Genomic DNA, 55378 nt, shown 5'->3' on the forward strand with positions numbered 1-55378 from the left:
ACTCTTCTTGGTCTTTTTATCAGTTGAGAAAGTTTATTGAGTATAAAGCGGCGATCGCTGGCGTGCCGGTGGTATTGGTTCATCCAAAAAATACTTCCCGCACCTGTCCGGTTTGCGGACATGTGGCCAAAGAAAACAGACCGTCAAGGGATCAGTTTTGTTGTCGAGCTTGTGGGTACGCTGCCCCTGCCGACAACGTGGCTGCGGAAAACATCCGCAGGGCTGCTGTCAACCAGCCGAACGCGGCAGCCAATTAGGCTAGCTGCAAGCCCACGGCTTTAGCCGTTGGGTAGTTGACTTTAATTTGCACTTTTGCCATCATCCATTCCTCCTTTTTATTTTTGACACAACTAGCCAATGTAGGTACAATAGGAGTGGAAACATGAAGAAAAGGAGCATTATGCGGCGTGAATATTACATTTACGGATAAAGCGATCGAACAGCTTACCCCTATTTTAACGCAAACGGGGGGAATGTTAAAGCTAAAATATGACACAGATGGATGTGGATGCCTTGTCAACGGCGTGATTGCGTTAGCGTTAGTCGACGAAGCGGATGATGATGACATTGCGGTCGAAACGAATTTCGTTCCTGTTTTGCTTGAAAAGTCCCGCCTTGTCTTTTATGACGACACGATGACGATTGACGTTGTTGAAGGAATCGGCTGTTTTCAATTGAAAAGCCCCGGGCAAATTTTAAGTCCGCGCATGCCGCTTGTAAAAGCGAGTGAGCAATGTGAACGATAAGCTTAAGCAAATCGCAAACGTAGCGAAGCAAAAAACATGGGTGTCGTTTTTGCATGAAAACGATCCGTACAGTTTGCTGCATTGGTCGATTGCCGGCGTCTATCAAGAGCCAAAGGACGTCTGGCTTTTGCAGAATGAAATGACGTTTGAAACAAAAGAATTTGCCACACTCGACGAAGCGGTAGCGTGGATGGATAAGCACATGCCTAATATTACGGAAGTGTTATAAAACCGTAACCATTCGGGTTACGGTTTTATCTTTAATTTTATCATGCAAGAATCACAATATTTTCATGGAGGGATTTGTGTGGATAAACGGCAAAAAAATCAAGTAAAACGAACGGACGAATCCTTTACGTTGAAGGAGCGTTTAAATGAGGAATTGTTCGCTAAACTGAAGGAGAAGAAACGGGAATGGGAGCGGCAGGAACAGCGCCGGAAAGAGGAAGAAGAAGCACGGAAGCGCGAGGAGCGGCGCAAACGCGAAGAACAAAAAACGTTTGCAGAACTGCTGAATGAAAGCGATTTAGATTGGCGGAATTTTAAGTAAATTTCATTTTATGTTTTGCGTTGCAGGTTTTTAGGAGGTTTGCTTTTGGCAGGAGCCATTAAAGCGAAGATAGACAAAGGAACACAGCCATCATTCCATTGCTTTCGATGGTGTGGACGTCTATAAGTCTAGTGGTGAATTGGAAAGAAAGGGGATTGTTATGGAAGCGCGTTCTACTACCAAAGCGGCGTTGATAATGTCAATTATCAGCGTTATTTTTCTCGCCGCGAACCTTCGCGCGCCGATTACGTCGGTCGGACCGCTTGTGCCATTCATCCGCGAAGATCTCGGACTTTCCAACACGGCCGCCGGCATATTGACGACGGTTCCGTTGCTTGCGTTTGCCGTCTTGTCGCCGTTTGCGTCACGCCTCGCTAGAACGTTTGGAATGGAAATCGTTTTATTCGTTTCGCTTCTTTTTTTGTTGGCAGGGCATCTTTTTCGCCCTCTCGGCAGCGTTTCCCTTCTTTTTATCGGTACGATATTGATTGGTGCTGCGATTGCCGTCGATAATGTATTAATGCCAGCGCTCGTGAAGGAAAAATTTGCTAATTACGTTGGCTGGATGACCGGAGTGTATACGGTCGCGATGAACTTGTCGGGAGCGCTCGCGTCCGGATTGAGCGTTCCGCTCGCATCAGCAACTGGCTTTGGCTGGAGAGGATCGCTTAGTTGTTGGGCGGTGCTAACGGTCGTCGCATTGACGTTATGGGCGCTGCAACTCCGCAGCCGGAAAAAAGCTTCATCGCGGCCAGACGGCAGCAAGCGAAGATCGTTATGGAAATCGCGCCTTGCTTGGCAAGTGACGTTGTTTATGGGATTGCAGTCTTTATTGTTTTACTCGCTTATTACATGGCTTCCAGCGATGTTGCAAGATAAAGGCATGAATCCAGAGATGTCGGGATGGGCGTTGTTTTTATTCCAATTCGCGCAACTGCCGTTTATGTTTATCGTTCCGGTCATTGCCGAGAAAATGAAAACACAAACGCCGCTTGTATGGGCGACGTTTATGTTAAAAGCGGCGGGAATTGGCGGCTTTTTGTTCGGAAGTCCATCGCTCGTTTGGCTATGGGCGGTAATGCTAGGAATAGGAGCCGGCTTTGCTTTTTCTTTGGCGATGATGCTATTTGCGCTTCGTTCGCGAAACGCCATGCAAGCGGCGGATTTGTCGGCGATGGCGCAATCATTCGGTTATTTGCTTGCCGCTTTCGGACCGCCGCTGTTTGGCTCGCTTTACGATATAACAAAAGGATGGACGTTGCCGCTCTTTTTACTGTTGGTCGTTTCCGTTTTTCTATTATTGGTTGGCATTGGTGCGGCGAAAGACCGCTATGTGACGGAAGCGTAATGGCGGCGCGGAAAGGCCGTCACCGATGCATGTTGTATACCGAAGCTTTCGTATGCTGACGGAGCCATTCATATTCTTCCTTCGTTAAGCGTGGAGCGGAAGCGGCGTTTATGTTTTCAATGAGCTGTTCGATGCTGCTTGCCCCTGGAATGGCGGCGGCGACGACCGGATCATATAAGCAAAACTGCAGCGCCGTTGCCGTGAATGAACGGTGCCCGGCCGTTTTCGCTTTTAACTTTGGAATCAATGTTTGCAATTCTTCGTATGTATAATCAAGATAACCGCTTTCTTTGACAGAAGCGCTTGCCGCCTCTAACGGCCGTTCTGTGAGCAATCCTTTCGCGACAGGTCCGCGGGCGATAACGCTGATGTTGTGTTCACGCAGCAGCGGGAACCATTCTTCCGGACGGCGGTCGAGCAGGCTGTATTGCATCATGACGCTAACGATGTTTGACCGTTTTACGTATTCGCGAATGACGTTTGGACGAATCGAAGAAATGCCGTAATAGCGGATCACTCCTTCTTGTTTTAACTCTTCGAACGCTTCAATCGTTTCATCGATCGGGTCATCAATCGTGCCGCCGTGGAGCTGATACAAGTCGATGTAGTCGGTTTGCAGGCGGCGCAAACTTTCTTTTACTTCCGATTTAATGTATTTTTTCGATGGATCCCAAAACCATCCGTCTTTTCCGGCTTCCCAACGGTTGCCGACTTTTGTCGCAAGGATGACTTGATCGCGTTTTCCTTTGATCGCCTTTCCGACAAATTCTTCATTTAATCCGCGGTCGTAAAGGTCGGCCGTGTCTAAATAGTTAATGCCGCGTTCTAGCGCTTCATGAATAATGCGGATCGCTTTTTTTTCATCCGTGCCAAGCGACATGCAGCCGAGCCCGATTTCGCTGACATATAAATCTGACGAACCAATGCGCCGTTTTTGCATCGTTTTTCCTCCTTTTTGAAAATCGTTTTTTACATTGTACAACGGAAAGTGAAACTTGCTCAAATGATATAGTACAATAAAAAAAGCGATATCAATCATTAGATGGGAGAGAAGAAGATGGACCATTTAATCGAAAAAACGATTCGCAAAGAAAAAATCTTTAGCGGTAAAGTTGTCCAATTATATGTCGAAGATGTGCAGCTGCCAAACGGAAAGACGAGCAAGCGGGAAGTGATCAAGCATCCAGGCGCAGTGGCGATTATTCCGATTACAAATGAAGGAAAGCTGGTGCTCGTACGGCAATATCGCAAAGCGCTTGAGCGCGTGTTAGTAGAAATTCCAGCGGGGAAGTTGGAAAAAGGGGAGGAGCCGCTCGCAACTGCGCACCGGGAATTGGAAGAAGAAACAGGCTACCGTGCTCGTTCGCTGCACCACATCGCGTCATTTTACACATCCCCAGGATTTGCCGATGAATTAATTCACTTATATGTAGCGGAAGGGTTAACGAAAATCGAAAACGCCGCGTCGCTCGATGAAGATGAATTTGTCGACATATTAGAAGTGACATTGGAAGAGGCGCTTGAGATGCTGGAAAAATGCGAGATTTATGACGCAAAAACCGCATATGCGCTGCAATATTTGCAATTGCGCCGCGCTATGGGAGAAGAAAATGCGTAACTATTACGTCGATTTGCATATTCATCTCGGCCGCACCGCATCTTTTCGACCGGTAAAAATCACAGGCGCAAAAACGTTAACGCTCACAAATATTTTACACGAGGCAGCGCATGTAAAAGGATTACATATGGTCGGCATCATCGACTGCCATGTTCCGGAAGTGCTTGATGAATTGGAACGGGGAGTGAAAGAAAAAGGATGGAAAGAGCACGATGGCGGCGGCGTCGCGATCGGTTCGGTGACATTATTGTTAGGAAGCGAAATCGAAGTATATGATGAACATTGCCAAGGGCCTATTCATGTGCTTGTGTTTTTGCCGACGATCGAGGCGATGCGCGCCTTTTCTCTATGGCTACAAGGGCGCGTGAAAAATATTTCCCTTAGTTCGCAGCGCATGTACGGAACCGGACGCGAATTACAGGCGGTTGTAAAACAATTAGGCGGTTTATTTGTTCCAGCGCATGCGTTTACGCCATTTAAAAGCTTGTATGGCAAAGGGGTGAAAAAAAGTTTAACGGAAGTGTTTGATCCTGATTTGATTGACGCGATCGAACTAGGGTTAAGCGCAGATACGAAAATGGCTGACCAAATTGCCGAGTTGCATCGCTATCCGTATCTTTCCAATTCGGACGCTCATTCGCTGCGAAAACTGGCGCGCGAATACCAAGTGATCCGCATGAACGCCCCGACGTTTGCCGAATTGAAAAAAGCGTTGCAAAAACGGGAAGGAAGAATGATAGTCGCCAACTACGGCTTAAATCCGAAACTGGGAAAGTACCATCAAACGACGTGTGAACGATGTTTCCAACCGATGGATCCCCGGGAAAAACGATGTCCATCATGCGGCCACCACCGGCAAATTAAAGGTGTGTTTGATCGCCTTCAAGAGCTAAAAACAGGTGGAACCCCGCCAAAGCGACCGCCGTATATTTATCAAGTGCCGCTTGAGTTTATTCCAGGGCTTGGCGCGAAAACATATGAAAAATTGCTCGCTCGCTTTGGCACGGAAATGCACGTACTCCATCAGGCAACGGAAGAAGAATTGAAAGAGAGCGTAGGAGAAAAACTTGCAAAACTCATCATGCTCGCCCGCAACGGAGAGCTTTCGATTCAAGCAGGGGGCGGCGGAAAATACGGAAAAATCGCTTCGGAATAGAAGCGATTTTTTTGTTATTCTTTCTTTTCTTGCAAATAAGTCATACATCGAAAAATGTCTCATACAATCTACTAAGAGGGTGATAGGGGGAAGAAGATGATGAGAAGACATCCAGTAAAATCAGTGATCGCCTTACATATGCGCGAGCATGCGTCTGTGTATTTATTTGTGATTGTGCTATTTTTAATGGGAGTGATTTTTGGCGCGATCGTTGTCAACAGCTTGAACTTCGGACAAAAGCAAGATTTGTACTATTATTTAACGCAATTTTTTGGACAAGTATCGAAAGGAAATATTGCCGGCGCCCACGATATGTTCCAGCAAAGCTACTTCCATAATTTGAAATATGTCGCTTTCATGTGGGTGTTGGGCATTTCGGTGATAGGGCTGCCGATTATTTTCGTTTTATTATTTTTAAAAGGAATCGTCGTCGGGTTTACTGTCGGATTTTTAGTGAACCAAATGGGATGGCAAGGGTTTTTATTATCTTTTGTGTCCGTAATGCCGCAAAATTTCATTATCATTCCAGCTTTTTTGGTGATGGGAGCCATTTCAATTTCCTTTTCCCTGCAAATGGTGCGCAATCAATTTATGAAGCGAAGGCATGAGCCAGTTTTTCCGATGATTATGCGCTATACGATAGTAATGATGTTGATTAGCGTAAGCTTGCTCGTTTCCTCGTCTCTTGAGGCGTACGTATCCCCGTTATTGATGAAACAGGTCATTGAAATGGTCGGAGGTAAATAATTATTATATAATAATCATTTTCGTTCTTTTATAATAATAATTTTATTTTGATACTTCCCTCTTTCTTTTGTTATAATGGTAGTTGAATGACGTGGGAGGGAATGAAAGATGGAAGATCGAATCGACCGAATTAAGAAGCAATTGCATACCGCTGGCTATAAATTGACACCGCAGCGGGAAGCGACAGTACGTGTCTTGTTAGAACATGAAGAAGATCATTTAAGCGCAGAAGACGTCTACCTCCTCGTTAAAGAAAAATCTCCAGAAATCGGATTGGCTACTGTATACCGGACGCTCGAGTTGTTAACAGAACTAAAAATTGTCGATAAAATCAACTTTGGGGATGGTGTATCTCGCTACGATCTGCGCAAAGAAGGGGCGGCTCACTTTCACCATCATTTAGTTTGTATTGAATGTGGGTCAGTAGCGGAAATTCAAGAAGATTTATTGGAGGAAGTAGAAGAAATTGTCGAACGGGACTGGAAGTTTAAAATTAAAGACCACCGTTTAACGTTTCATGGAATTTGTTATCGTTGCCAGCAAAAGCACGCGGAAGAACAAAATCAAAAAGAATAAAAGAGCGAAAAAACCTTTTCCGATGGGAAAGGTTTTTTTATGGTATAAAAGAAAAAAAACATGGCATATCCTCATAGTAACGACGAAATGAGGAGGAATAGCCATGAAAGCAGTATGGCAGATGATAAAAGTATTTCTTTTATTTACGGGGTGCACGCTTTTATTTTATTATAGTCTTGTATGGTTCAATCGAGAATACGAGAATTACCACCGCTATGATGAGCCGCATGGATCAGCGGTGAAAGTGTCGACAACGGAAAACCAGTCATTCGAATGGATCGATCGGTTACTATTTTTTTATCGCAATGGGGAGTAGTGGGATGTTGGAACATGAATTGAAAGATTTTCTTCATTATTTGACGGTAGAACGAAATTTGGCGAAAAATACGGTCGTTTCTTATGAAAGAGATTTGAAAAAATACGCGCACTATTTGCGCCATGTCGAGCAAATTCAGTCGTGGAACGACGTGTCGCGTCTTCATATTATGCAATTTTTAAAGTTTTTAAAAGAAAAAGGAAACTCTCCGAAGACGATCGCGCGCCATATCGCGTCGATCCGCTCGTTTCACCAATTTCTTCTTCGTGAAAAAGTAGTGGAACAAGATCCGTCCGTGCATATCGAATCGCCGCAAATGGAGCGGACGTTGCCGAAGGTGTTGTCGCTCGAAGAAGTGGAGGCGCTTTTAGATGCGCCGAAAACGAATACGCCAATCGGCATCCGCGATAAGGCGATGATTGAATTGCTGTATGCGACGGGAATGCGCGTTAGCGAACTTGTAAATTTGAATCTTTCCGACGTGCATTTGACGATGGGTTTTGTCCGCTGCTACGGAAAGGGAAATAAAGAAAGAATCGTTCCGGTCGGCAGCATGGCGTTGGATGCGTTAAAAGCATATTTGGAAACAGCGCGGCCAAAGTTAATAAACCCGAAAAAGCGGACAACCGATGCGTTGTTTTTAAATCATTATGGGGATCGCTTAACGCGGCAAGGGTTTTGGAAAATTTTAAAAAAACTCGCCAAAGAAGCAAACATCGAAAAAGAATTGACGCCGCACACGCTACGGCATTCGTTTGCCACACATCTGCTTGAAAACGGTGCTGATTTGCGCGCCGTACAAGAACTGCTAGGCCATGCCGATATTTCGACGACGCAAATTTATACTCATGTAACGAAAACGCGCTTAAAAGATGTATATAAGCAATTTCACCCGCGCGCATAGTTTCGATGGTAACACTACCCGCTTATTGCTAAGCGGGTTTTTTAAGTTAATTTTTGGGATTTTTTTATTGATGTTGTAATGAAAACGTTTTATAATATAGTTGTCAGACTTCTGACGAGTACGATGTTTACGCGTTTTCATCAATGTTTCGGGAATGATAAAAAGAAAGATCACGTTATGAAGACAGGAGGCATTATGATAATGAGCCATACATACAAACGGGTATTTTTGATTGTGATGGACTCCGTCGGCATTGGCGCGGCGCCAGATGCCGAAAAATATAATGATCAAGGCGCGGATACGCTTGGTCATATCGCCGAGCATCGCGGCGGGCTATGCATGCCGAATATGGCAAAGCTCGGCTTAAGCAACATTCGCGAAATCAAAGGCATTCCAAAAGTGGAAAAGCCGCTTGCTTATTATACGAAAATGCAAGAAGCGTCTGCTGGAAAAGATACGATGACAGGGCACTGGGAAATTATGGGGCTTTGTATTGATAAACCGTTTCGCGTGTTTCCAAACGGATTTCCAAAAGAGCTGATCGACGAATTAGAAAAACGAACGGGCCGAAAAGTCATTGGCAACAAGCCGGCAAGCGGTACGGCGATTATTGAGGAACTTGGCAAAGAACATATGGAAACAGGGGCGATCATTGTTTATACTTCGGCCGATTCCGTGTTGCAAATTGCCGCTCATGAAGAAATTGTGCCTCTTGAGGAGCTGTACCGTATTTGCCAAATCGCCCGCGAATTGACGCTTGATGAAAAATATATGGTTGGCCGCGTCATCGCGCGCCCGTTCATTGGCACGCCGGGCAATTTCCAACGTACGGCGAACCGGCATGACTATGCGTTAAAACCGTTTGGTCGCACGGTAATGAACGAATTGAAAGACGCTGGATATGAAGTGATCGCGATCGGAAAAATTTCCGATATTTACGATAACGAAGGAGTTACAAAATCGCTGCGGACAAAATCGAATATGGACGGAATGGATAAGTTGGTAGACACGCTGAAAATGGACTTTACGGGGCTAAGCTTTGTCAATCTCGTTGACTTTGACGCGATGTACGGGCATCGCCGCGACCCAAAAGGATATGGGGACGCGCTTGAGGAGTTTGACGCCCGTCTTTCCGACGTATTTCCGCTTTTGAAAAATGACGATTTGCTTATCATTACGGCGGACCATGGAAACGACCCGGTTCATCACGGTACGGACCATACGCGCGAATACGTGCCGCTGCTTGTCTATAGTCCAAGCATGAGCGGCGGGAAAGAACTGCCGCTTCGCGAAACATTTGCCGATGTCGGCGCGACGATCGCCGATAATTTCCATGTGAAGATGCCACCGCACGGAACAAGCTTTTTAGCCGATTTGAAATAGGGGGATCAAATCATGAATAAACAGGCGATAGAAAAAGCAGCTCGTTATTTGCAGGAAAAATTTCCGACACCTCCTCGCATCGGTTTAATCCTTGGTTCGGGCCTTGGCGTTCTTGCCGATGAAATGGAACAGGCGGTGAAAATTCCGTACGAGCAAATTCCAGGGTTTCCCGTGTCCACGGTGGAAGGGCATGCAGGCAGGCTCGTTTACGGCCAGCTTGAAGGAGCGACCGTTGTCGCCATGCAAGGCCGTTTTCATTATTACGAAGGGTACCGCTTGGATCAGGTGACATTCCCGGTCCGCGTCATGAAAGCGATTGGCGTTAAAGAGCTGATCGTAACAAACGCGGCAGGAGGTGTGAATAAACGTTTTCAACCGGGAGATTTAATGATTATTACGGACCATATCAATAATATGGGAGTCAACCCGTTAATCGGTCCGAATGATCCCGAACTTGGCGTCCGCTTCCCGGATATGACGGAAGCGTATAGCAGACGTTTGCGCGAGCTAGCGAAACAGGTGGCGAAACAGCTCGATATTCCGGTTCAAGAAGGAGTGTATGTCGCCAATAGCGGACCTTCATACGAAACACCGGCGGAAATCCGCATGATTCGCGCGATTGGCGGCGATGCGGTCGGCATGTCGACAGTGCCGGAAGTGATTGTCGCACGCCATGCCCAAATGGAAGTATTAGGTATTTCTTGCATTTCCAATATGGCGGCGGGGATTTCCAATCAGCCGCTTACGCATGATGAAGTGATCGAAACGACGGAAAAAGCAAAAGCAAACTTTTTGCGGCTAGTCAAAGCGATTGTCGCCGAAATGGCGAAAAATGAAAAAAGGTGATGCGCATGAGAATGGTCGATTTAATTGCAAAAAAGCGGGACGGCCGCGCGCTTACGAACGAGGAAATTGAATTTATTGTTCGCGGCTACACGAATGGGGACATTCCCGATTATCAAATGAGCGCGTTCGCGATGGCGGTGTTTTTCCGCGGCATGACGGAAGAAGAAACGGCGGCGTTGACGATGGCGATGGCCCGCTCCGGAGATGTTATCGATTTATCGAAAATCGAAGGAATTAAAGTTGACAAGCATTCAACGGGCGGCGTCGGCGATACGACGACGCTTGTGTTAGGTCCGCTCGTCGCTTCCGTCGGCGTGCCTGTCGCGAAAATGTCAGGGAGGGGGCTCGGCCATACCGGCGGGACGATTGATAAACTAGAATCGGTTCCAGGGTTTCATGTGGAAATCGATAACGATCAATTCATTGAGCTTGTCAATAAAAACAAAATCGCGATTATCGGACAGACCGGCAATTTAACGCCTGCTGATAAAAAGCTGTACGCGCTCCGTGACGTCACGGCGACGGTAGACAGCATTCCGCTCATCGCTTCGTCGATTATGAGCAAAAAAATTGCCGCTGGCGCCGACGCGATTGTGTTAGATGTGAAAACAGGCTCCGGCGCGTTTATGAAAGATTTCGAAGGAGCGAAGCGGCTCGCAACAGCGATGGTCGAAATCGGCAAGCGCGTCGGCCGGAAAACGATGGCGGTGATTTCCGACATGAGCCAGCCGCTCGGATATGCGGTCGGCAACGCGCTCGAAGTGAAAGAAGCGATCGATACGCTCAAAGGAAGAGGTCCAGAAGATTTGCAAGAACTATGTTTGACGCTTGGAAGCTACATGGTATATTTGGCGGAAAAAGCGCCTTCATTAGACGAAGCGCGCGCATTGCTGGAAACGTCGATTCAAGAAGGAAAAGCGCTAGAAACGTTTAAAGTGTTTCTCAACGCGCAAGGCGGCGACGCATCGGTTGTCGATGATCCAACGAAACTGCCGCAAGCGAAATACCAATGGGAGCTTGAGGCGCCGGAAGATGGGTATGTCGCGGAAATTGTCGCCGACGAAGTCGGAACGGCGGCGATGCTGCTTGGAGCGGGACGGGCGACAAAAGAAGCGACGATCGATCTTTCTGTCGGCCTCGTTTTGCATAAAAAGGTCGGCGATCTGGTGAAAAAAGGGGAATCGCTTGTTACGATTTACAGCAATACGGAAAATGTTGAAGAAGTCAAACAAAAGCTCGCCAGAAGCATCCGCATCTCCCAAGTTCCTGTTGCCAAACCGACGCTTATATACGAAACGATTTCATAAAAAGAGACTGATTCAAACGGTTATTTGACGACAAACGGAATAGCGATCTTCGTATATATGGTAACAGAGAAGGGTGTCCTATTATTTTGGGACACCCTCATTTTTTATGGGCAAAATCTATGGAAATTCGTTGTTGATACTGTATAAAAATATCTCATTTGGAAAAAATGGCATGTATAAAGAATGGAGGTTTGGGAGATGAAGAAGTTATTGATTCGTTTACTCCTTTTTTCATCTGTTTGTCTGTTGTCAATTTCTATAAACGTTCATGCGGAAGAAAAAAAGCCAAAAACGCGCGGGATGGAACTTGCCGATGAGGCAAAGTCCGCCATTTTAATTGAGCGTGATACCGGGGCTGTCCTGTATGAAAAAAACGCTCATGAAAAGCTGCCGCCGGCCAGCATGACGAAAATCATGACAATGCTTCTCATTATGGAGGCGATCGATAAAGGAGAACTTTCTTATAAGGAAAAAGTACGGGCGAGCGAGTACGCTGCATCGATGGGCGGATCGCAAATCTTTTTGGAGCCTGGTGAAGAAATGACGGTCGATGAACTATTGCGCGGCATCGCGATCGGTTCGGGCAATGACGCGTCAGTTGCTATGGCGGAGCGGATCGCCGGATCGGAAGAAGCTTTTGTCGAGATGATGAATAAAAAAGCGAAGGAACTTGGTTTGAAAAACACTTCGTTTCAAAACGCGACAGGACTTCCTGCCGAAGGGCATTATAGCAGCGCGCATGATATGGCGATGATGGCGCGTGAACTGCTAAAATACGAGGATATTACAAAATATACGGGTAAATACGAGGATTATTTGCGAGAAAACACCGATAAAAAATTTTGGCTTGTGAATACGAATCGACTCGTTAAATTTTATCCCGGGGTGGACGGATTAAAAACCGGATTTACAAGCGAAGCGAAATATTGCTTAACAGCGACGGCGAAAAAGAACGGAATGCGCGTCATTGCCGTCGTATTCGGAGCGCCGACGCCAAAGGAACGAAACGCGCAAATTACAAGGATGCTCGATTATGCGTTCAGTCAATATAAAACACATCCAGTCTATAAACGGAACGAAGTTGTCGCTCATGTCAATGTAAGCAAAGGAAAGAAAAAAGCGATTGCGCTTGTTACCTCTGAGCCAATCTCCGTATTGACGAAAAAAGGGCAATCGATTGACCAAATCGAAAAAGTGATGAAAGTGAAAGAAAACGTCAAAGCGCCAATTAAAAAAGGAGAAGAACTTGGCGTCTTGGTTTTGAAGCAAGATGGAAAAGAATTGCTGCGGAGTCCAATCGTCGCGAAAGAAAATGTGGCAGAAGCAAGCTGGTGGGACTTGTTTAAGCGGACGTTGCAAAATTTTACGAAATCTGCATAAACATGTCAGCTTTTGCAATGTGCTTTTCTACTTTTAGCGAATCGCCACTAGTTTTGTCATCAGGCAGGATTTCCGGCGCATTGTAGCGAAACTTCTCCCTAATCCGAAATGAACAAGGGGGAAAAACGCAGTGAGTCTGATGATGGACTTTGAAGTAAAACAGGATGTATTGATCATCCGGCTTTCCGGAGAACTTGATCATCATACCGCCGAAGAGCTCCGAGAAAAAGTGACGGATGTGCTGGAAAAAGAAGCGATTCGCCACATTGTGCTCAATTTAGAACATTTGACGTTTATGGATAGTTCCGGGCTTGGCGTCATTTTAGGTCGCTACAAACAAATTAAAAACCTCGGCGGGGAAATGATCGTATGTTCGATTTCGCCGACGGTGAAACGGTTGTTTGACATGTCGGGGTTATTTAAAATCATCCGTTTAGAAAACGATGAACAATTCGCGCTGAAGACATTGGGGGTGGCATGATGCGAAACGAAATGCACCTCCAATTTTCCGCGCTTAGCCAAAATGAATCGTTTGCTCGTGTAGCGGTTGCTGCATTCGTGGCGCAGCTTGATCCGACAATGGATGAATTAACGGAAATTAAAACCGTTGTCTCTGAAGCGGTAACGAACGCGATTATTCACGGATATAATAACGACCCAAGCGGAATCGTATACATTTCTGTCGTGATTGAAGACGGAGTCGTCCATTTAACGATTAAAGACGAGGGAGTCGGTATTGCCAATATTGAAGAGGCACGCCAACCATTGTTTACAACGAAACCAGAGTTGGAGCGATCTGGAATGGGTTTCACCATCATGGAAAATTTTATGGATGAAGTCGTTGTCCAGTCGGAAGTGAACAAAGGGACAACCGTTTATTTAAAGAAATATATAACGAAAAGCAAAGCGTTATGTAACTAAGGGAGACATGCCTATGGATGTCGATGTCAAGCGAGATCAGACGCCGATAAAAGATCATGAGATGAAGGATCTTATTCGCCGCAGCCAAGAAGGAGACCAACAGGCGCGCGATGAAATTATCAAAAAAAATATGCGCCTCGTTTGGTCGGTCGTCCAGCGCTTTTTAAACCGCGGCTACGAGCCGGACGATTTATTTCAGATTGGTTGCATCGGCTTGCTCAAGTCTGTGGATAAGTTTGATTTATCGTATGATGTGAAGTTTTCCACGTATGCGGTGCCGATGATTATCGGCGAAATTCAGCGGTTTATTCGCGATGACGGCACGGTGAAAGTGAGCCGTTCCTTAAAAGAAATGGGCAATAAAATCCGGAAAGCGAGAGACGAGCTTTCGAAAAAACATGGACGGGCGCCAACGGTGACGGAAATCGCTGATTATTTAGAGATTTCTCCAGAAGAGGTCGTGCTTGCTCAGGAAGCCGTTCGTTCCCCGGCTTCCATTCACGAGACGGTGTACGAAAACGACGGCGACCCGATCACGCTTCTCGATCAAATTGCTGATGCCGACGAAGCATCATGGTTTGATAAAATCGCGTTAAAAAAAGCGATTGAGGAGCTGGATGACCGGGAACGGCTCATCGTATATTTGCGTTATTACAAAGACCAAACCCAATCGGAAGTGGCATCTAGATTAGGCATCTCTCAAGTTCAAGTATCCCGTCTTGAAAAAAAAATTTTACAGCAAATAAAGGAAAGAATGGATGGGTAGGCATCCATTCTTTTTTATTTTTATGAAATTGATGGTAAATATCGTATGATTGCATGATCCTTTTTTTTCCCAACATACTAAATAAAGAAAAGCGAAGAGCGAGTGAAAATACATAAAAAACTATAAGTTAAGGTGTGAGGCAGATGGAAAAAACCGTCTTTGTTAAGCTACGGCATCGCGTTCAAGTAAAGCCGGAAGCAGTTGTTACGATTGGCGATGTGGCACAAATCATCGCAAATGATCTTAACATAGCGGAGCAGTTAAAAGCAGTCCCGCTATATAAAATTCAACCGAGCGATAAAAATATCGTCATTATTGATGTAATGAAAGTCGTTCGCGCCATGACGGAAAGAGATGACGCGTTAGACGTGCAGGTGATTGGGCCAGCGCAAACGATTGTTGAAGTCGTTGAGCAAAAGCGGCGTTTTTCCACTGCTTATTTTCTGCTTATATGGCTATTGCTTTTCGTCGGATCGGCAATGGCCATTATGAATTTTCATGAAGATGTCAGCATGCAAGAAGTACATCAACATCTTTATGAGATGATTACCGGGAAAAAAATCGCGAAGCCGTTGCTGCTGCAAATCCCTTATTCACTCGGATTAGGCATCGGCATGATTTTATTTTTTAATCATGTGTTCCGCAAGCGAATTAACGAAGAGCCAAGCCCTTTGGAAGTCGAAATGTTTAATTATCAACAATCGCTAGATCAATACGTCATTTTATATGAAAACAAAGAAAGTATGAGAAAAATTGACGACGATTGAAATGTTGACCGTTATATTCATCGGCTTCGCGGGAGGGCTGGCTGTCGGAACAGGGTTTGTGGCGTTTTTAGTCGTTCTTGGCATCATTCCCCGCTTGACGCAATTAACGAAAACAACGGAGCGGATCCATGCATATGAATGGAGCGCGGTAGCCGGCGCGGTGGCGGGGGGATGGATGAGCCTGCGCCATACTGTTTTCTATATATCAAAATATTGGCTAATTCCGCTCGGATTGCTGCATGGAGTATTTATCGGAATGCTTGCCGCCGCGCTGACGGAAGTGCTTAACGTATGGCCGATTTTAGCAAAACGCATCGGCGTTGCCGACAAAATCGTCATTTTATTAATGGCGATCGCATTTGGAAAAATAGTCGGCTCGCTATTTCACTGGATCTATTTTGCCGATTACTTACGATAAGGGGGAAGAACCGATGAGTTTAAAAGCAAATTATCTTCAGGCGGTGAAAGCGTTTCAGCCTAAGCCGCCATATGTTTTTAACAGCTTGAAAGCATTTGTCGTCGGCGGCGCGCTTTGCGCGGTTGCGGAGTTATTCGCCAATTCGTACATCCGTTTCTTTTCTATGCCGTTGCTTTCTGCGCAGCAGCTAGCGGTGATGACAATGATGTTTTTGGCGGTTGTTCTCACGGGAGTAGGAAAGTATGACGATTTTAGCCAATTTGCCGGCGCGGGCGCAACGATGACGCTGACCGGCTTTGCGAATGCGTTGGCAAGCGCCGCGCTCGAGCATCGAAGTGAAGGATGGACAGCAGGGGTCGCCAGCCAAATGTTTAAAGCGGGCGGTGTGGCGATCGTTTATGGCGTTGTCGCTGCTTATTTGCTTGGCATTTTATATTACATTACGTCTTAAGCGGAGAAAGAGGGATGGTGGATGAAGCTCGCCGGAAAGCAAACGTGGGTGTTTGAACATGATATTTACATTCAGGAAACAGGGACGGCAGTCGGACCGTTGGAAGCGGAAGGACCGTTGCGCGAGAGCTTTGATATCGCGCACGATGACTTATATTGTGGGGAAAGGACGTGGGAGTTGGCAGAGCGGCGTTTAATGCAAGAGGCGATTGACGTTTGCCTGCAAAAAGGAAGCATTTCTTTCGACGATATCGACCTTTTTCTCGCCGGAGATTTACTGAATCAAAACGTCACTGCTAACTATGTTGCCCGAACGATCCCTGCCCCGTTTTTATGCATGTTTGGAGCGTGCTCTACTTCGATGCAAACGGCGGCGGTTGGCGCCGCGTTGATTGACGGAGGATTCGCAAGAACGGTGCTCGCGGCAACAAGCAGTCATAATGCCACAGCCGAGCGACAATTTCGCTATCCGACCGAATTGGGGGTGCAAAAACCGAAAACGGCGACGTTTACCGTCACAGGTGCGGGAGCAGTGGTCATTGGCCGAAAACGAGGGCGATGGCGCATTGCTGCCGCCACGATCGGCAAAGTGATCGATGCGGGAACGGCGAATCCTTTCGATATGGGATCGGCGATGGCGCCGGCCGCGGCAAGCACGATAGAACAACATTTTATTGATTTAGGAGTTTCTCCCGCAGATTATGACTTAATTGTGACAGGGGATTTATCGAGAGTGGGAAGCGTCATCGTCAGACAGATGTTAGCGGAATCAGGTTATGATGTGACGGACAATTATAACGATTGCGGCTTAATGATTTATCGGCCGGATCAAAACGTGTTTGCCGGAGGGAGCGGCTGCGCTTGCTGCGCGGTAGTAACGTACGGGCATTTATTGAAGGAGATGGAACGCGGCGCGCTGCAAAAAATTTTCGTTGTCGCGACAGGAGCGCTATTAAGCCCGACAATGATGCAGCAAAAACAGTCGATTCCAGCCATTGCGCATGGCGTTGTGATTGAAGCAGTAAAGGAGGGGCAATGATGGATTATGTTGTGGCATTTATTGTCGGAGGGGCGCTTTGTGCCATTGCCCAACTCGTCATGGATATTGGCAAGTTTTCGCAAATGCATGTAATGGGCTTGTTTGTAGCTACGGGAGTCTTTCTAGGAATCAGCGGAATTTATGACCGGCTGATTGCGGTCGCTGGAGCGGGAGCTGTTCTTCCCATTAGCGGCTTCGGTTATTTTCTCGCGAAAGGTGTGCTGGCGCAAAACGAGGTAAACGGATGGCTGGCTATTGGTTCAGGAATGTTTCAATTTGCCGGAGCCATTTTGTCATTTGCGGTTGTGCTCTCCTTTTTTACCGCTCTTCTATGCAAGCCGAAAGGATAGTTCGATATGAAAAAAGACGTGTCATATTAGTGACGGATGGCGATGAGTTTGCGTTCCGAACGATTCAATATATCGCTGAACAAATCGGAGGACGCTGCATTCGATTACAAGGAAGGCGGTCGACTTGATCCTTGAAAGGAGTAAGTGTTATGGAAGTGAAAGAAAATAAAGTTCCGATTTCGGAAAAGCTCACTGACAATGAAAATTTTCTAAAAGAAAAAATTGGAGTTGGAACTAGCTTTGATTTAGGGGTTCGAAAAATTCATGTATTAAAGAGGGAAGTACATATTTACTATTGCAACGGTTTATGCGATACGCAATATTTAATTGAATTGTTGAAACAAATCGTCCGCATTAACGATAACGAACGGCAGACGGCGCAGGCAAAGCAAATTATCGAAAACCGTCTCGTTCATCAGCAAGTAAGCCCTGTCCATCACTTGGATGAGGCAGTGGATCGGTTGTTATCAGGGCTAATCGTCATTTTCATTGAAGGAGAATCGACAGGATTTGTCGTCGATGTGCGAAGCTACCCGGGTCGGCAGCCAGAAGAACCAGATACGGAAAAGGTGGTGCGCGGCGCGCGTGATGGTTATGTGGAAAACATTATCGTCAATACGGCGCTAACTAGGCGGCGCATTCGCGATGAGCGGCTTCGTTTTGAAATTTTGCAAGTAGGGGAACGTTCAAAAACAGATATTTGCATTGCTTACATTAAAGACGTTGCTGATCCGGGGCTTGTTGAGCTTGTCAAACGAGAGCTTCAGCAAATTAATATTGATGGGTTAACAATGGGGGATAAAACGATCGAAGAATTTTTAGTGAAGCAAGGATATAATCCGTATCCCCTCGTGCGCTATACGGAGCGTCCGGACGTTGCCGCTACGCATTTGCTTGAAGGCCATGTTTTAGTGATGGTAGATACGTCGCCAAGCGTCATTATTACCCCGACGACGTTTTTTCATCATGTGCAGCACGCTGAAGAATACCGGCAATCTCCAGCGGTTGGCACATTCGTGCGCTGGGTGCGGTTTTTAGGCATTTTGACATCCTTATTTTTACTGCCGCTTTGGGTGTTGTTCGTGCTTGAACCATCTTTGTTGCCTGATAAATGGGCGTTTATCGGTCCGAACAAACAGACGAATATCCCAATTATCATCCAAATTTTGCTGGCCGACTTCGGCATTGAGTTTCTTCGTATGGCAGCGATTCATACGCCGACACCTCTTTCGACAGCGATGGGTTTAATCGCCGCGGTATTAATCGGACAAATCGCGATCGATGTTGGATTATTTGTGCCTGAAGTGATTTTGTACGTATCGGTTGCGGCGATCGGTTCGTTTGCAACGCCGAGCTATGAGTTGAGCATTGCCAATAAAATATCGCGATTGCTTCTCATCATTGTGGTGGCGCTGTTTAAAGTGCCGGGGCTGATGATTGGCACTACCGTTTATTTGCTTTGGCTCATTCACATCCGGTCATTAAACACGCCGTATTTATGGCCGTTTATTCCGTTTGATCCAGCGGCGTTTATGCAAATTATCGTCCGCCGCTCTGCAGCAGGGGCAAAAGTAAGGCCGAGCATCGTCCATCCGCAAAACCGCCGCCGGCAGCCGTCATAAATTGACAAAAAGAAGTTGCAACTTTTTTATAATTGTGATACGTTATACGTAATCTTTTTTCTGCAAAAAAGGCAGTTATCTTTTATGTTAACTGTCTTTTTTGCTTTCGGTTATGCATAAAAATTTTCGATATTGAATAATTTCATTTCGCAGGAATGAGGGGTTTGCATGTTTTTTCATGGGACAAGCCGTGTAAATGATAAAGGGCATTTAGAAATCGGCGGCGTCGATACGGTTGATTTGGCAAAAGAATACGGAACGCCATTGTATATTTATGACGTGGCACTGATCCGTGCGCGCGCGCGTGCGTTTAAAGAAGCGTTTCAAAAACATGGTGTCAAAGCGCAAGTCGCCTACGCAAGCAAAGCATTTTCTTCGATTGCGATGGTTCAGTTGGCGGAAGAAGAAGGGTTGTCGTTGGATGTCGTATCGGGTGGAGAGTTGTATACCGCGCTACAAGCGGGATTTCCGCCGGAACGCATCCATTTTCACGGCAATAATAAAAGCCGGGAAGAATTGATGATGGCGCTTGAGAGCGGAATCGGTTGCGTCGTTGTCGATAACTTTTATGAACTGGAGTTGTTGGAACAATTAAGCAAGCAGCGCGGAAAAACGACAGCGATTTTAATAAGAGTCACCCCTGGTGTCGAGGCACATACGCACGATTATATTTTAACTGGTCAGGAAGATTCTAAATTTGGGTTTGATTTGAACAACGGCCAAGCGGACGAGGCGCTGCGCAAAGCGCTATCCTCTTCGTTCTTTTCTGTTCTTGGAATTCATTGCCATATCGGTTCGCAAATTTTCGAAACGACAGGGTTTGTGTTAGCGGCGCAAAAAATTTTCCAAAAAATTGCTGATTGGAAGGAAACGTACGGATTTGTTCCAGCGGTCGTCAATCTTGGCGGTGGATTCGGCATTCGCTATACGAGCGAGGACGATCCGATTCCTGTTTCGGAATATGTCGAAAAAATCATAGAGGAAGTAAAAAAACAAGTAAGTGAACAAAATATTCCAATGCCGGAAATTTGGATTGAGCCGGGGCGTTCGCTTGTCGGCGATGCCGGAACGACGATTTACTCAATTGGTTCACAAAAAGTGGTGCCGAATGTCCGCCATTACGTTGCCGTGGACGGCGGGATGAGCGACAACATCCGTCCAGCGCTGTATGAGGCGAAGTATGAGGCGGTGCTGGCAAACCGCGTGTTGGACGAAAAAAATGAAATTGTTTCGATTGCCGGAAAATGTTGCGAGTCGGGAGATATGCTGATTTGGGATTTGCCGCTGCCGAAGGCGAACCCTGGCGATTATTTAGCCGTCTTTTGCACTGGGGCGTACGGCTATTCGATGGCAAACAACTATAACCGCATTCCGCGCCCGGCTGTCGTGTTCGTGGAAAACGGGGAGGCGCAGCTAGTGGTGAAGCGGGAAACATATGAAGATTTAGTGCGGCTTGATTTGCCGCTTAAAACAAAAGTGAAATAAAAAGTGCCCAGCTGTTTTGCTTGGGCACTTTTTCGTTATTGGTTGTTTTGCGGCTCGGAAGAAGTGAACGCCGATTTAATAGCGTTCCAAATTTCTTTTAAAATGTCAACAATGTTTTGAATAAACGTTTTTCCTTCTTCCGATTGCAGGAACGCCGACAATTTATCCTTCGCTTTGCTTAATTGATCATTGACCTGGTTCCAATCGATATTCGCGTTTTTCATTTTATTGAATAGCGAAATTAAGCTGTTGATCTCATCTTCCGTTAACGTAATTCCGAGGTCTTTTGCGACTTTTTCGATAAGCGCACGTAAATCTTCATCCGTTTGTGGCGGATTGTTTGCGATTTCTTCTTTCATTTTCGCAAGAAGGGCAACCGCTTTATCCGGCCCGATCGATTCCCCGAGCTTTGCCGTTTGCACCATTTCTTCTGTGGCGACTTTTTTGACATCGTCAGGAATCGCTTGATCGGAAGAAATTTCGTATGCTTTCATTAATCCGGTCAAGGCAGCTGTGCCAGATACGGCAAACGGAGCAGTGACATAAATTTTTGCGTCTTTCACTCCCGCCGTAATCAAGGCGTTTGTGTACATTTCGTCTGTGACCCATGTAATATTATGGGTTTCAACATCTAACCCGGATCCTTTCGCGCCAATCGTAATCATCGATGAAGAGATCGCTCTCGTCCCGATTTGCGCTTTTGGAATAAGGCCGTCAAGATATTTATGTTCTTCTGCGTTGGAAACAGTAATGATTTGCGCGTTGTCCGGAGCGTTCATTTCATTTAGTATTTGCTGTTTTTGCTGTTCGGTTAAATTTTCACCTAATGTAACAATTACATCGCCTTCTGCCGCATCTGCTGCCGCCATGGCTGGAAAGGTAAACAGCAGCGATGCGAGCAGGCAGCCTGTCAACATGCGTTTCACAATGTCATCCTCCTTCATAAAGGTGATATCCCTTTTTCGGCATATCCCGTATACATTATATTACTTTTTTTCGGTGAACAACAATGATATGATAATGATGCGTTATCAATGAAAAAGGAGTTGTCGTGCATGGCGAAAAAAGGATATATTTTGATGGAAAACGGAGCAAAAATCGAGTTTGAACTGTTCCCGAATGAAGCGCCAATTACGGTGGCTAATTTTGAAAAATTGGCAAATTCGGGGTTTTATAACGGTTTGACGTTCCATCGCGTCATCCCTGGTTTTGTCAGCCAAGGAGGATGCCCGTACGGCAATGGAATGGGGGATGCTGGCTATACGATCCCGTGCGAAACAGATAACAACCCGCATAAACATGTGACAGGGGCGATTTCGATGGCACACCGCGGCCGCGATACAGGAAGCTGCCAATTTTTTATCGTTCATGAGCCGCAGCCGCACTTAGATGGAGTGCATACCGTATTCGGTCAAGTAACAGCTGGAATGGACGTTGTCAAGGCGATGAAAAATGGCGACGTGATGAAAGAAGTAAAAGTGTTTGACGAGGAATAAAAGCTTAACAGAAGCGCTGTTAAGTCTTTTTATCAAGCGATGAACGTACCGCCATGGCAAGAGGTGAAAGAATGAAGGGGAAAAATTGGGGATTGTTTTTTCTTTTGTTAGGGGCAAGTCTTGTATGGGGGATCATTTACTGGATGTTTATCGCGAAATAATACGGCGGTTATTCGATCGACCGTTTTTGCCTGTGGAAAATAGCGAAGAAAGCTAGCGCAGGCAGATGGCGAGCGAGGAACAATGGACAAACCGTTTTTGTGTGATATAATAATAAAAAATTCTATACTGTTTGCATCCTTCGGGGCAGGGTGAAATTCCCGACCGGCGGTGATGAAGTGACATCACTTCTCAGCCCGCGAGCCGTATAGGCACGATCCGGTGAAATTCCGGAGCCGACAGTATAGTCTGGATGGGAGAAGGATCACAAGCGCGCGTTGTCGTTCCGTACTAGAGGATGGCCTCGTTTGTTACAGAGCGGCAATGTTTGCTGGGAGCGGCGAAGCGATGATTTCGCGCCTTTTTGCTTTGCCGATAAATCCGTTTATTCGATATGCATTCGTTTGCGTTTGGCGGAAAAAGCAAATGACCGAAAAACTTCGCTTTGCTTTTCCCTGATTTGCGCATAAGTGCATAAATGCAATCGTTGTGATTCTACATAATCCTGTCCTAGGACTTTAAACCTAGGGCTTTCTTTATGCGACAAAAGGAGGCGAACGCGGTGCGAAACGATGAACAATATATGCGCTTAGCGATCGAAATGGCCAAAGCGGGGATCGGACAGACGTCTCCTAATCCGATTGTCGGCGCTGTCGTTGTAAAAAATGGAGAAATTGTCGGGCTTGGCGCCCATTTGAAAGCGGGGGAGCCGCACGCGGAAGTACATGCCATCCGAATGGCGGGAGAAAAAGCGAAAGGGGCGACCGTTTATGTAACGCTGGAGCCGTGCAGCCATTATGGGAAAACGCCCCCTTGCGCCGATTTATTAATTGAAGCGGGCGTTCGCCGCGTCGTCGTTGCGACGACAGATCCGAACCCGCTCGTAGCGGGCAAAGGCATTGAAAAGCTAAGAAACGCGGGGATCGATGTAAAGCTTGGAGTGCTGAAAGAAGAAGCGGATGAGTTAAATCGTGTGTTTTTCCATTACATTGCGACGAAAACGCCATTTGTGACGCTCAAATACGCGAGCAGCCTCGATGGAAAAATCGCCACGGCAACCGGGGAAAGCAAATGGATCACATCAGAAGCGGCTCGGGAAGATGTGCATCGCTACAGGGCGGTGCATGATGCGATTCTCGTCGGGGTAAACACCGTTATTGTCGATAATCCAAGCTTAACGGTAAGGCTTCCGGAAGGCGGAAAGAATCCGATACGCATCGTTTTAGATACGCATTTGCGCACACCGCTTGATGCAACTATCCTCCGTGATGGACAAGCGGAAACGTGGATGATCGTCGGCAGCGAGGTCAGCGACGAAAAAAAGAAGCGATATGAGAACGAAAACGTGCAAGTAATTTCCATGAGCACGCCGCATATTGACATCGATGAATTGTTGCATGTGCTTGGCGAGAGACGGATTACTTCCCTTTTTGTCGAAGGCGGGTCACACGTGCACGACAGTTTTGTGCGCGCCAAGGCGGTTAATGAAATCGTTGCCTATTTTACTCCGAAGCTCATTGGCGGGAAACAAGCGCCGACGCCGATCGGAGGAATCGGTTTTGCCAGCATGGCTGACGTGATGCAGCTAGAAATTCGGAGAGTAGAGACGATCGGACCAGATATTAAAATCGTCGCGATACCAAAATAAAAGGGTGAGTGCACGAATGTTTACAGGCATTATTGAGGAAATCGGCACGATCGAGCAAATAAGACAGTCCGGCGAAGCGATTGTAATGACGATCGGAGCGAAAAAAATTTTAGAAGATGTCCATCTTGGAGACAGCATTGCGGTCAACGGGGTTTGTTTGACCGTAACGTCGTTTACGAACCGTTCGTTTATCGTTGATGTGATGCCGGAGACGGTAAAAGCGACGTCGCTGCGCATGCTAACGAGAGGTTCGAAAGTGAATTTGGAACGGGCGATGGCAGCCAACGGCCGTTTTGGCGGCCACTTCGTCTCCGGACACGTCGACGGTGTCGGCGAAATTATTCGCAAATGGCCAGTGGCGAATGCGGTATATTACGAAATTCAAATCCCGAAAGAATTGCGCAAATATATGATTTTAAAAGGGTCTGTCGCCGTTGATGGAACGAGTTTGACAATCTTTGGGCTTACCGATGACACGTTTACGATTTCGCTCATTCCGCATACGCGCGCGGCAACGATTTTAGGCGATAAACAGCCGGGAGATATTGTCAATATCGAATGCGATGTCATCGGAAAATACGTCGCCCAGTTCATGGAAGGAAAAAAAGAAGAAGCGAAACCGGCGATTACGCTCGAGTTTTTGGAACGGCACGGCTATAAGTAAGCGAAAAGGGGGAACATGAAATGTTTGACACGGTCGAAGAAGCGATTTATGAATTGATGCAAGGGAAAGTGATTATTGTGTGCGATGACGAGGATCGCGAAAACGAAGGCGATTTTGTCGCGCTGGCAGAAAAAGCGACCCCGGAAGTCATTAATTTTATGATTAAATATGGCCGCGGCCTTGTTTGTGTTCCGATTACGGAAGAATTAGCAGATAAGCTTGGTTTGGAGCCAATGGTGAATCATAATACCGATTCTCACGGCACTGCTTTTACCGTTAGCGTTGATTATAAAGCAACGACAACCGGTATTAGCGCTTATGAACGGTCGATGACGATTCAAGCGCTGTTGGATCCGAACGCGAAAGCGAGCGATTTTAAGCGGCCTGGTCATGTGTTTCCGCTTGTCGCGAAAAAAGGCGGCGTATTGCGGCGCGCCGGCCATACGGAAGCGGCCGTCGATTTAGCGCGGCTTTGCGGGGCAAAACCAGCAGGTGTGATTTGCGAAATCATTAAAGAGGATGGCACGATGGCGCGCGTACCCGATTTGCGGAAAATCGCTGATGAGTTTGATTTGAAAATGATCACGATTAAGGACTTAATCCAATATCGAAGTCGAAAAGAAAAATTGGTGAAGCGAGAAGTGGAAGTAACGCTTCCAACAGAGTTTGGCAAGTTTAAAGCGATTGGCTATACTAATGTTGTTGATGGAAAAGAACATGTGGCGTTAGTCAAAGGCGAAATCATCCCGGACGAACCGATTCTTGTCCGCGTTCATTCCGAGTGCCTAACAGGGGATGTGTTTGGCTCTTATCGCTGTGATTGCGGGCCGCAGCTTCACGCGGCACTCCGCCAAATCGAAAAAGAAGGGCGCGGCGTTTTATTATATATGCGCCAAGAAGGGCGCGGCATCGGGCTAATCAACAAATTGCGCGCGTATAAACTGCAAGAGCAAGGCTATGATACGGTGGAAGCAAATGAAAAACTTGGCTTTCCTGCCGATTTGCGCGACTATGGAATCGGCGCGCAAATTTTAAAAGACCTTGGCGTGACGAAAATGCGACTGTTAACGAATAATCCGCGAAAAATCGCCGGATTAAAAGGGCACGGCCTCGAAGTAGTGGAGCGCGTTCCGCTGGAGATGCCAGTGAAAAAAGAAAATGAAAAATACTTGCGAACAAAATACGAAAAGCTAGGGCACATGTTGCATTTTTAAAATAAAGATGATATTTTCGCCTTCTTGTATTATGATGAATATGATGGGCGGAAAAGATGGGAGGATTTGCAATGAAAGTAATCGAAGGAAATTTAGTCGGCACAGGATTAAAAATCGCCATTGTCGTTTCCCGTTTTAATGAATTTATTACAAGCAAGCTATTATCTGGCGCTCTCGACGGCCTCAAGCGTCATGGGGTCAATGAAAGCGATGTGGCGGTAGCGTGGGTGCCGGGAGCGTTTGAAATTCCGTTGTTAGCGAAAAAATTTGCCGAATCAAAGCAGTATGACGCCGTCATTGCGCTTGGCGCGGTTATTCGCGGAGCGACAAGCCATTACGATTACGTATGCAATGAAGTAGCAAAAGGAGTTTCCCACGCCTCGTTGTCAACAGGAACGCCGGTGATCTTTGGCGTATTAACGACAGATACGATCGAACAGGCGATTGAACGCGCTGGCACAAAAGCGGGAAATAAAGGTTGGGAAGCAGCGGTAAGCGCGATTGAGATGGCGAATCTTCTGCGTTCGTTCGCTTAATTAGTGTAAAAACGCGCGGAAGAGTTCACAATATGAGGAAGAATGTTTATAATACGTAATGAGAAAATGACGAAAGCACTTTTCTATTTTAGAAAAGTCTTTGTCAGTAATGAGGGATTTTTTATGCTGATTCGTTATCGAAAAAATTACGAAAAAATTGCGATGGGTCTTCTGTCTTTTATGCCGACAGAAAAAGACTTGAAGAAGTTGCAGCAAACGATTAAACAGTACGAAACAAACGATGATTGGCAGCTGTTTTTATGGAAGGATGGCGATGACATTATCGGCATTATCGGAGTGCTGTTGCGCGATGAGGACACCGTTGAAATTCAACATATTAGCGTAAATCCTTCGCACCGCCATCAAGGTGTTGGAAAGCAAATGGTAAAAGCGCTGAAGGAGATGTATCCTAACCATCAGCTGCAGGCAAATGAATTTACCGCGGCATTTTTGGATAAATGTGAGTTGTAAAAGAGCTGCCGTCTATTGGTTCGGCAGCTCTTTACTTTTTTTCTTCCGCTCACGCGCTGCGATCACATCAGAACGGTCGCGCAATTTATGTTTATGAATTAAAAAGACATCGTTCATGTCGCTTGCTTTTCCCCAAGTAAGCCCGCGTTTATCGCATATCGCTTGACATATTTTCCGCAATGTTTCATCGCGAATAGGTAGATCGATGCTCTCATATGCCCCGTTTTGCTCCATTCGTTCAATATAGCGTTCAAGCTGCTCGGAAAGCTGCTGTTCATCTAGTCCCAACTCGTGAACTGCTTTTTGTTCTTTTGCTAAAAGGGCTAGCGCTTTTCGCATCATGCGCAACGCTCCTTTTTGGTTGCCGCGACGATGATGGTATAGCGCCACAGCAATTTGAATGAGTACGACCCATACTTTTTTGTAGCCGTTATTTTTCCAATGTTCTTCCAATATTTCGTGGCATTCAAAATAATCGCGGTCTGTATGGAAATGAATTAAATAGTGGATATATGCGTCAGGATACATCGTTTCACGCCTTTCTATTGTTGTATCCGTACTGCGTCAATTGTATCATATTAGACGTAAAAAATGGCTTGGACAACGTTGGCTAATCGTCTATACTTAACGATAGTGTGAAGAAAATGGTGGGATGAACGTGCAATATAATGTGAAAATTGATGCGTTTGAAGGTCCGCTCGACCTTTTGTTGCATTTAATCAATCGTTATGAAATCGACATTTACGATATTCCTGTTGCGCAAATTACTGAGCAATATATGGCATATATTCATGCGATGCAGGAATTGCAGCTTGATATCGCAAGCGAATACTTAGTGATGGCGGCGACGCTTTTGGCGATCAAAAGCAAAATGTTGCTGCCGAAACATGAAGAAGAAATATTGGATGAAAATGTGGAACTGCCGGAAAGCGATCCGCGCGAAGAATTAATGCAGCGGTTGTTGGAATACAAAAAATATAAAGAAGCGGCGCAAACGCTGAAAAAAAAGGAAGAAGAACGGGCGCTTTTATTTACAAAGCCCCCGAGCGATTTAAGCATGTATGTAGATGAAAAAGAAATGATGAAGCAGCCGCTTGATGTCAATGTGTACGATATGCTTGGCGCGCTTTCGAAATTGCTGCGCCGCAAAAAATTGCAAAAACCGCTTCATACGAAAATTACCCGTCAAGATATTTCGATTGAAAAGAGGATGGAGGAAATTTTGGAGGAACTAAGCCGTACGAAAACGAGAAAAAATTTTTATGATTTATTTCCGTATTACGACCGCGGATATATTGTCGTGACATTTTTGGCGATTTTAGAACTGCTGAAAAAAAACGAGATTATTATCGAACAAGAACGGAATTTTGCCGATATTTTCATCTCTCGCAACGAAAGGATGGAGCAGCATGGAGATGAGTGAATATAAAGCGATCGTCGAAGGACTGTTGTTCGCTGCCGGCGATGAGGGGCTATCGCTTCAGCAAATCGCCGCAGTGTTGGAAGTGGAAGAAGAACAGGCGCGGGCGATTATTCATATGCTAAAGGACGAGTATGATCAGCAAAAGCGCGGCATTCAGTTGATTGAATTGGCGGGAGTCTTTCAGTTGGCGACAAGAAAAGAACATGCCCCGTATTTAAAAAAGCTTGTTGAATCGCCTAGTTCGACTTCGTTGTCGCAAGCGGCGCTCGAAACGCTGGCGATCATCGCTTATCGCCAGCCGATTACAAGGGCGGAGATTGAAGAAATTCGCGGGGTGAAAAGCGATAAACCGATCCAGACGTTAATTGCTAAAGCGCTGATAAAAGAAGTCGGACGCGCGGAAGGAACGGGGCGGCCGATTTTGTATGGCACGACGAAGGAGTTTTTGGACTACTTCGGTTTAAAAACGTTAGAGGAATTGCCGCCGCTTCCGGAATTGCAAGAGGACGACGAGCTAGAAAAGGAAGCTGATTTATTTTTTGAAAAATTTGAAGAAAATTTTAACGAATCAACATGATTATGGTAAGATAGGAGTAACTTTATATTGCGTTTTTGGCACGGATAAGGGGGCGATTGTATGCGGATTTGCCGCTTGCAAGGATATGAACTGGAAAAATCGCAGCCAAATACGTTTGAAGATTATTTCAACCGTTCAGAAGTAACGTTTTGCGAAGACGGGGACGAAAAAACGCTCTACGTTCTATATTTGCGCCATTTTGAGGAGTCGCTTTCATCGTTTACGCCGTATGAGCAAAATCCGCTTTTCACCGTTTCGGGGCGCGACGTCTATTTCCGCGATATCGTCGCTTTCGTATGCTTATTGCAAAATCCAAGTTTTCGCCACCGCAAGCGCGTGTACATTAACGAGGAGGAGGAATTTCGTCGCTATTTTGCGCATATGGAGTTTACGAAGCTTCCAGACGTCTTTGCGGAACTGGAAGCGAAAGGGGAATACCGTTTAACATCACCGCTTCTTTTTATTCGCCAGCCATCTTAACCGGTATGGGGGTTTTGGAATAATGGGAAATTCAATGGTTTGGAATCAAACGAAACAAGTAGAAACGTTTTTGCAAAAAGCCTTCCGGACGATTTCCGATTATTTAAACGAAGCAACGTTGACGAAACTGCTCGAAGAACGGGAAGGAGTGGACAAATCGTATTGCGAATTATTGCTTGCGAATTTACGGCGCCTCGTTGTATATTGTGAAGAAGGGCTTGAGGCGTGCCGCATCGTTTTGAATGAGGAGCCGTTTCGCAAAACAGCAGCGGAAAAGGTGCTGTATCGCGTTTACCATTTATGCATTGCCGAATATTTTACCCCGAAAAATGACGTATGGTACGAAGATAGCCGTTCCGCTTATACGGGACGCAATTCGCTTAAATTTCGGCAAACTCCCCCGCCTTCGTTGCAAGCTTTGCTGTTGTCCCTTGAAAGTGAGTTTCAGACGATTCGCGAAGAGCTGGAGTTTTATGAAACCGACTATCGCACAAAAATGATTCAATCAAAATAAACGAAAGCTGCCCCGAGTACGGGCAGCTTTTTTGCTGTCCATTATTCAGTCCGAGTCTTCGTCGGGTCGCAGGCTGGCGGATTGATTTCATTTGTCGTTTCCGCCAATTTGTGCAAGTAATAGCATTCCTCCCGAGCCATATGATCGGCCATAAGCGGTGTTAATACACCAAGCACCTCTTTGTTTAACCCCATTTCTTCTAACTCGTGCAGAAAGCTTTGGAAAATCACCATTTCTAATTGAATGTCGCGGTGAAAGCGGCGTAAAGCGGGGAAATCGTGTACGTTTGTCCGTAAATATCCCGCCATTTCCACCGCTTTTAAGTAAAAATCTTCCCACTCTTTTGTAAACGTGTGGCTTTGTTCTTTTAAGTTTTTTTCACTATTGTCGAGTCGGTCATGGATGGAGCCGGCGTGTCCGGCAGCATCCAGCAGCCATAATAAATCATGATGAAGCGGGTGAACGCCGGGTGGCCGCTTTCCTCGCGCGTAATAGCCGGCAAGGCGCAGCCATTCGTCCAATTCGTTTACCATATGGTTGACGAAAGTAGGAGGAAGAGAAAAGCTAATTTTTTCGGTCAAAAGCCGCTTTAACAAATGAAGTTTAAATGCCCGCAGCTGTTCCCCCGCCTCTTTTCCCCGTTGAACGAGAGCCGTCCATGGCCATGATCCCGGTCGACGGGCGCTTTCCAACAATTCATCAAATACGTGAATGAATTGTTGCGCCTGTTCGATTTCCGCCTTTTCTTTTTCTGCCAAAGATTCGAGAATGAATCGGCAATGATCGCCAAAAATTTGCATCCAAAAGCGCATTTCCCACAGCGCTTCTTGTTCTAATGTTTTTTTCATTTGCTTCTCACCCCGATTTTATATGTATGAACACAAAGGAAATTGGGTGAATGCGGACAAGAACGATTTTTGGGCAGCTGGCATACGATATATGGGTACAAAGAAAGGGGAGGTTTTTCAAAATGGGCGAACGAGAATTATTTCAGCAATATGTGAAGGAAGTCAGCGAATGGGGAACGCAAGTCGAACAAATTTTGCGGCAACGGGATGATGGAATGGCCCATCGCGATATTGCAACATTGCTTTCCTATATCGACAAACACGAAGGGGAATGGACGGAAGCTGACATTTATGATCTTCAGCGCATGGTTGATGAAGCGTATGAAAAAGCGACAGCGATTCTAGCAAACGAGCCATTGGCTGACGAAGGTGAAGAAATCGGTGAGGAAGGAGAGCGGAGCCAAACCTATATAGCAGCGGGCAGGCACGTTCTTCCGCCGCTTCCCTACAGTTACGACGCGCTCGAGCCGCATATTTCCAAAGAAATAATGCAGCTGCACCACACAAAACACCATCAAAGTTATGTGGATGGATTGAATAAAGCGGAAAAAATGATGAAAAAAGCGCGCGAAACAAACAACTATGAATGGCTGAAACATTGGGAGCGGGAAGCGGCGTTTCACGGTTCCGGGCATTATTTGCACACGATTTTTTGGAATAATATGCATCCAAAAGGCGGCGGAGAACCGAGCGGCGAGCTGCTGGAACAAATAAAGCGCGATTTTGGAAGTTTTGAACGGTTTAAGCGCCATTTTACCGAGGCGGCAAAAAGCGTCGAAGGAGTCGGCTGGTCGTTGCTCGTTTGGGCGCCGCGGTCGCACCGCTTAGAAATTTTGCAGACGGAAAAACATCAACTCATGACACAGTGGGATACGATTCCGCTTCTTGTGTTGGACGTTTGGGAGCATGCCTATTATTTGCAATATAAAAGCGACCGCGCCGCATATATTAACAGCTGGTGGAATGTTGTCCACTGGCGCGACGTGGAAGAGCGGTTTGCGCAAGCGAAAAAGCTACGCTGGAAACCGTTTTGATGAAAGGCGAAGGAAATGTTCCTTCGTCTATTATGTTTTCGGTTGTTTTCGTTTTTGCAACAATCCGCCACTTTGAAGATCGGATTATGCAGCCGTGACTGCGGCAACTTGTACATTTTACGATCATATCTGTTTGTTTGGTGCATACACTTGTACAAAAGAGCAAAAGGGATGGAGATTACATGAAGCTATGGAAACTAATTGCACTGTTTCTTGCAGCGATGACGGTGTTTTTTTCATGTATTCCGGATCAGGTGAAGGCAGTGGGTGGAGTGAGTGCACAAAGCGCGATTTTAATGGAACAGCATTCGGGGCGCGTATTGTTTGAAAAAGACGCGCATACGAAGCGGCGCATTGCCAGCATTACCAAAATTATGACGGCGATTTTAGCGATCGAATCAGGAAAAATGGATGATACGGTGACAGTAAGCGCCCGCGCTGTCCGTGCAGAAGGTTCGTCGATTTATTTAAAGGAAGGGGAAAAAATAAAGCTTCGTGATCTCGTCTACGGGCTGATGCTTCGTTCAGGAAACGACGCGGCGGTGGCGATTGCCGAACATGTTGGCGGCAGTGTCGAAGGGTTTGTGTTTTTAATGAATCAAAAAGCGGCGGAAATCGGCATGCGCAATACCGAGTTTGCCAATCCGCACGGATTAGATGATGCGGAAAACCATTATTCTACGGCTTACGACATGGCGCTGCTTATGCAATATGCGATGAAAAATAAAGAATTTCGAAAAATTTCCGGAACGAAAGTGTATCGTGCACCTAATCCCGGAGAAAAATGGGATCGGGTCTGGCGGAATAAAAATAAGCTGCTGACGAATTTATATGAATATTGCACAGGAGGAAAAACCGGCTATACAAAACGGGCGAAACGAACGCTTGTGACGACCGCTTCCAAAGGCGGTCTCGATTTAATCGCGGTGACATTGGACGCACCCGATGATTGGAACGATCATATTGCCATGTACGAATACGGTTTTCAACATTATATCATTGCCAAAGTGGACCGAAAACGCATGGTAAAAAAAATTCGCGATCCCTTTTACCGCGAAAACATTCAAGCAAGCCGCGCTTTGCGGTATCCTGTGACTGAAGAAGAAATGAAAGATTTGCGTGTAAAAATTCATCTTCTCCGTCCGGACAAGGAGTGGAAGAAAGACGAAAGCCGCATTCCGTCGATCGTTGGAAAAGCGATGCTTTACTTGGGGGAAAAAGCGGTCGATGAAGTTCCGCTTTTGTATAAAAAGAGTACAAGCAAGGGGGAACGTCCGATTTGGAACGCATTTCATTTTTTAGGTGTGGGAAACGATGGTTAATCTTATTTGGGTAGCGATGGCCGTTGTTGGCATCGCTTTTGCGATGATGAGCGGCACGATGAATAAAGTGAATGAAGCGATTTTTCAAAGCGCGAAAGAAGCGGTCACCATCAGCATCGGCATGATCAGCATTTTGGTGTTTTGGCTTGGATTGATGAAAATCGCCGAAGAAGCCGGTCTTCTCAAGAGGCTTGCCGCTTTGTTCAAACCGCTTGTCCGCCGCCTCTTTCCAGAAGTGCCGCCAAACCATCCCGCGCTTGGCTATATCGTTTCCAACATGGTTGCCAATATGTTTGGGCTTGGAAGCGCTGCAACCCCAATGGGGATTAAGGCGATGGAAGAATTAAAAAAGCTTAATAGCCATCAAGAGGAAGCAAGCCGTTCGATGATCACGTTTTTAGCGATCAATACATCAAGCATCACCCTTATTCCGGCGACGGTTATTTCGATTCGCATGACATACGGGTCGGCAGCGCCCGGAGAAATTATCGGCACGACGCTTGTCGCTTCGACGATTTCAACGATTGGCGCGGTCTGTATTGATCGTTATTATTATTGGAAGAGAACGCGGAAAGGCGGGAAGCGGTAATGGCGTTCATTCAGCTCCTTTCTACTTGGCTTATTCCAATCACCATCGCGTTTATTCTTTTATATGGAACCGTAAAAAAGGTGCCAACTTATGAAGCGTTTGTCGAAGGTGGGAAAGAAGGCATTCAAATCGCCTTTTCCGTTATTCCGTACTTAGTCGGCATGCTTGTTTCGATTTCGATTTTTCGCGCGTCAGGTGCGTTAGATTACATAATGAATGGAATCAAGCCGATTGCTGATGCGATTGGCCTTCCGGCGGAGGTGGTGCCACTGGCGGTGGTGCGCACGATTTCCGGCACCGCCGCGCTTGGCATGACGACCGATTTGATCGCTACATATGGGCCGGATTCGTTCATTGGCAGGCTCGCGTCCACGATACAAGGCAGTACGGAAACGACATTGTATGTGTTAACCGTTTATTTCGGCGCGGTTGGCATCAAAAAGATGGGAGATGCGTTGAAAGTCGGGATTTTAGCGGATATTCTCAGCTTTATCGTTTCCTTTTTTATTGTGCTGCTTATCTTTGGAAGATAATCCGCCTATCGTTAGGCGGCTTTTTTTATTTTTATCGTTTTTTATCGGCATAGTTTTATATTTGTCGAAAAAAGGCGAGTATGATAAAAATAGTGAGAGAGTATGCTTGTATCTTTTGAAGTGAAAGAGTAAGATGATGAAAGAGGTGAAACAGTGATGGAACGTTTGCAAAAAGTGATTGCCCGTGCCGGAATTGCATCAAGGCGGAAAGCAGAACAACTTATATTACAAGGAAAAGTAAAGGTAAACGGGAAAGTCGTTACTGAACTTGGCGTGAAAGTCAGTCCGCGCGATAAAGTGGAAGTAGATGGAATACCGGTAGAAAAAGAGGAGCCGGTATATTATCTTTTTTATAAGCCGCGCGGGGTGATTTCGAGCGTAAAAGACGATAAAGGTCGGAAAGTCGTCACCGATTTTTTTAAAGATGTCGATAAACGCATTTACCCAATTGGCCGTCTCGATTATGATACGTCAGGAATTCTTTTGCTCACCAACGATGGGGATTTTGCCAATTTGTTAATGCATCCTCGTTATGAAATCGAAAAAGTATATATCGCAAAAGTGAAAAAAATTCCGACGTTCAAGCAATTAAAACAGCTCGAAAAAGGAATTATGCTCGAAGACGGCATGACCGCGCCGGCAAAAGTAAAGATGCTTTCGCACAATAAACAAAAACAAACAGCGATTATTGAAATTCGCATTCATGAAGGACGAAACCGCCAAGTGCGCCGCATGTTTGAGGCAATTGGCTGCAATGTGATGAAATTGAAGCGGGAGCGATACGCTTTTCTCGATTTGAAAGGGTTAAATCCCGGCGAATATCGCGAACTTACGCCGCATGAAGTAAAACAGTTGCGCGCGCTCGCGTTATCGGGTGGCGGAAAATAAAACGGTTACATTGTCACATAACGTTCATATAATGCCAATTTGTACGATAAAAAACACTGTTATAATGGAAAATGGGATACTACGATTTTAAGGGGTTTGAAAAATGAAAAAACAACAGCGGCTTGTTATGAGAACGGTGATTTTGTTACTGTTATTGGCGGCGGTTGGATACACGATTTATTCCAATTTTTTCACAGAAAAAGCAAGGGTAAAAGTTGGCTCAACGGCACCGGATTTTGTTTTGACCGATTTAAGCGGAAAACAACATCGTCTTTCCGACTATCGCGGCAAAGGAGTGTTTTTGAACTTCTGGGGCACGTGGTGCAAGCCGTGCGAAAAGGAAATGCCGTACATCAACCGGCAATATAGCACATATAAAAAGCAAGGTGTTGAAGTGTTGGCAGTGAACGTTGGCGAGACAAAGTTAAGTGTGCAAAAGTTTGTCGACCGTTTTGGCTTGACGTTTCCAGTCATGATCGACCGGGAAGATCAAGTGATGAACGCCTACGATGTCGATCGACTGCCGGCGACGTTTTTGATTGATAAAAACGGCAAAGTGAAAAAAATTATCACTGGAACGATGACAGAGGAAATGGTCAAGCAGTATATGGAAAGCATTAAACCGTAAGGAGTTTTGCGAAATGGAACATGTCAAATGCGAATGCGGTCATGTGAATCCGCATGGGACTGCTTTTTGCGAATCATGCGGAAAACCGCTTGAAGAAAACACGGAGAAAAAGCTTTTGGACATGCGTTATGAAGGAAGCGCGCGCCGTTCGCAAACGTATAATAAAACGATCGTGGATAAAATTTGGGCGTTTTTTTCTTCCGTCAAAGTAGGGGTAGCGCTGATCGTTATTACGCTCATTGCTTCGGCAATCGGAACGATTTTCCCACAGGAAATGTATATCCCGCCGAACGTTAGTCCTGCTGAATATTACGCTGATCAATACGGATGGGCGGGAAAACTGTATTATAAGCTCGGATTTAATAATTTGTACGGGTCATGGTGGTATATGCTCCTGATTGCGTCGATCGGCGTATCGCTTGTCATTTGCAGCTTAGACCGCGTGATCCCGCTCTATCGCGCTTTGAAAAAACAAGGCGTCACAAGACATCCGAATTTTTTGCGGCGGCAGCGGTTATTTAGCACTTCGAGAGTCGCTGATGTCGATGATGTGTTCAAACAAGTGAAAGAGAAATTGGCGCAGCGCCGCTACCATATTCGCGAAGAAAACGGCAATATTTTGGCGGAAAAAGGCCGTTTTTCCCGCTGGGGTCCGTATGTCAACCATATCGGATTAATTATTTTCTTAATTGGTGCAATGCTTCGCTTCGTTCCCGGAATGTATGTCGATGAAGTCCTGTGGATTCGCGAAGGGGAAACGAAAGAAATCCCTGGGACGCATGGAAAATATTTCTTAAAGAACGAAAAATTCATTTTTGAAACATATGAAAAAGGAAAGGAAAATGAAGTGTTTAATGCGGCGATTGATCGCGTCGGTAGCGGTACGGTTGCAAAAAATTACCAAACGAACGTCGTGCTTTATAAACGCGTCGGTCCGGTTGTCGCTGGCGCAGAACCGAAGCTGAAAAAAATAAAAGAGTATAAGATTCGCGTCAATGAACCGTTAAAATATGACCATTATGCGTTGTACCAAGTCGACTTTAAACAAAACGAGCCGTATAAAATGGCGTTTCAATTAATGGATAAAACGTCGAAAAAATCGTTTGGCACTGTCGTCATCGATTTGCATAACCCAAAACCTTCCTATAACCTTGGCAACGGTTATCGGGTCGAGTTATTAAGTTATTTTCCGGATTTTTATTTTGATGAGGATGGGAATCCGTCTACAAAATCAAAAGTTCCAAACAATCCGGCGTTCGTGTTTAAAATGCTTACCCCGGACAAGCCAAAAGGGGAAGTGAGCTTTGTCGCCATTCAACAGACGATTGAGCCGTTTGGCAATAATAAATATAAAATGGCATTTGCTGGATTGGAAACGAGAAATGTGTCAGGGCTTACAGTGCGCCGCGATTTTACGCTTTGGATTTTAGGCGTTGGCGGAGCGATATTTATGATTGGGGTCGTCCAAGGAATGTATTGGAACCATCGCCGCATCTGGCTGCAGCGCGTCAATGGCGAAGTATGGCTTGCTGCGCATACGAACAAAAACTGGTTCGGGCTAAAAAATGAAATTCGCCGTGTCATTGAAGGAACGGGATTAGCGATGCCGATCGATCAAGCGGAAGAAGAGAAAAAAGCAGCGCAAGGGGGGCAAGCGCATGGCGCAACTAAGTAGCACGTTGTTGTATATCGCGTTTATTCTTTATTTGATCGGGACGTTTTTTTTCGGCGGAGCGATTCGCGATAAAAAAGGAAAAGAGAAAAAAGAAAAAGATCGGTGGGCGCAGCTTGGCATTATGACAACGATCATCGGGTTTGTTTCGCAGCTTGGCTACTTTATTACAAGATGGATCGCAGCGGGGCACGCGCCGGTCAGCAATTTGTTTGAATTTACGACGTTTTTTGGGATGATGCTTGTCGCTGCTTTTATCGTGATTTATTTTATTTATAAAATAAGTATTCTTGGTTTGTTTACATTGCCGGTCGCATTGTTAGTGATCGCTTACGCCAGCATGTTTCCGCGTGAGATTACTCCGCTGATTCCGGCATTGCAAAGCGATTGGCTGCACATCCATGTAACTACCGCCGCGGCGGGAGAAGCGATTTTAGCTGTCAGCTTTGCCGCTGGTCTCATTTATTTAGTTCGTGTCGTCGATCAGTCTAAGCCGAGCAAACGCACATTCTGGCTGGAAGTCGTCATGTTCTGCTTAATTACAACGCTCGGCTTTGTGCTTGTATCGACGTCATTCAACCTTGCGGATTATGAAGCAAAATTTACATGGGTTGACAAAAACGAGCAAAAATCGGAAGTCGTTTATAACATGCCGGCATTAGTCGGCCCTCATGAAGGAAAGTTGGTGAAGGAAAGCGCCGACCGTTTTGAACCGTTCGTTTACATGCCGGCGATCATCAACGCGAAAAAATTAAATACCGTTATTTGGTCGTTCATCGGGGGCACGGTTTTATATGTGTTGCTCCGTCTTGTGTTGCGGAAGCGGGTCGCCGCCGCTTTGCAGCCGCTTGTCAAAAACGTCAACTTGGATTTAACGGATGAAATCAGCTATCGCGCTGTCGCGATCGGATTCCCGGTATTTACGCTTGGAGCGCTTATTTTCGCGATGATTTGGGCGCAAATTGCGTGGACACGTTTTTGGGGATGGGATCCAAAAGAAGTGTGGGCGCTGATTACATGGCTGTTTTACGCCGCGTTTTTGCATCTTCGCTTGTCGAAAGGATGGCACGGCGAAAAATCGGCATGGCTTGCGGTCATTGGTTTTGCGATCATCATGTTTAATTTAGTGGCGGTGAACTTAGTGATCGCCGGGCTGCATTCCTACGCCGGAACATGATGAATAGATGAATGGCTTTGCACAAAAGGATGCCCCATTGGCGGGGGCATCCTTATTTTACGATAAAGTAGATAAATGACATTCATTTTTGTACAATAGTGAACAAGGGAGGATGTTCTTATGGATAAACAAGTAAAGATTTTAGTCGTGGATGACGAAGAACGAATTCGGCGCTTGTTGAAAATGTATTTGGAGCGCGAAAATTATATCATTGATGAAGCCGATAACGGCGATGACGCCCTCAAAAAAGCGCTCGAAAACGACTATGATGTGATTTTGCTTGACCTCATGCTGCCGGGGAGGGACGGCATTGAGGTATGCAAAGAAATTCGCGAAAAGAAAGCAACGCCGATTATTATGCTGACGGCCAAAGGGGAAGAATCAAACCGCGTCCAAGGCTTTGAGGCGGGGACGGACGACTATATTGTCAAGCCGTTTAGCCCGCGCGAAGTCGTATTGCGCGTGAAGGCGCTGTTGCGGCGCGCGGCAAATACGATGTATGTCTTTGCTGATACGACCGCGAAAGACGTGCTCGTTTTTCCGCATTTAACGATTGATAACGACGCCCATCGCGTAACGGTTGACGGTCAGGAAGTGAATTTGACTCCGAAAGAATACGAACTGCTTTTATTTTTGGCAAAATCTCCAGATAAAGTATTTGATCGCGAACAGTTGCTAAAGGAAGTATGGCATTACGAATTTTTCGGCGATTTGCGCACAGTGGACACTCATATTAAGCGGTTGCGCGAAAAGTTAAACAAAGTCTCGCCGACGGCGGCAAAAATGATTGTAACCGTCTGGGGAGTTGGCTATAAATTTGAGGTAGTGAATGACTAATGTGGCTTTTTCGTAGCGTTGTTGGGAAATTATGGTTCACGATATTATTGCTCGTTTCCTGCGTGTTATTTGTCCTTACAGTCCTTTTGTTGAAATTTTTTGAAAATTATTATGTGCAAGAAGCGGAAAAAGAATTGACGCAGCTTGCGACAAAAGTATCGGAAGTCATGCGCGACTACGAAGATGAAAAGCTGGCTCGTTCGATCGCATGGACGCTTGTTGATCATACGTCCAAAGCGGTCATTATTTTCGATTCCTCACATTACTGGTATTCGCCAACAAACGATGAATTGCGCGATTTGCCGTTATCACTGATTGAACAAGATAAAGATTTGCGAAAAGTATTTACGGAAGGAAAAAGCGTAAAAAAGAAAACGTATTTGCCGAACGTGCAAACTGGCAAAAGCCAATATAGCGATGTGATTATTGTCGGCGTGCCGCTTGAGATGGCGGATGGAAAACGGGGCGGAGTATTTATTTACCAATCGTTGCGAGCCATTGAAGATACGACAAAGCAAACGAAAAAATTGATTTTTCTTGCCGCGTTTATCGCCATCGTGTTGACGACGTTTTTCGCTTTTTTCTTATCGACTCGGATTACCGCGCCTTTGCGAAAAATGCGGCAAGCGGCGTTTGAAGTGGCGCGCGGCAAATTTGATACAAAAGTGCCGATTTTAACGCACGATGAAATCGGCGAATTGGCGATGGCGTTCAACCAGATGGGCAGACGGCTGCAATTTAACATTAATGCGCTGAACCAGGAAAAAGAGCAGCTGGCAAGCATTTTAAGCAGCATGGCCGACGGCGTCATCACCTTTAACCGCGATGGCGAAATATTAATTACAAATCCGCCTGCGGAGCGGTTTTTGCAAGCATGGTATTTTGAACAAGGAAACGATGCGGAAACAATCGCGCCGCTGCCTCCGCAAGCAAAAGAGCTATTTATTCGCGTTGTCCGTGAAGAAAAGGAACAATCGATCGAATTGTCGCTGCAAGGACGGACATGGGTGATTTTAATGACGCCGCTTTATAGCAAAACGACCGTACGTGGAGCGGTGGCGGTGTTGCGCGATATGACGGAGGAACGCCGCTTGGATAAACTCCGCAAAGATTTTATCGCCAACGTTTCCCATGAACTGCGCACGCCGATCGCGATGCTTCAAGGGTACAGTGAAGCGATTATTGATGATATTGCCGCAACCGATGAAGAAAAGAAAGAGATGGCGAAAGTCATTTACGATGAATCGTTGCGCATGGGCCGCCTTGTCAACGACTTGTTAGATTTGGCGCGCATGGAAGCAGGTCACATTACGTTAAATTACGAAACCGTTCAGCTCGTCCCATATATCGGACGGATTATTCGCAAATTCCAAGGGTTAGCAAAAGAAAAGCAAATTGATTTGTCGGCGGAGTTTAAAGATGAGGATATCCAAATTGCGATTGACCCAGACCGGATTGAGCAAGTTTTGACGAATTTAATTGATAACGCGATTCGTCATACGGATAAAAACGGAATGGTCAAGATTATTGTCGAACGAAGCGGAGACGGCGTCACGATTCATGTGCAAGATTCCGGCTCCGGCATCCCAGAAGAAGATTTGCCGTTTGTGTTTGAACGCTTCTACAAAGCGGATAAGGCGCGTACGCGCGGCCGCTCGGGAACGGGATTGGGCCTTGCGATCGCGAAAAATATCGTGGAGGCGCATAAAGGGACGATTTCCGTCCATAGCAAACTTCATGAAGGAACGACATTTACGTTTTACTTGCCAAACGGCCCGCAAGAAACGTAAAACGCCCCTTGCCTAAACAGCAGGGGGGCTGTTTTTTAAACGCACAATGAAAAGAAAGAACGGCGGCATGTTTGGGGAGCATGCTGTATCATTGCGATTTCCATTGAAAAGGGGGAGATAGGATTGCTTTCGTCGTTTTTTAGGCATATTCACAAGCTGTTTGAGACGGTGGAGAAAAAGGAAAGCGAAGCGATGTTTACTGCTGCTAAAAAAGTGGTTGAGATAGGGAAGAGCCGCCAATTTGGTTAAGCGGAAACATTCCGGAAGGAAAAGAACATAACCAAAAACTGATTCAACAATATAAAGAACGGATCCCTTTTCTTGACGAAAAAATATATAGTGGTCTAGACAACTAGATAACAGGATGTTAATATAATAATAGAAAGAAGGTGTAATCTTGTGAAACGATGGCTGTTGAAAAATGCTACGATTTATGCGGAAACAGGAAAAATCGGGCAAGGATATGTGTTAACAGAAGGAGATAAAGTGATTGAAGTAGGACCAATGTCATCATGTCCGAATTTCATTGAAGCGGAGGTGGTGGAACTTCACCCAAGTTTCACGGTAATACCGGGGTTTATTGATATCCATATTCATGGTGCAGCAGGGGCGGATGTAATGGATGCAACAAACGAAGCGTTGCGCACGATGGCGGAAGCGCTGCCAAAGGAAGGCACAACCAGTTTTTTAGCGACGACGATGACCGCACCGATTGATCATATTGAACGCGCCGTTGAAAATGTTGCGCAATATATACATCGCAACAATCTTCCTGGGAAAGCGGAGGTGCTTGGCATCCATTTGGAAGGACCGTTTATTTCCCCAAAACGCGCGGGGGCGCAGCATCCAAACAATATTATCGAACCGAATATCGAGTTGTTTCAAAAGTGGCAGAACATTGCGAATGGGCATATACGGCTTGTTACGCTGGCGCCGGAAGAAAATAATGGATTAGCGCTCACAGCATACTTAAAAAAAACTGGGGTGATCGCTTCCATCGGCCATTCCGATGCGGTTTACGAACAAGTAAAAGCAGCGATTGACGCAGGGGTAAAGCATGCCACTCACCTATTTAACGGCATGCGCGGCGTTCATCATCGCGAGCCGGGAGTTGCCGGAGCGGTTCTTATGCATGATGAAGTTGTATGTGAACTAATTGCCGATGGAATTCATGTCGCGCCGGAAATGGTTCGCTTTGCGTATAAAATGAAAGGCTGCGAAGGCCTCATATTAATTACGGACGCGATGCGCGCAAAATGTCTCGACGCTGGCATATATGAACTTGGTGGCCAAGAAGTCATCGTTCAAGGAGAAAAAGCGACATTGCGGAACGGCACGCTAGCCGGAAGCATTTTAAAATTAGGCGACGCGGCGAAAAACGCCATGTCTTTTACCGGCTGTACACTGGAAGACGTTATACGCATGGCCAGCTGGAATCCGGCAAAGCAATTAGGCGTTTTAGATAGAAAAGGAAGCATCCGCGCCGGCAAAGATGCTGATCTTGTCGTATTAGACGAACATCATCAAGTTGTGATGACGATATGCCGCGGCAAACTTGCATATGCAAAATAGAAAAGGTGGGACGGACGGCAATGAAACTAATCGAAGCGGCAAACTACGAAGAAATGAGCGAAAAAGCGGCTGACATCATTATTTCTCAGGTAAAAGAAAAACCTAATTCCGTTCTTGGCCTTGCCACAGGATCGACAATGCTAGGCGTATACAAGCAATTAGTTGAAGATCATCGGCAAAACGGAACATCGTATCGAAACGTTCGCACAGTCAATTTGGATGAATATATTGGCTTGTCGCCCGATCACCCGAACAGCTATCGCTACTATATGAATCAACATTTGTTTGCCCATATCGACATCCCGCTTTCACAAACATATATTCCAAACGGAACAAGTGACGATGTGGAAGCGGAATGCCAGCGCTATGAACGGCTTATTGAGAGTTTGGGAGGAATTGACTTGCAAATTTTGGGGATTGGAAGAAACGGGCATATCGGCTTTAACGAGCCAGGGACGCCTTTTTCAGTTCCGACGCACGTCGTTGAGCTAACTCCGTCAACACGGCAAGCGAATGCCCGCTTTTTCCCATCTTTCGAAGATGTGCCGCACCAAGCGATCACAATGGGGATCGCGACGATTATGAAAAGCCGGCATATATTGCTGTTAGCGTCGGGAACGGAGAAAGCGGCAACGATGGCGAAGCTGTTCGAAGGAACCGTGACAACAGATGTACCGGCATCGGTGCTTCATACCCATCCAAATGTCACGGTGATTGCCGACCAAGAGGCGTTGTCGCTTGTGCCAGATGAAAAACGAAAGGTGTATGGAAAATGATTAACAAACATTCACCGCTTCCTATCTATTACCAATTAGAGCAAGGGATTAAAGAAATGATCGAAAAAGGACAGCTCAAGCCGGGGGAAATGATTCCGTCCGAGCGGGAGCTAGCGGAGACATACGACATCAGCCGAATGACGGTTCGGCAAGCGATCAATAATTTGGTGAATGATGGATATTTAGTAAGAAAACGAGGAAAGGGAACGTTTGTTGCCGCGACAAAAATCGAACAGCCGTTAAAAGGACTAACAAGTTTTTCAGAAGATATGCGCGCGCGCGGCATGGAACCTGGGACGAAGGTGCTCGACTTCAACATTGTCCCCGCCAGCGCGGCGTTGGCTCAGCTGTTGGACGTGCGCGAAGGTGCGGATCTTTATGAAATTCGCCGCGTTCGCCTTGCCGACGGATTGCCGATGGCGCTGGAAACATCCTATATTCCATGCTCGATTGTCCCAGATTTAACGCGTGAAATTGTAAGCGGTTCCGTCTATGAGTTTATTGAAAAAGACGTTGGTTTATCGATTCGTTCCGCCGTGCAGGTGCTGGAGGCATCGGTTGCCCGGAAAATGGAGGCGGAGCTGCTGCAGGTAAAAGAAGGAGCGCCTGTATTGCTCTTGCAGCGCAGAAGCTATTTGGACGACGGCAGGCCGTTAGAAGTCGTCAAATCGGTTTACCGCGGCGATCGCTATAAATTTACGATTGAGATGGAACGATCAAAATAGGATAGTGACAGAACAATCAACTCAAGGTTTAGATTTTTTATTCCATGATGAAACTTGCTGCCTTTTTGTTGCGTATGCTTTTGTAGAGGAAATAGAAAGGGGAAATTCATATGTTTTCCGTATCTTCAACTTGTTCTGTTTGTGGAAAGCCGATTGAAAAAAATGAACCTATTTATGTGCGCATGAGATACCCTTCGTACAGAGGAATGGTAGAAATCACTGCTTTCCTCAAGCAGGAAGGTACCATTATTTGCGAGGGATGTTTCTCGCAAAAGAATGATCATAAAAAATGAAAGGAGCTATACTACGAATCATTTTTTGGCGGATTTTAAAGCGGTAAATGAACTCGTGTTTCAATGGCTCGCCGACGCAAAAACAATATACAGTAAGAGACTTTGGTTTTGTGTTTGAGCGCTATATTAAACAATTAAGTTGATCGCCGCCTAGCATCAGGCGGCTTTTTGTCTGTTTGTAAGCGACGTCTTATTTTTTTATTGCAAAACCTTTTCTCTTCCATTAACATTATAACTGTCCATTGTTCGACAATTTTATACAGCAGCGGCAAGGTGCCAATGGAGCGGTTCGCTCTTCATGGCTTAATAGGGAATCTGGTGAAAATCCAGAACTGTCCCCGCAACTGTAAATGCGGACGAAATGAGATCACCACTGTACGGTGGAATGGCAAGCGCCGTTTGCCGTATGGGAAGGCTCAAAGTAGGATGAAGCATGAGTCAGTAGACCTGCCTTGTTCGCTTACGGTTTCCTAATCTTCGGGGGGTGAGATGAGGAAACGGCAACGGTGGCTGTCTTCGTGTGTGCATGATTGCCGTTTCTCGCTCATTCCGCGTTAGGAATGAGTTTTTTATTTTTTACATAAAGAAGGGGGAACAAAAGATGAGAAGATGGAAAACGTATGTGATGCTGCTTGTTTTTGCGCTGTCATTCGGCCTCTTGTTTGGCTGTGGCGGGGAAAACGCAAGCAAAGAGCCTGCGAAAAAAGAGGAGCCGAAAGCGGAGCAAGCGGCGTTTCCGGTAACGGTGAAAGATGGATCAGGGGAAGAAGTGACAATTAAGTCGGAACCGCAAAAAATCGTTTCTTTAATCCCAAGCAATACGGAAATCGCCTATGCGTTAGGATTAGGCGATAAAATCGTTGGCGTCAGCGATTTTGACAACTATCCGGAAGATGTGAAAAAGAAGGAAAAAATCGGCGGAATGGAGTTTAATGTGGAAAAAATCATTTCGCTGAAGCCAGATTTAGTGCTTGCCCATGCGTCAAGCGCGCATAATTCCAAAGATGGGCTTCAGCAATTAAAAGACGCGGGCATTACCGTGCTAGTTGTCAATGATGCAAAATCGTTTGCCGATGTATACGATTCGATCGAATTGATTGGCAAAGCGACGGGAACTGCCGACAAAGCGGAAGACATCATCAACAATATGAAAACAAAATTGGAAAAGATAAAAGAAAAAGCAAAACAAATAAAAGCGGAAGATCAACTGAAAGTATGGGTGGAAGTATCGCCGCCGCCGCAAATTTATACTGCCGGAAAAGGGACGTTTATGGATGAGATGCTTCAAGCGATTTCCGCGAAAAATGTCGCCGGCAATTTAGAAGGATGGCTGATGGTTACGGAAGAAAAAGCGGTCGCGTACAAGCCGGACGTCATTATTACGACATACGGCGGAGCGAAGCAAGTATTGAACCGTCCTGCTTGGAAAGATGTCCCGGCGGTGAAAAACAAACGGGTGTATGATGTGAATACAGATTTAGTAAGCCGGCCGGGCCCACGCTTGATCGAAGGAGTAGAGGAACTTGCAAAAGCAATTTATCCGAATATTTTCCAATGAGATATGGATGTACGCAGTCGCAATAACGGTCGTTATTATTTCGCTCTTGCTTGGGATATCGATAGGCTCTCTATCGATTCCCTTTTCTGCTATTATAAAGATCTTTTTATCAAAATCGTTTGGGGTAACATTGCCGGATGATATTCCTAGCGACTTTGTGCAAATTGTGATGGCGATCCGCCTTCCCCGCGTGGTTTTGGCGTTTTTTGTAGGCGCTTCGCTTGCGGTCGCGGGAGCGGCGTTTCAAGGATTATTGAAAAACGCGCTTGCCGACCCGTATACGCTCGGCGTGTCGTCAGGTGCTTCCGTCGGCGCGGTTTTCGTCATTTTTTTCGGCATTCAATTGCCGCTGTTTGGCACATTTACGCTTCCCATTGTCAGCATTGTCTTTGGCCTCGCGACGCTTGTGCTTGTTCTTTTGTTTACGCGGGCAGTGGAACGAAAAATGTCCGTAGAAACGATCATTTTAGTTGGCATTATGTTTGGGGCGTTTTTCAGCGCGCTTATTTCCTTGATGATCGCGCTGACCGGGGAGGAATTGCGGCAAATTATTGCATGGCTGATGGGAAGCGTGGCGATGCGCGGCTGGAAATATACGATGATGCTACTTCCGTTTTTTCTCGTCGGGGTAATGTTGTTGCTTTTCAATGCGCGCGAACTGAACGCCTTCGCTTTTGGAGAGGCGGCCGCTATGCATATCGGGGTCGATGTGGCGAAGCGAAAAGTGATGGTTTTAACCGGCGCTTCGCTGTTAACTGGCGCGGCGGTATCCGTTTCCGGAACGATCGGCTTTGTCGGGTTGGTCGTTCCCCATATGGTTCGCCTTGTTTGCGGTCCGAACTATCGCCTCCTTTTGCCGCTTTCCTTATTGTATGGCGGCGCGTTTCTCGTCCTTACTGATTTGTTAGCGCGCACGATTATTTCGCCGCGAGAATTGCCAATTGGCGTGATTACGTCATTGATTGGCGCTCCTTTATTTGCTTTGCTATTTTTTCGAAGAATGAGAAGAAAGACGTGATGCATGTGCTTGAAGTGAACAACGTATCTTACCGCTATCAGCGCAATCAAGTTTTGCATGATGTGACGTTTACCGTAACAGAAGGAGAAATATTTGGCATTTTAGGACCGAATGGAAGCGGGAAAACGACGTTATTGAAATTATTAAGCAAAGAGTTGCCGTTACAAAGCGGCAGTATTGTAGTCAACGGTCGACCGCTTCGCTCTTTTTCGCAAAAAGAATGGGCGCGCTTTGCCGCGGTGCTTCCGCAAATAACGGATGCGGCGTTCGGATATACGGTAAAAGAAACGGTGGAACTTGGACGATACGCCCATCAAAACGGCCTATTTCCAACATGGACGGAAGAAGATGAACAAGCGGTGAAAACGGCCATCGAAGAAGTAGGGTTGACGGAAAAGGTAGAAGAAGGAATTGACCGTTTGAGCGGGGGAGAGCGCCAGCGCGTTTATTTAGCGAGGGCGCTTGCGCAGCAGCCCCGGCTTTTGCTGCTAGACGAGCCGACGAATCATATGGACATTACCCAGCAAATAAAGCTGTTGGACCAGCTTGTCCGCTGGGCGAAAGAAAAAGCGCTAACCATCGTTGCCATTTTTCATGATATTAATATCGCCAGTTTATATTGTGACAGGCTTTTAATGCTCAAACGTGGAGAGGTAGTCGCGCTAGGGACACCGGAAGAACTGATGGAGCCTGAACGGTTAAATTCGGTATTCCAAGCGCAGGTAAGCAGGCAAGCACACCCGACCGTCTCTAAACCGCTTATGGCGTTTTTGCGGAAATGGGAGTTCCCCATTTTACAGCACGGCGGACTGCGTGAACGATTCACGTGGACAACGATGAAGGATTGCATCGCCATCACTGCATCCGCCCCGCTCAAAGTGTTATCATCGGCGCTTATCGGATCAGGATTTCAATGGGCGACCCATTTTGTCAACCGCCAAGTTCCAAAAGATTATGATTGCGAAGATGCGGAAACGGAGATGAAACATTATTTACGGCGTCACGGCTTTCCCGTCCAACAAACGATTGGAATGATGACCGCTGTTTCGATCGAGGATGCCGTCTGCATGTATGAAAATGGCGATGCGTTTTCTGTGTGGGCCGTCGTGACCGCCGGAGTAGGAAACGCTGTTGATGCCGCACAGGCATGGAAACGAGCGCATTTCGATCAAAAAATCGGCACGATCAACATCATGGTGTTCATTGACGGAATTTTAACGGAGGCGGCTTACGTGCAAGCAATAATGACGGCGACGGAAGCGAAAACAAAAGCGCTATATGATGAAAAAATTATCGATTCGGAGACAAACACATATGCAACAGGAACATCGACGGATTGTATTGCAGTTGCTGCAACGCAAACGGGAGTAACCTTTCCATATGCTGGAACGATCACGCCGCTTGGGAAAGCGATAGGGCGCACCGTTTATGAAGCGACCAAAAAAGCGTTGCGCCGCTATCAACAACGGAGGGAATCATCGTGAGCCATCTTTTCGCGATTGCGTTGGCGCTGCTTCTTGATTTGCTGCTTGGTGACCCTCGGTGGCTTCCGCATCCCGTGCGCGCGATCGGGTCATTGATCGCTTTTTTCGATCAACGGCTGAATCGAGGGCGGCATCGGCGTGCAAAAGGAATTGCTGCTGCCGTGGCCGTAACGGGAATTGTTTACGCTTTGTCGTTTTTTGTTGTGTATATTAGTTATTCGCTTTCCTCGCTGTTTGGCGTTATCGTCGAAGCGGTTCTTATTTTTACGGCGATCGCCACGAAAAGTTTGCAGGAAGCGGCTTGGAATGTGCTCATTCCTTTAGAACAAGGAGACATGGAAAAGGCGCGTCGCGAATTAAGCATGATTGTCGGCAGGGATACAGAAAATTTGGACGAAGCGGAAATGGTGCGCGCCTGTGTCGAAACGGTGGCGGAAAATACGAGTGACGGCATTACCGCGCCGTTGTTTTACGCTTTCATCGGCGGAGCGCCATTGGCGCTTTTTTACCGGGCAGTGAACACGTGTGATTCGATGCTCGGCTATAAAAATGACACGTATCGCGAATTTGGCTGGGCGTCCGCGCGTTTGGACGATGTGGTGAATTATGTGCCGGCTCGTCTTACGGCGATCGTGATGATATTTGTCCATGGCGGAAAGCGAATGCGTCATTGCTTTCGGGTGCTTTTTCGCGATGCCCGCAAGCATCCAAGCCCGAACAGCGGATGGCCGGAGGCGGCGATGGCGGCGCTTCTTGGCGTGCAGCTTGGCGGAACGAATACGTATAAAGGAATCGTTTCACACCGGCCGACGATCGGCGATCGGCTCGTTCCGCTGAAAAAAGATCATATTCGCCAAGCGGTGCGGATTATGCTCGTGACCGTTTTATCGTTTGCGATATTGCTTTTGATAGGGGGGATGATAGTTGAATTTGCCAGCACATGGGGCAAATCCACGGCAATTGTATAAGCAGCTTGGGATCCCGGTTCCGGAAACGTACGTCGATTTTAGCGTCAACACAAATCCATATGTACTGCCGCTGTCGCTTTGGCCAGAACAAGCCGATTTTTGCCGCTGGGCGATGGAATATCCGGACCCGAACGCTGTGCAATTGGTCGATTTCTTGGCGCGCGCCGAAGGGATTGCCCCTGAGCGAATTTTAATCGCCAATGGCGCTTCGGAATGCATTTATTTGCTAGGACAGTTATTTTCGCAAAAGCGGATTGGCATCGCGGAACCGGCGTTTTCTGAATATCGCCGCGCTTGTGAAGCGCACGGTTGCAAGATCGTTTCGCTTGTCTCGAATGAGGAAGGCAACTGGAAATATAAGCGAAGTGAGTTAACTATGCTACTAGAGAAGGTCGACGTTTTCTTTTTATGCCATCCAAATAATCCGACAGGAACGGTCATGGCCGAAGAGGAATTGTATGAATTGCTGATGGCAGCGGAAAAGGCGAAAACGTTTGTCGTCATCGATGAAGCGTTTTACCATTTTTGGGAGGATGGATTTACCGCATTGCAGTGGCTTGATCGCTTTTCCCATCTGATCGTTTTGCGGTCATTAACGAAAATTCACCATTTGGCGGGGGCACGCATCGGCTATATGGTTGCCAATGAGGAGATCATTGCGCAAGTAAAAGCGCTGCAGCCGCCATGGAGCGTAAGCAAGGTTGCCCAGCAGCTAGCGTTGCATTTTTTGCCGCTAAACGAGTTTGTCGCGCGGACAAAACGGATGATTGCCGCTGAACGAGAGCGGATAACGTCGATTTTGCGGGAATATGGATATTACGTTTCACCATCCGTCGTCAATTTTTATTTATTGCGGCTGCCAAACCGTTCCACCGAAGCGCTGTTTTATCATTTATTGCGGGAAGGGATTGTGCCGCGCCATACAATGAATTTTCGCGGTCTTGACGGCAAGTATTTGCGCTTGGCGGTGAAAACGAAGGAAGAAAACGACCGATTGTTGCACGCGCTAAGGCGGTGGGCGCGATGATCGTGTTTATTAGCGGCGGCGTCCGGAGCGGGAAAAGCCGAATTGCCGAAACTTATGTGCAAAAATTGGCGGCGCCCGGAAGCCAAGTTCATTATATCGCAACGGCACGGGCGTCTGATGACGAAATGAAACAGCGGATTGCTCATCACCAAAAGCGGCGGCAAAAACAAACAGTGAAATGGGCGACATGGGAGCAGCCGGTGCGGCTCGACAAACTTATTCCTGTTTTTACAAAAAATGACGTCGTCTTGCTTGATTGTGTAACGAACTGGCTTGCCAATGAATTGTTTGCCGATGAAAGCTGGCAAAAGGAAACGGTTTGTTTTCGAAAGGCAAGGCAAATGTGGGCGACGTTGCAGCAATTAGAGAACGCGAGCAGAGCGCTGATTATTGTTTCCAATGAATTGTTTTCCGGAGGGGTGCCGGACGATTTAGGGACATATCATTTTATGAAAACGCTCGGTTGGCTTCATCAACAAATTGTCACCAACGCACAAGTTGCCATTTTAGTACAAAATGGCATCGCTGTTGTAAAAAAAGGAGAATCATGTTTATGAAAGCGGTTTGGAGCGGATTTTTATTATCTGTTCAATTTTTGACGGTGATTCCGATTCGAAAGCAAATTGATTGGAACGATGCGACAGCACGCTGGTCTGTCCGCACGTTTCCGCTTGTCGGCGCATTGATTGGCAGTGTCGAAGCGCTTACATATTTCGTTTTTTCTTCCTTTTCTTCGGTTTCACCGTTGTTTCTTGCGCTTTTTCTCCTGTGGCTATCTATTTGGCTTGCGGGCGGATTGCACGCCGATGGCTGGATGGACGTAAGCGACGCGTTTTTTTCGTATCGGGATATAAAGCGTCGGCAAGAAATTATGAGCGATTCGCGCGTCGGGGCGTTTGCCGTATTATCCATTTTATGTTTGCTTTCATTTCGCTTTTTATTCATGTTTGAAACAATATGCTCCCACCTTGACGTGTTTCTCATTGCCGCCATCCCGCTGCTTTCGCGAATCGCGATGACATGGCTGCTTATTTATGGCAAACCCGCGAAGCAAACCGGCATGGCCGCAGCCTTTCGCGAACATATCGATCGCCGTGACGCGTATGTGGCGATGGCGATCGGCGGCTCCCTGCTTGCGTGTGTATGCATCGCGGCCGTTTCTGTTTTCGAAACGGTTGTTTTGCTTGTTGGTGGAACGATGTTTGCCGCTTTGGTCGCGCGTTTGTTTTTCGAAAAGCAATTTGGCGGCATTACTGGCGATACGCTTGGAGCGTTTGTCGAGGGGGTGGAAACGTGGCTATGGTTGATGATTTGGCTATTACGTTAATTCGTCACGGGATGACGCCGGAAAATAAAGAAAAGCGATATATCGGACACATGGACGTACCGCTTGCCGAAGAGGAAAAAACGCGGCTTCTCCAAGCAGACTTGTCGCTTTTTAAGCCTGTCGATTTGCTTGTGTCGAGCGATTTGCTCCGCTGTAAGGAGACGCGCGAGCTTTTATTTCAAAACTATGACGGTGATAAATATGAAATAGCGCAATGGCGGGAAATCCATTTTGGCGATTGGGAAGGAAAAACGTTTTTCGAGTTGAAAGAAATAAAAGAGTACCGACAATGGTTGAGTTCGCCGCTAGTGATGGCGCCGCCAAACGGAGAAAGCTACAAAGCTTTTTGCCAGCGGGTGGAAGAAGCGCTTGAACAAACGATACTGCTTGCCGAGCAAGCAAATGCCAAGCATGTCGCTGTCATCACGCATGGTGGCCCGATTCGTTACGTCTTAGAACGCTACGCTCCGCAAGAGCGGCCGTTTTGGGAATGGATCGTGCCGTTTGGCGGCGGATTTACTTTGCAATCGACGTTCGAGAGATGGAAGGAGAAAAAACGATGCATTTCATTGTCGGAGGCGCTTTTCAAGGAAAACGAAAGTGGGTGCGCGCTTACTACCGAATAGGAGAACGGAAAGATGTCGTTTGGTATAACGGATATGAGCGCGAATATGGCGAGCCAGATGCGAATATACTCGAACGAATCGTCGTGTTGGAAGGATTGGAAGCGGCGATTCGCCGCATTCCAGATGTAACGTATTGGAAACAGATGTTTCAACGGCGGCGTGAGTGGGAACAGCAAGGTGCCGGACGAACGGTTGTGTGGATTGGCACCGACATTACGCAAGGGGTTGTTCCAGTAGAAAAAGAGGAACGATTATGGCGTGACGTAACCGGCTGGTGCTATCAGCAACTGGCGCAGCTTTGCGACCGCGTTGACCGCATTTGGTGCGGATTGGCAGAACGAATGAAATAAGGGGGAGAAAACGATATGAGGCTATATACGAGAACAGGCGATAAAGGGAAAACGAACTTGATCGGCGGACGTGTCGACAAGGACCATCTGCGCGTGGAAGCGTATGGCACGCTAGATGAAGTAAATTCGTTTGTCGGGCAGGCGCTGGCGCTGTTAGATAAGGAAAAATTTCCAGATATTTGTGCGGAATTGCAGAAAATTCAACATGAATTATTTGACTGCGGCGGCGATTTGGCAATTGCAAATGGAAAGCTTCCGTACAAAGTAACAGAGGAGATGGTGACGTTTTTAGAAACGCGCATCGATGAATATGTCAAAGAAGCGCCGCCGCTGGAAAAATTTATTTTGCCCGGCGGCTCCCCGGCTGCGGCGGCGCTTCATGTCGCCCGTACGGTAACAAGAAGGGCGGAACGGTGCATCGTTTCGTTAAGCAAAGCGGAGCCGATAAATGAAATCGTGTTGCAATACGTGAATCGTTTGTCTGATTACTTTTTTGCGGTCGCCCGCGTCATCAACGCGCGTTTCGGAGTAAAAGACGTCGAATATGAACGGAGCGCGATCGTGTTTCGCGACAAGGAAGAGAAAAAATAAATCGAATTGGAGAAGATGCGATATGCGTGATGTACTGTTTTTGCCTCTTTATGATAATATCGAATTAGTAGTGGCAGCGGATGGCTCGGCGGCAATTGGGGAGAAAGAGATGGATGCCGTACGCGCTCCGTATAATGTCGTTGCGTACTTTGCCGCGCGCGTTGCGTTGATGGAAGTATTGAGTGTTGGAGCAAAGCCGCACGCAGTGGTGCTGCAAAATTTCGTGAATGACGAAGCATGGGAGACGCTTTGCAGCGGCATTCGCCAGACGTGTGATGAATTGCGTATGGATGTTCCGATTGTCGGAAGCAGTGAGTCCAACTTTCCGACGCTGCAGTCCGCTGTTGGCATAACGGTTGTTGGTACGATACAAGCGGAGCGAAAACGGATCGGAATTACGCCGCCGGATGCGAATTTTGCCGTGATCGGGGAGCCGCTTGTCGGCGATGAAGTATTAAAGCGCAAAGAGCGGATGCTTTCTCTCTCTTTATTTCGGAAACTGTTAAACCAAACTGGCATTTATGAACTTGTGCCGATTGGTTCGAAAGGAATTGCTTACGAACTGCAGCAGTTGCTTCATGCTAACGGCTTTTCTGCTTCATCGTGCTCCTGCGCGCTGCCGCTTTCCGCTTCATCAGGCCCGGCCACTTCTCTATTGATCAGCTACCATTCTCATATCGAAGAAGAAATCAAAAAGGTTGCAAAAGATTTATTTTTTCCGCTCGAATTGCGCTTATAGATGAATATCGAGAAACAAAAAGGAAAAATATTCCGTAAATATTCTTCCTTTTTCTGCGAAGAAACTTTATGATAGTTGTGACGAAATGATTTGCCAAATCGACAGATGTAGGTAGAATGGGGAGGAGAAAGGATGGACTCCGTCTTTGAGGAGTTGTACGAAAAGTATCATGATGACATTTTTAATTTTTTATTTTATATGGTGCGAAATCGGGAACAGGCGGAAGATCTCGTTCAGGAAGTATACATAAAAGTATTGCGTTCGTATAAGCGTTTTAAAGGGAAAAGCAGCGAAAAGACATGGCTGTTATCCATCGCGCGCCACGTGGCCATCGATTTTTTTCGCAAACAAAAAAGTTGGCGGCGGAGAGTATCGGAAAAATTTGATTGGAACGATGACCAACTTTGCGACATACAGCCGCTCCCCGAGGAAATTGCGATTCAAAAAGAAGAAATTCAACTGATGTACCGCTGTTTAGAACGTTGCACCGTTGATCAGCAGCTTGTGATTATACTGCGCTTTATCCAGTCTTTATCGATTACGGAAACGGCAGAAACGTTAGGATGGACGGAAAGCAAAGTAAAAACGACGCAACACCGGGCATTAAAAGTGTTAAAAAGGTACATGGAGGAAGAAGCGGCGAAAGGAGGAAAACAACGTGAAAAAATTTCCGTGGAATGACGAATGCCTCCAGCATACGTTGCAACAAATGCCGATGATCAAAGATTATCGTTCGAAAGAAGAAGTGTATCGACGATTGGTGAAAGCAAGAAAAACAGCACGGTTGAAAGCGTGGTTTCTTCCATCGCTCGCCTCGGTCGTTGCCGCCATGATCGTTGTTGCTCTTAGTGTGTCAAGCCTTCCGATGAAAAAAGAGAGAGAAGAAAATGCAGAAAAATCGAATAAGCATATGATCACGTTACAGGCGGAACAACGTTCGAACGGGAGTCAACCGCTTTTGTCAGCGAATGAATACGATGACATTCCATCGCGGATTGTAACAAAAGCGGCATTGAATGGTCAAGATATCGCGGTAGTAGGGGTGCCTGATGAGCAATCTCAAGTTGTCATTCCGCTTAGCGTCCCGGTGAAAAAACATGAGTCGGTAAAACGGCAGTTGGAAACGGCG

67 protein-coding genes, 1 pseudogene and 2 riboswitches (1 of these 70 cut by a window edge) are annotated in these 55378 nt (G+C 46.4%); of the genes and pseudogenes, 64 read left to right on the top strand and 4 right to left on the bottom strand.

Features of this window, described 5'->3' with window-relative positions; all coding sequences use genetic code 11:
* From BM278_RS09370 to BM278_RS09390, 5 genes are all read left to right on the top strand, one after another.
* Window positions 1-257: zinc ribbon domain-containing protein (locus BM278_RS09370; RefSeq protein WP_143093434.1), on the top strand; the 257-nt coding region annotated here is incomplete at its 5' end.
* Between the two features lie 150 nt (window positions 258-407).
* Window positions 408-746 (top strand): iron-sulfur cluster biosynthesis family protein, encoded by a 339-nt coding sequence (locus BM278_RS09375; protein ID WP_090949214.1) that lies wholly within the window; start codon window positions 408-410, stop codon window positions 744-746.
* Window positions 736-975 carry a YqkC family protein gene (locus BM278_RS09380; protein WP_090949216.1) on the top strand — a complete coding sequence of 80 codons (240 nt, stop codon included), beginning with the start codon at window positions 736-738 and terminating at the stop codon, window positions 973-975. Before BM278_RS09375 ends, BM278_RS09380 begins: the two co-directional genes overlap by 11 nt.
* A 78-nt stretch (window positions 976-1053) precedes the next feature.
* Window positions 1054-1296, top strand: coding sequence for a YqkE family protein (locus tag BM278_RS09385; protein ID WP_090949218.1), 243 nt, complete (start codon window positions 1054-1056; stop codon window positions 1294-1296).
* A gap of 160 nt (window positions 1297-1456) precedes the next feature.
* The gene (locus BM278_RS09390) at window positions 1457-2644 is read left to right on the top strand and encodes a CynX/NimT family MFS transporter (protein ID WP_013876672.1); all 1188 of its coding nucleotides are present in this window, start codon (window positions 1457-1459) and stop codon (window positions 2642-2644) included.
* 19 nt (window positions 2645-2663) lie between these two features.
* Here BM278_RS09390 and BM278_RS09395 read toward each other — a convergent pair whose 3' ends face one another.
* Window positions 2664-3584, bottom strand: a complete 921-nt coding sequence (locus BM278_RS09395) for an aldo/keto reductase (protein ID WP_090949324.1) — start codon at window positions 3582-3584, stop codon at window positions 2664-2666.
* Between the two features lie 117 nt (window positions 3585-3701).
* Between BM278_RS09395 and BM278_RS09400 the strand changes: the two genes are divergently transcribed.
* From BM278_RS09400 to lysA, 21 genes and pseudogenes are all read left to right on the top strand, one after another.
* Window positions 3702-4262, top strand: coding sequence for an NUDIX domain-containing protein (locus BM278_RS09400; protein WP_090949220.1), 561 nt, complete (start codon window positions 3702-3704; stop codon window positions 4260-4262).
* Window positions 4255-5418 carry an endonuclease Q family protein gene (locus BM278_RS09405; RefSeq protein ID WP_090949221.1) on the top strand — a complete coding sequence of 388 codons (1164 nt, stop codon included), beginning with the start codon at window positions 4255-4257 and terminating at the stop codon, window positions 5416-5418. The genes BM278_RS09400 and BM278_RS09405 overlap by 8 nt, the downstream gene beginning before the upstream one ends.
* Before the next feature lie 99 nt (window positions 5419-5517).
* Window positions 5518-6165, top strand: a complete 648-nt coding sequence (gene spoIIM / locus BM278_RS09410) for a stage II sporulation protein M (protein ID WP_208601790.1) — start codon at window positions 5518-5520, stop codon at window positions 6163-6165.
* A gap of 108 nt (window positions 6166-6273) precedes the next feature.
* Window positions 6274-6741, top strand: coding sequence for a ferric iron uptake transcriptional regulator (gene fur / locus BM278_RS09415; RefSeq protein WP_090949225.1), 468 nt, complete (start codon window positions 6274-6276; stop codon window positions 6739-6741).
* A gap of 103 nt (window positions 6742-6844) precedes the next feature.
* Complete coding sequence (locus BM278_RS09420) at window positions 6845-7057, top strand: YqzK family protein (RefSeq protein ID WP_090949227.1); 213 nt, start codon at window positions 6845-6847, stop codon at window positions 7055-7057.
* 7 nt (window positions 7058-7064) lie between these two features.
* Window positions 7065-7961 carry a site-specific tyrosine recombinase XerD gene (xerD, locus tag BM278_RS09425; RefSeq protein ID WP_090949326.1) on the top strand — a complete coding sequence of 299 codons (897 nt, stop codon included), beginning with the start codon at window positions 7065-7067 and terminating at the stop codon, window positions 7959-7961.
* Between the two features lie 201 nt (window positions 7962-8162).
* Entirely contained in the window at window positions 8163-9344 is a 1182-nt protein-coding gene (deoB, locus tag BM278_RS09430) for a phosphopentomutase (protein ID WP_090949229.1), read from the top strand.
* Window positions 9345-9356: 12 nt separating this feature from the next.
* A complete protein-coding gene (locus tag BM278_RS09435; RefSeq protein WP_090949231.1) occupies window positions 9357-10190 on the top strand; it encodes a purine-nucleoside phosphorylase in 834 nt (277 codons plus the stop codon).
* 5 nt (window positions 10191-10195) lie between these two features.
* Window positions 10196-11497 (top strand): pyrimidine-nucleoside phosphorylase, encoded by a 1302-nt coding sequence (locus BM278_RS09440; protein ID WP_090949233.1) that lies wholly within the window; start codon window positions 10196-10198, stop codon window positions 11495-11497.
* Window positions 11498-11695: 198 nt separating this feature from the next.
* A complete protein-coding gene (locus BM278_RS09445; protein ID WP_090949235.1) occupies window positions 11696-12877 on the top strand; it encodes a D-alanyl-D-alanine carboxypeptidase family protein in 1182 nt (393 codons plus the stop codon).
* Between the two features lie 139 nt (window positions 12878-13016).
* On the top strand, window positions 13017-13358 hold the full coding sequence (gene spoIIAA, locus BM278_RS09450) for an anti-sigma F factor antagonist (RefSeq protein WP_425272975.1): 342 nt from the start codon (window positions 13017-13019) through the stop codon (window positions 13356-13358).
* Entirely contained in the window at window positions 13358-13798 is a 441-nt protein-coding gene (gene spoIIAB / locus BM278_RS09455) for an anti-sigma F factor (protein ID WP_090949239.1), read from the top strand. The genes spoIIAA and spoIIAB overlap by 1 nt, the downstream gene beginning before the upstream one ends.
* A gap of 13 nt (window positions 13799-13811) precedes the next feature.
* Window positions 13812-14564: an RNA polymerase sporulation sigma factor SigF gene (sigF, locus tag BM278_RS09460; RefSeq protein ID WP_090949242.1), complete on the top strand. Its 753-nt coding sequence runs from the start codon at window positions 13812-13814 to the stop codon at window positions 14562-14564.
* A 143-nt stretch (window positions 14565-14707) separates the two neighbouring features.
* Entirely contained in the window at window positions 14708-15331 is a 624-nt protein-coding gene (locus BM278_RS09465) for a stage V sporulation protein AA (RefSeq protein WP_090949244.1), read from the top strand.
* A 1-nt stretch (window position 15332) separates the two neighbouring features.
* Complete coding sequence (locus BM278_RS09470; protein WP_090949328.1) at window positions 15333-15749, top strand: stage V sporulation protein AB; 417 nt, start codon at window positions 15333-15335, stop codon at window positions 15747-15749.
* A gap of 13 nt (window positions 15750-15762) precedes the next feature.
* Window positions 15763-16200 carry a SpoVA/SpoVAEb family sporulation membrane protein gene (locus BM278_RS09475; RefSeq protein ID WP_090949246.1) on the top strand — a complete coding sequence of 146 codons (438 nt, stop codon included), beginning with the start codon at window positions 15763-15765 and terminating at the stop codon, window positions 16198-16200.
* Between the two features lie 21 nt (window positions 16201-16221).
* Entirely contained in the window at window positions 16222-17238 is a 1017-nt protein-coding gene (gene spoVAD / locus BM278_RS09480) for a stage V sporulation protein AD (protein WP_090949248.1), read from the top strand.
* The gene (locus BM278_RS09485) at window positions 17238-17588 is read left to right on the top strand and encodes a SpoVA/SpoVAEb family sporulation membrane protein (protein ID WP_090949250.1); all 351 of its coding nucleotides are present in this window, start codon (window positions 17238-17240) and stop codon (window positions 17586-17588) included. The genes spoVAD and BM278_RS09485 overlap by 1 nt, the downstream gene beginning before the upstream one ends.
* Window positions 17570-17701 (top strand): annotated as a pseudogene (locus tag BM278_RS18335) (stage V sporulation protein AE); the annotation flags it as partial. The gene BM278_RS09485 and the pseudogene BM278_RS18335, both read left to right, overlap by 19 nt.
* 36 nt (window positions 17702-17737) lie before the next feature.
* Window positions 17738-19210: a spore germination protein gene (locus BM278_RS09490; RefSeq protein WP_090949252.1), complete on the top strand. Its 1473-nt coding sequence runs from the start codon at window positions 17738-17740 to the stop codon at window positions 19208-19210.
* A 168-nt stretch (window positions 19211-19378) separates the two neighbouring features.
* The gene (gene lysA, locus BM278_RS09495; RefSeq protein ID WP_090949254.1) at window positions 19379-20695 is read left to right on the top strand and encodes a diaminopimelate decarboxylase; all 1317 of its coding nucleotides are present in this window, start codon (window positions 19379-19381) and stop codon (window positions 20693-20695) included.
* A 35-nt stretch (window positions 20696-20730) separates the two neighbouring features.
* Here lysA and BM278_RS09500 read toward each other — a convergent pair whose 3' ends face one another.
* The gene (locus BM278_RS09500) at window positions 20731-21612 is read right to left on the bottom strand and encodes a DUF1002 domain-containing protein (RefSeq protein WP_425272976.1); all 882 of its coding nucleotides are present in this window, start codon (window positions 21610-21612) and stop codon (window positions 20731-20733) included.
* Between the two features lie 138 nt (window positions 21613-21750).
* Here BM278_RS09500 and BM278_RS09505 point away from each other — a divergent pair, with 138 nt between their 5' ends.
* The 6 genes from BM278_RS09505 to BM278_RS09530 all read left to right on the top strand — a co-directional run bounded on the left by BM278_RS09505 (window position 21751) and on the right by BM278_RS09530 (window position 26883).
* Complete coding sequence (locus BM278_RS09505; protein WP_090949257.1) at window positions 21751-22191, top strand: peptidylprolyl isomerase; 441 nt, start codon at window positions 21751-21753, stop codon at window positions 22189-22191.
* 293 nt (window positions 22192-22484) lie between these two features.
* Window positions 22485-22619, top strand: a riboswitch (FMN riboswitch).
* A gap of 269 nt (window positions 22620-22888) precedes the next feature.
* Window positions 22889-23998, top strand: coding sequence for a bifunctional diaminohydroxyphosphoribosylaminopyrimidine deaminase/5-amino-6-(5-phosphoribosylamino)uracil reductase RibD (gene ribD / locus BM278_RS09510; RefSeq protein ID WP_208601789.1), 1110 nt, complete (start codon window positions 22889-22891; stop codon window positions 23996-23998).
* A 16-nt stretch (window positions 23999-24014) separates the two neighbouring features.
* Window positions 24015-24662: a riboflavin synthase gene (ribE, locus tag BM278_RS09515; RefSeq protein WP_090949260.1), complete on the top strand. Its 648-nt coding sequence runs from the start codon at window positions 24015-24017 to the stop codon at window positions 24660-24662.
* A gap of 20 nt (window positions 24663-24682) precedes the next feature.
* Window positions 24683-25876, top strand: coding sequence for a bifunctional 3,4-dihydroxy-2-butanone-4-phosphate synthase/GTP cyclohydrolase II (locus BM278_RS09520; protein WP_090949262.1), 1194 nt, complete (start codon window positions 24683-24685; stop codon window positions 25874-25876).
* A gap of 71 nt (window positions 25877-25947) precedes the next feature.
* Window positions 25948-26412 carry a 6,7-dimethyl-8-ribityllumazine synthase gene (ribH, locus tag BM278_RS09525; RefSeq protein WP_090949263.1) on the top strand — a complete coding sequence of 155 codons (465 nt, stop codon included), beginning with the start codon at window positions 25948-25950 and terminating at the stop codon, window positions 26410-26412.
* 123 nt (window positions 26413-26535) lie between these two features.
* Window positions 26536-26883 (top strand): GNAT family N-acetyltransferase, encoded by a 348-nt coding sequence (locus BM278_RS09530; RefSeq protein WP_090949265.1) that lies wholly within the window; start codon window positions 26536-26538, stop codon window positions 26881-26883.
* 12 nt (window positions 26884-26895) lie between these two features.
* On the opposite strand, the gene BM278_RS09535 is transcribed toward BM278_RS09530, so the two are convergent.
* Window positions 26896-27411, bottom strand: a complete 516-nt coding sequence (locus BM278_RS09535) for a DUF309 domain-containing protein (RefSeq protein ID WP_090949267.1) — start codon at window positions 27409-27411, stop codon at window positions 26896-26898.
* Between the two features lie 124 nt (window positions 27412-27535).
* On the opposite strand from BM278_RS09535, the gene BM278_RS09540 reads away from it, so the two are divergent.
* Genes BM278_RS09540 through BM278_RS09555 form a run of 4 tightly spaced genes read left to right on the top strand, consistent with a single transcriptional unit; the run spans window position 27536 to window position 29877 of the window.
* A complete protein-coding gene (locus BM278_RS09540; RefSeq protein ID WP_090949269.1) occupies window positions 27536-28306 on the top strand; it encodes a segregation/condensation protein A in 771 nt (256 codons plus the stop codon).
* A complete protein-coding gene (gene scpB, locus BM278_RS09545; RefSeq protein WP_090949270.1) occupies window positions 28293-28883 on the top strand; it encodes an SMC-Scp complex subunit ScpB in 591 nt (196 codons plus the stop codon). Before BM278_RS09540 ends, scpB begins: the two co-directional genes overlap by 14 nt.
* Window positions 28884-28943: 60 nt before the next feature.
* Window positions 28944-29363 (top strand): hypothetical protein, encoded by a 420-nt coding sequence (locus tag BM278_RS09550; protein ID WP_090949272.1) that lies wholly within the window; start codon window positions 28944-28946, stop codon window positions 29361-29363.
* Window positions 29364-29385: 22 nt separating this feature from the next.
* On the top strand, window positions 29386-29877 hold the full coding sequence (locus BM278_RS09555) for a YpuI family protein (protein ID WP_167359617.1): 492 nt from the start codon (window positions 29386-29388) through the stop codon (window positions 29875-29877).
* A 41-nt stretch (window positions 29878-29918) separates the two neighbouring features.
* Here the strand turns inward: BM278_RS09555 and BM278_RS09560 are convergent, their stop codons facing one another.
* Window positions 29919-30725, bottom strand: a complete 807-nt coding sequence (locus BM278_RS09560; protein WP_090949274.1) for a DUF2935 domain-containing protein — start codon at window positions 30723-30725, stop codon at window positions 29919-29921.
* 122 nt (window positions 30726-30847) lie between these two features.
* Between BM278_RS09560 and BM278_RS09565 the strand changes: the two genes are divergently transcribed.
* From BM278_RS09565 to BM278_RS09700, 28 genes are all read left to right on the top strand, one after another.
* Window positions 30848-31759, top strand: coding sequence for a superoxide dismutase (locus BM278_RS09565; RefSeq protein WP_090949276.1), 912 nt, complete (start codon window positions 30848-30850; stop codon window positions 31757-31759).
* Window positions 31760-31941: 182 nt separating this feature from the next.
* Window positions 31942-33081, top strand: coding sequence for a D-alanyl-D-alanine carboxypeptidase family protein (locus BM278_RS09570; protein ID WP_090949277.1), 1140 nt, complete (start codon window positions 31942-31944; stop codon window positions 33079-33081).
* Window positions 33074-33670: a nucleoside recognition domain-containing protein gene (locus BM278_RS09575; protein ID WP_090949279.1), complete on the top strand. Its 597-nt coding sequence runs from the start codon at window positions 33074-33076 to the stop codon at window positions 33668-33670. The genes BM278_RS09570 and BM278_RS09575 overlap by 8 nt, the downstream gene beginning before the upstream one ends.
* Complete coding sequence (locus BM278_RS09580) at window positions 33670-34203, top strand: spore maturation protein (protein ID WP_090949280.1); 534 nt, start codon at window positions 33670-33672, stop codon at window positions 34201-34203. The genes BM278_RS09575 and BM278_RS09580 overlap by 1 nt, the downstream gene beginning before the upstream one ends.
* A 156-nt stretch (window positions 34204-34359) precedes the next feature.
* Window positions 34360-35091 (top strand): pseudouridine synthase, encoded by a 732-nt coding sequence (locus BM278_RS09585; RefSeq protein ID WP_090949282.1) that lies wholly within the window; start codon window positions 34360-34362, stop codon window positions 35089-35091.
* Between the two features lie 103 nt (window positions 35092-35194).
* Entirely contained in the window at window positions 35195-35719 is a 525-nt protein-coding gene (gene resA, locus BM278_RS09590) for a thiol-disulfide oxidoreductase ResA (protein ID WP_090949283.1), read from the top strand.
* A 13-nt stretch (window positions 35720-35732) separates the two neighbouring features.
* Window positions 35733-37394 carry a cytochrome c biogenesis ResB family protein gene (locus BM278_RS09595; protein WP_090949285.1) on the top strand — a complete coding sequence of 554 codons (1662 nt, stop codon included), beginning with the start codon at window positions 35733-35735 and terminating at the stop codon, window positions 37392-37394.
* On the top strand, window positions 37378-38568 hold the full coding sequence (ccsB, locus tag BM278_RS09600) for a c-type cytochrome biogenesis protein CcsB (RefSeq protein ID WP_090949286.1): 1191 nt from the start codon (window positions 37378-37380) through the stop codon (window positions 38566-38568). Before BM278_RS09595 ends, ccsB begins: the two co-directional genes overlap by 17 nt.
* Window positions 38569-38688: 120 nt before the next feature.
* Window positions 38689-39405, top strand: coding sequence for a response regulator transcription factor (locus BM278_RS09605; protein WP_090949288.1), 717 nt, complete (start codon window positions 38689-38691; stop codon window positions 39403-39405).
* Window positions 39405-41195, top strand: a complete 1791-nt coding sequence (locus BM278_RS09610) for an ATP-binding protein (RefSeq protein ID WP_090949290.1) — start codon at window positions 39405-39407, stop codon at window positions 41193-41195. The genes BM278_RS09605 and BM278_RS09610 overlap by 1 nt, the downstream gene beginning before the upstream one ends.
* Window positions 41196-41318: 123 nt before the next feature.
* Window positions 41319-41444: a hypothetical protein gene (locus tag BM278_RS19475; RefSeq protein WP_279625758.1), complete on the top strand. Its 126-nt coding sequence runs from the start codon at window positions 41319-41321 to the stop codon at window positions 41442-41444.
* A gap of 150 nt (window positions 41445-41594) precedes the next feature.
* On the top strand, window positions 41595-42767 hold the full coding sequence (nagA, locus tag BM278_RS09615) for an N-acetylglucosamine-6-phosphate deacetylase (protein ID WP_090949292.1): 1173 nt from the start codon (window positions 41595-41597) through the stop codon (window positions 42765-42767).
* A gap of 20 nt (window positions 42768-42787) precedes the next feature.
* Window positions 42788-43543 (top strand): glucosamine-6-phosphate deaminase, encoded by a 756-nt coding sequence (nagB, locus tag BM278_RS09620; RefSeq protein ID WP_090949294.1) that lies wholly within the window; start codon window positions 42788-42790, stop codon window positions 43541-43543.
* Window positions 43540-44268, top strand: coding sequence for a GntR family transcriptional regulator (locus BM278_RS09625; RefSeq protein ID WP_090949295.1), 729 nt, complete (start codon window positions 43540-43542; stop codon window positions 44266-44268). Before nagB ends, BM278_RS09625 begins: the two co-directional genes overlap by 4 nt.
* Window positions 44269-44608: 340 nt before the next feature.
* Window positions 44609-44704: a YvbH-like oligomerization domain-containing protein gene (locus tag BM278_RS19585; RefSeq protein ID WP_341871188.1), complete on the top strand. Its 96-nt coding sequence runs from the start codon at window positions 44609-44611 to the stop codon at window positions 44702-44704.
* A 111-nt stretch (window positions 44705-44815) separates the two neighbouring features.
* A riboswitch (cobalamin riboswitch) is annotated at window positions 44816-45030 on the top strand.
* Between the two features lie 132 nt (window positions 45031-45162).
* Window positions 45163-46119, top strand: coding sequence for an ABC transporter substrate-binding protein (locus BM278_RS09640; RefSeq protein ID WP_090949298.1), 957 nt, complete (start codon window positions 45163-45165; stop codon window positions 46117-46119).
* Entirely contained in the window at window positions 46085-47137 is a 1053-nt protein-coding gene (locus BM278_RS09645; protein WP_090949300.1) for a FecCD family ABC transporter permease, read from the top strand. Before BM278_RS09640 ends, BM278_RS09645 begins: the two co-directional genes overlap by 35 nt.
* Window positions 47137-48621 carry an adenosylcobinamide amidohydrolase gene (locus tag BM278_RS09650; RefSeq protein WP_090949301.1) on the top strand — a complete coding sequence of 495 codons (1485 nt, stop codon included), beginning with the start codon at window positions 47137-47139 and terminating at the stop codon, window positions 48619-48621. The genes BM278_RS09645 and BM278_RS09650 overlap by 1 nt, the downstream gene beginning before the upstream one ends.
* The gene (gene cbiB / locus BM278_RS09655) at window positions 48618-49589 is read left to right on the top strand and encodes an adenosylcobinamide-phosphate synthase CbiB (protein ID WP_090949302.1); all 972 of its coding nucleotides are present in this window, start codon (window positions 48618-48620) and stop codon (window positions 49587-49589) included. The genes BM278_RS09650 and cbiB overlap by 4 nt, the downstream gene beginning before the upstream one ends.
* Window positions 49546-50616 carry a threonine-phosphate decarboxylase CobD gene (cobD, locus tag BM278_RS09660; RefSeq protein ID WP_090949304.1) on the top strand — a complete coding sequence of 357 codons (1071 nt, stop codon included), beginning with the start codon at window positions 49546-49548 and terminating at the stop codon, window positions 50614-50616. The genes cbiB and cobD overlap by 44 nt, the downstream gene beginning before the upstream one ends.
* Entirely contained in the window at window positions 50613-51173 is a 561-nt protein-coding gene (locus tag BM278_RS09665; RefSeq protein ID WP_090949306.1) for a bifunctional adenosylcobinamide kinase/adenosylcobinamide-phosphate guanylyltransferase, read from the top strand. Before cobD ends, BM278_RS09665 begins: the two co-directional genes overlap by 4 nt.
* Window positions 51170-51943: an adenosylcobinamide-GDP ribazoletransferase gene (gene cobS, locus BM278_RS09670; protein WP_090949307.1), complete on the top strand. Its 774-nt coding sequence runs from the start codon at window positions 51170-51172 to the stop codon at window positions 51941-51943. Before BM278_RS09665 ends, cobS begins: the two co-directional genes overlap by 4 nt.
* Window positions 51916-52569 carry a histidine phosphatase family protein gene (locus BM278_RS09675; protein ID WP_090949332.1) on the top strand — a complete coding sequence of 218 codons (654 nt, stop codon included), beginning with the start codon at window positions 51916-51918 and terminating at the stop codon, window positions 52567-52569. Before cobS ends, BM278_RS09675 begins: the two co-directional genes overlap by 28 nt.
* A complete protein-coding gene (locus tag BM278_RS09680) occupies window positions 52503-52919 on the top strand; it encodes a bifunctional adenosylcobinamide kinase/adenosylcobinamide-phosphate guanylyltransferase (protein WP_090949309.1) in 417 nt (138 codons plus the stop codon). The genes BM278_RS09675 and BM278_RS09680 overlap by 67 nt, the downstream gene beginning before the upstream one ends.
* Window positions 52920-52934: 15 nt before the next feature.
* Complete coding sequence (locus BM278_RS09685) at window positions 52935-53510, top strand: cob(I)yrinic acid a,c-diamide adenosyltransferase (protein ID WP_090949312.1); 576 nt, start codon at window positions 52935-52937, stop codon at window positions 53508-53510.
* A 22-nt stretch (window positions 53511-53532) separates the two neighbouring features.
* The gene (locus BM278_RS09690; protein ID WP_090949314.1) at window positions 53533-54249 is read left to right on the top strand and encodes an AIR synthase related protein; all 717 of its coding nucleotides are present in this window, start codon (window positions 53533-53535) and stop codon (window positions 54247-54249) included.
* Between the two features lie 132 nt (window positions 54250-54381).
* The gene (sigX, locus tag BM278_RS09695; RefSeq protein ID WP_090949315.1) at window positions 54382-54930 is read left to right on the top strand and encodes an RNA polymerase sigma factor SigX; all 549 of its coding nucleotides are present in this window, start codon (window positions 54382-54384) and stop codon (window positions 54928-54930) included.
* Window positions 54908-55378 carry the beginning of a UDP-glucose 6-dehydrogenase gene (locus tag BM278_RS09700; RefSeq protein ID WP_090949317.1) on the top strand. The gene runs 681 nt beyond the window's last position, so 471 of the gene's 1152 nt are visible here — the first part of the coding sequence; its start codon is at window positions 54908-54910; its stop codon lies beyond the right edge, outside the window. Before sigX ends, BM278_RS09700 begins: the two co-directional genes overlap by 23 nt.

Origin of the sequence: Parageobacillus thermantarcticus, from assembly GCF_900111865.1 — a bacterium.
In the GTDB taxonomy this organism is placed as follows: domain Bacteria; phylum Bacillota; class Bacilli; order Bacillales; family Anoxybacillaceae; genus Parageobacillus; species Parageobacillus thermantarcticus.

Excerpts from the sequence above, each read along its gene's own strand:
- BM278_RS09390 (WP_013876672.1), top strand. The coding sequence starts at position 1,457 with ATGGAAGCGCGTTCTACTACCAAAGCGGCGTTGATAATGTCAATTATC.
- BM278_RS09395 (WP_090949324.1), bottom strand. The coding sequence starts at position 3,584 with ATGCAAAAACGGCGCATTGGTTCGTCAGATTTATATGTCAGCGAAATC.
- BM278_RS09400 (WP_090949220.1), top strand. The coding sequence starts at position 3,702 with ATGGACCATTTAATCGAAAAAACGATTCGCAAAGAAAAAATCTTTAGC.
- BM278_RS09405 (WP_090949221.1), top strand. The coding sequence starts at position 4,255 with ATGCGTAACTATTACGTCGATTTGCATATTCATCTCGGCCGCACCGCA.
- spoIIM (WP_208601790.1), top strand. The coding sequence starts at position 5,518 with ATGAGAAGACATCCAGTAAAATCAGTGATCGCCTTACATATGCGCGAG.
- fur (WP_090949225.1), top strand. The coding sequence starts at position 6,274 with ATGGAAGATCGAATCGACCGAATTAAGAAGCAATTGCATACCGCTGGC.
- BM278_RS09420 (WP_090949227.1), top strand. The coding sequence starts at position 6,845 with ATGAAAGCAGTATGGCAGATGATAAAAGTATTTCTTTTATTTACGGGG.
- deoB (WP_090949229.1), top strand. The coding sequence starts at position 8,163 with ATGAGCCATACATACAAACGGGTATTTTTGATTGTGATGGACTCCGTC.
- BM278_RS09435 (WP_090949231.1), top strand. The coding sequence starts at position 9,357 with ATGAATAAACAGGCGATAGAAAAAGCAGCTCGTTATTTGCAGGAAAAA.
- BM278_RS09440 (WP_090949233.1), top strand. The coding sequence starts at position 10,196 with ATGAGAATGGTCGATTTAATTGCAAAAAAGCGGGACGGCCGCGCGCTT.
- BM278_RS09445 (WP_090949235.1), top strand. The coding sequence starts at position 11,696 with ATGAAGAAGTTATTGATTCGTTTACTCCTTTTTTCATCTGTTTGTCTG.
- spoIIAA (WP_425272975.1), top strand. The coding sequence starts at position 13,017 with ATGATGGACTTTGAAGTAAAACAGGATGTATTGATCATCCGGCTTTCC.
- spoIIAB (WP_090949239.1), top strand. The coding sequence starts at position 13,358 with ATGCGAAACGAAATGCACCTCCAATTTTCCGCGCTTAGCCAAAATGAA.
- sigF (WP_090949242.1), top strand. The coding sequence starts at position 13,812 with ATGGATGTCGATGTCAAGCGAGATCAGACGCCGATAAAAGATCATGAG.
- BM278_RS09465 (WP_090949244.1), top strand. The coding sequence starts at position 14,708 with ATGGAAAAAACCGTCTTTGTTAAGCTACGGCATCGCGTTCAAGTAAAG.
- BM278_RS09470 (WP_090949328.1), top strand. The coding sequence starts at position 15,333 with ATGTTGACCGTTATATTCATCGGCTTCGCGGGAGGGCTGGCTGTCGGA.
- BM278_RS09475 (WP_090949246.1), top strand. The coding sequence starts at position 15,763 with ATGAGTTTAAAAGCAAATTATCTTCAGGCGGTGAAAGCGTTTCAGCCT.
- spoVAD (WP_090949248.1), top strand. The coding sequence starts at position 16,222 with ATGAAGCTCGCCGGAAAGCAAACGTGGGTGTTTGAACATGATATTTAC.
- BM278_RS09485 (WP_090949250.1), top strand. The coding sequence starts at position 17,238 with ATGGATTATGTTGTGGCATTTATTGTCGGAGGGGCGCTTTGTGCCATT.
- BM278_RS09490 (WP_090949252.1), top strand. The coding sequence starts at position 17,738 with ATGGAAGTGAAAGAAAATAAAGTTCCGATTTCGGAAAAGCTCACTGAC.
- lysA (WP_090949254.1), top strand. The coding sequence starts at position 19,379 with ATGTTTTTTCATGGGACAAGCCGTGTAAATGATAAAGGGCATTTAGAA.
- BM278_RS09500 (WP_425272976.1), bottom strand. The coding sequence starts at position 21,612 with ATGTTGACAGGCTGCCTGCTCGCATCGCTGCTGTTTACCTTTCCAGCC.
- BM278_RS09505 (WP_090949257.1), top strand. The coding sequence starts at position 21,751 with ATGGCGAAAAAAGGATATATTTTGATGGAAAACGGAGCAAAAATCGAG.
- ribD (WP_208601789.1), top strand. The coding sequence starts at position 22,889 with ATGCGACAAAAGGAGGCGAACGCGGTGCGAAACGATGAACAATATATG.
- ribE (WP_090949260.1), top strand. The coding sequence starts at position 24,015 with ATGTTTACAGGCATTATTGAGGAAATCGGCACGATCGAGCAAATAAGA.
- BM278_RS09520 (WP_090949262.1), top strand. The coding sequence starts at position 24,683 with ATGTTTGACACGGTCGAAGAAGCGATTTATGAATTGATGCAAGGGAAA.
- ribH (WP_090949263.1), top strand. The coding sequence starts at position 25,948 with ATGAAAGTAATCGAAGGAAATTTAGTCGGCACAGGATTAAAAATCGCC.
- BM278_RS09530 (WP_090949265.1), top strand. The coding sequence starts at position 26,536 with ATGCTGATTCGTTATCGAAAAAATTACGAAAAAATTGCGATGGGTCTT.
- BM278_RS09535 (WP_090949267.1), bottom strand. The coding sequence starts at position 27,411 with ATGTATCCTGACGCATATATCCACTATTTAATTCATTTCCATACAGAC.
- BM278_RS09540 (WP_090949269.1), top strand. The coding sequence starts at position 27,536 with ATGAACGTGCAATATAATGTGAAAATTGATGCGTTTGAAGGTCCGCTC.
- scpB (WP_090949270.1), top strand. The coding sequence starts at position 28,293 with ATGGAGATGAGTGAATATAAAGCGATCGTCGAAGGACTGTTGTTCGCT.
- BM278_RS09550 (WP_090949272.1), top strand. The coding sequence starts at position 28,944 with ATGCGGATTTGCCGCTTGCAAGGATATGAACTGGAAAAATCGCAGCCA.
- BM278_RS09555 (WP_167359617.1), top strand. The coding sequence starts at position 29,386 with ATGGGAAATTCAATGGTTTGGAATCAAACGAAACAAGTAGAAACGTTT.
- BM278_RS09560 (WP_090949274.1), bottom strand. The coding sequence starts at position 30,725 with ATGAAAAAAACATTAGAACAAGAAGCGCTGTGGGAAATGCGCTTTTGG.
- BM278_RS09565 (WP_090949276.1), top strand. The coding sequence starts at position 30,848 with ATGGGCGAACGAGAATTATTTCAGCAATATGTGAAGGAAGTCAGCGAA.
- BM278_RS09570 (WP_090949277.1), top strand. The coding sequence starts at position 31,942 with ATGAAGCTATGGAAACTAATTGCACTGTTTCTTGCAGCGATGACGGTG.
- BM278_RS09575 (WP_090949279.1), top strand. The coding sequence starts at position 33,074 with ATGGTTAATCTTATTTGGGTAGCGATGGCCGTTGTTGGCATCGCTTTT.
- BM278_RS09580 (WP_090949280.1), top strand. The coding sequence starts at position 33,670 with ATGGCGTTCATTCAGCTCCTTTCTACTTGGCTTATTCCAATCACCATC.
- BM278_RS09585 (WP_090949282.1), top strand. The coding sequence starts at position 34,360 with ATGGAACGTTTGCAAAAAGTGATTGCCCGTGCCGGAATTGCATCAAGG.
- resA (WP_090949283.1), top strand. The coding sequence starts at position 35,195 with ATGAAAAAACAACAGCGGCTTGTTATGAGAACGGTGATTTTGTTACTG.
- BM278_RS09595 (WP_090949285.1), top strand. The coding sequence starts at position 35,733 with ATGGAACATGTCAAATGCGAATGCGGTCATGTGAATCCGCATGGGACT.
- ccsB (WP_090949286.1), top strand. The coding sequence starts at position 37,378 with ATGGCGCAACTAAGTAGCACGTTGTTGTATATCGCGTTTATTCTTTAT.
- BM278_RS09605 (WP_090949288.1), top strand. The coding sequence starts at position 38,689 with ATGGATAAACAAGTAAAGATTTTAGTCGTGGATGACGAAGAACGAATT.
- BM278_RS09610 (WP_090949290.1), top strand. The coding sequence starts at position 39,405 with ATGTGGCTTTTTCGTAGCGTTGTTGGGAAATTATGGTTCACGATATTA.
- nagB (WP_090949294.1), top strand. The coding sequence starts at position 42,788 with ATGAAACTAATCGAAGCGGCAAACTACGAAGAAATGAGCGAAAAAGCG.
- BM278_RS09625 (WP_090949295.1), top strand. The coding sequence starts at position 43,540 with ATGATTAACAAACATTCACCGCTTCCTATCTATTACCAATTAGAGCAA.
- BM278_RS19585 (WP_341871188.1), top strand. The coding sequence starts at position 44,609 with ATGAACTCGTGTTTCAATGGCTCGCCGACGCAAAAACAATATACAGTA.
- BM278_RS09640 (WP_090949298.1), top strand. The coding sequence starts at position 45,163 with ATGAGAAGATGGAAAACGTATGTGATGCTGCTTGTTTTTGCGCTGTCA.
- BM278_RS09650 (WP_090949301.1), top strand. The coding sequence starts at position 47,137 with ATGCATGTGCTTGAAGTGAACAACGTATCTTACCGCTATCAGCGCAAT.
- BM278_RS09665 (WP_090949306.1), top strand. The coding sequence starts at position 50,613 with ATGATCGTGTTTATTAGCGGCGGCGTCCGGAGCGGGAAAAGCCGAATT.
- cobS (WP_090949307.1), top strand. The coding sequence starts at position 51,170 with ATGAAAGCGGTTTGGAGCGGATTTTTATTATCTGTTCAATTTTTGACG.
- BM278_RS09675 (WP_090949332.1), top strand. The coding sequence starts at position 51,916 with ATGGTTGATGATTTGGCTATTACGTTAATTCGTCACGGGATGACGCCG.
- BM278_RS09680 (WP_090949309.1), top strand. The coding sequence starts at position 52,503 with ATGCATTTCATTGTCGGAGGCGCTTTTCAAGGAAAACGAAAGTGGGTG.
- BM278_RS09685 (WP_090949312.1), top strand. The coding sequence starts at position 52,935 with ATGAGGCTATATACGAGAACAGGCGATAAAGGGAAAACGAACTTGATC.
- BM278_RS09690 (WP_090949314.1), top strand. The coding sequence starts at position 53,533 with ATGCGTGATGTACTGTTTTTGCCTCTTTATGATAATATCGAATTAGTA.
- sigX (WP_090949315.1), top strand. The coding sequence starts at position 54,382 with ATGGACTCCGTCTTTGAGGAGTTGTACGAAAAGTATCATGATGACATT.